A 54596-nucleotide genomic window follows, 5' to 3' on the forward strand; every position below is an offset into this window, starting at 1 on the left:
CAGGTTTGGGGGGTGCTAAACCAATTCTGCGCTACAGCTCTCGCGCATCACCCCGGCCTGCCCCCTCCAAGTTTCGGGCCCCGGCCGGTGTCGTTGTCAGACCTGGGCCTCGCCGCGCTTCCAGTAGCCCTGGAACGAGATCGCCGGTTTCGGCATCCCGGCGGCGTTGACCAGGTGGCGACGTACCGACTTGATCATCGACGACTCCCCGGCGACCCAGGCGTAGTCGGCGTCGTACGGAAGGTCGGCGCCTTTCAGGGCCTCGAGCAACGAGTTCGGTGGCGTGATCCAGGTGATGTCCGCGCTGCCGGGTGTCGGCAGCGGCCGGATGTCGCCGGCGTCCGGCACCTCGACGAAGACGGTCGCTTGGGCGGTGGCGGGCAGCTGCTCGAGGATGCCGGCCAGCGCGGGCAGGGCAGTCTCGTCGGCGACCAGGATCCGGCGGACGCTGGTGGCCGGCGGGACGTAGTCGACGCCGGAGTGCAGCAGTCCCTTGATGCTGGTGGTGTCGACCGCGAACGGGAGGATCAGGCCGATCTGGTCACCCGGCTGCGCCTGGCTGACCCACGCCGAGGCGGGTCCGTCGATGCCGTGCAGGACGAACTCGATGTCGAGCTCGGCGACCTCGGGCCGGAGTGCCCGGATGGTGTACGTCCGCATGATGAAACGCTCGTCGACCGGCTGGGCGCACCACTGCGGATACCACTCGGGCCCCGACGGCAGCTTGATCTCGCCACCATTGGGCGGCGTCAGCAGCACCTTGATCCGCTGGTCCGGACCGGCGGTCACCACGTCGGCGATCCGCGGTGCGACGAAGGTCACGCGGCGTAGGTGCGGACTCAGGTCCTCGACCGCCGCGACAGTCGCCAGCAGCGAGTCGAACTCGATCGGCCGCTCGAGCACTGTGGTCATGTCCGGTTTCTCCAAGGGGAGCGCAGGGGAGGCTCAGATGCGGACCCGTGGACGACCGGGTTATTCTGAGGCGTCTAGAGGTTAGCCTTACCTAAGAGGGTCTCAAAGTCCAATGCCTCCGCCCAGTGCTGTCGCCCAATCCGCCGGCCGTGACACCTCTGCTGTTGTTTCGTCACGCCCGCGGCGGACCCGGCGGACCACACTGGTCGCCGGGCTGATCGTGTGTGTCGCCCTGCTCGTCGTGGTGTCGTTGCTCAGCATCGCGGTGGGCTCGAAGCAGATCCCGTTCTCGACGGTGATCGATGCCCTGCGCCACTACAACGAGGCGAACACCGATCACGTGATCGTCCGCTCACTTCGCGTGCCACGGACCGTGATCGGTCTGCTGGTCGGTGCCGCGCTCGGGCTGTCCGGGGCCCTGATGCAGGGAGTCACCCGGAACCCGCTGGCCGATCCCGGCATCCTCGGCGTCAACGGCGGTGCCGCACTGTTCGTTGTCGGCGGCATCTATTGGTTCGGGCTGTCGAGTCTGACGGCGTACGTCTGGCTCGCGTTCGTGGGGGCGGCAGCGGCGTCTGTGGTGGTCTATCTGCTCGGGTCGCTCGGTCGTGAGGGGGTCACGCCGGTCAAACTGGCGCTCGCCGGTGCCGCGCTGACGGCGATGCTCGGCTCGCTGACGACCGCGCTGCTGATCGGCGATGTCGATACCTTCGACCAGTTCAGGTTCTGGTCGGTCGGGTCGCTGGCCGGCCGCGACTCGGACATCGCCGGGCAGGTCGCGCCGTTCATCCTGATCGGCATCGTGCTGGCGCTGGTGTCGGGCCGCGTGCTGAACGCATTGTCTCTGGGCGACGACGTGGCGAAGTCGCTCGGCCAGCGGGTCGGGCTCGCCCGGTTGTTCGTCGCGGTGATCGTCGTACTGCTCTGTGGGGCTGCGACAGCCGTCGCGGGACCGATCGGTTTCATCGGGCTGACCATCCCGCACGTGGCGCGGTTGGTGACCGGCCCGGACTACCGGTGGATCCTGCCGTACTCGATGCTGCTGGCGCCGATCCTGCTGCTCGCAGCCGACATCGTCGGCCGGATCGTCGCGCGGCCCGGTGAGCTGCAGGTCGGCATCGTGACCGCAGTGATCGGCGCGCCGTTCTTCATCATCCTGGTTCGTCGGCGGAAGCTGGCGGATCTCTGATGACCACAGCCGAAGCAGTTCAGGTCATCAGCCGGGCGCGGGCGGCCCGGCAGGCACGATGGCTGCTGGTGATCGTGGTTCTCGCGGCCATCGTGTTCGTGACCTTCTGCGTCTCGCTCTCGCTGGGTGACTTCAAGATCCCGGTCATCGACGTGGTGAAGACACTGTTCGGTGGCGGTGACAAGGCGACCGAGTTCATCGTCAACCGGCTGCGGTTGCCCAGGGCACTCACCGGCCTGATGGTCGGTGCCGCGCTCGGCATGTCCGGCGCGATCTTCCAGAGCATCGCCCGCAACCCGCTCGCCAGCCCCGACATCATCGGCGTCACGTACGGCGCCAGCGCCTTCGCCGTCTTCGCGATCGTGACGCTGGGTCTGACCGGCGTCGCGGTCTCGGCGTTCGCGATCGTCGGTGCCCTGCTGACCGCGTTCATCATGTACGTGCTGGCCTGGCGGCACGGGGTGTCGAGCTACCGGCTGATCCTGATCGGCATCGGGATCGGTGCGATCGCCACGAGTCTCACGTCGTACCTGTTGACCAAGGCAAGGGTCGAGATCGCCCAGCAGGCGTTGATCTGGCTGACCGGCAGCCTGAACGGCCGGGACTGGTCGAACGTGCGGTCGATGGGGATCACCCTGGCGGTGCTGACTCCGTTGACGGTGTTCATGGTCCACCGGCTGCGGATTTTGCAGCTCGGCGACGAGACGGCGTACGGGCTGGGTCTTCGGGTGGAGAGCTCGCGGCTCGGGCTGATTGTGATCGCGGTACTGCTCGCGGCACTCGCGACCGCCGCGGCCGGTCCGATCGGGTTCGTCGCGTTCGTCGCGCCGCCGATCGCGCGGCGGCTGACCCGGTCGCCGGGGCCGGCGATGATCGCGTCCGCGTTGCTCGGCGCGCTGGTCGTGGCCTTGTCCGATCTGATCGCGCAGCACGCCTTCGGCTACACCCAGTTGCCGGTCGGTGTGGTGACCGGCGTGGTGGGCGCGCCGTACCTGATGTTCCTGCTGGCCCGGTCCAACCGGGTGGGGAGTGGTGGCTGAGAGATGGAGAACCTTGTGGAACACAGCCTCGCCGCCGACGGTCTGGCGGTCGGATACGACCAGCGGGAGATCATCCACGACCTGTCGGTGCGGATCCCGACCGGGAAGATCACCGTCATCGTCGGCGCCAATGCGTGCGGCAAGTCGACGCTGCTGAAGACTCTGGCTCGGTTGCTGAAGCCGTCGCGGGGCACCGTGCTGCTGGACGGTAAGAGTATCCAGTCGATCCCGACCCGTGAGGTCGCGACGAAGCTGGGACTGTTGCCGCAGTCACCGACCGCACCGGAGGGAATCACAGTCGCCGACCTGGTCGGGCGCGGGCGGTACCCGCGGACCCGGTGGATCCGGCAGTGGAGCAAGTCCGACGACGAAGCGGTCGCAGCCGCGATGACATCGACCGACGTACTCGAGATCGCCGACCGTCCGATCGACGAACTGTCCGGTGGTCAGCGGCAGCGGGTCTGGATCGCGATGGCGCTCGCGCAGGAGACCGACATCCTGCTGCTGGACGAGCCGACGACGTTCCTCGATCTGACCCACCAGTTCGAGGTGCTCGATCTGCTGGTCGATCTGAACAAGCAGGAAGACCGGACCATCGTGCTGGTCCTGCACGATCTCAACCAGGCGTGCCGGTTCGGGGATCACCTGATCGCGATGAAGGACGGCGCGATCGTGGCCGAGGGCAATCCCCGCGAGGTGATCACCGAGGAGGTCGTGCAGGACGTGTTCGGGCTCGGGGTGAAGATCGTTCCGGACCCGGTGGCGGGGACTCCGATGGTGGTTCCGATCGGGCGTCACACCACTCGCGCCGACACTCAGCCTGCCTCTCTCGCGATGTCTTCAGCCGCTGGCGCGTCTTCAGCCCGGGGTGCGTCTTCGACTGCCGGGGCCTCGCCGGCTGCGGCCGCGCTGGCGGCGTCTGCTGCTGCCAACGGGGTCTGTCGTCCTACCGACCGCTGATTACAGCGGGACGCGGAGGCCGTCGTACGCGACCTGCCAGGCGGAGAGTTCCGTGGCGAGTGCGGTCAGGCTGTCAGTGGCGCGGCGTGACGCGTACCTGGTAGAGGATCAGACCTGCCAGCAGCGCACCGAGAGTGCCCAGGGCCAGGTCGCCGAGGGTGTCGGTGTAGGCGGACTGGAGTTCGGGAGAGCTACGGATGAAGGCGAAGTACTCGCCGACCTCCCAGACGACTGCCGCGGTCGCGCCGAAGCCCAGGGCCACGAAGGCGGTCAGGCCGCGGGAGAGATCGCGCGGCGCGAACGCGAGCAGGACCCCGGCGGTGAGGAAGCCCCAGAGGATGAAGTGCATGGCGTCGTCCCACCAGTCGACCGTGTCGAACAGGTTGAACCGGTTGCCGATCAGGTCGATCAGCCACGGCAACGTCATCAAGAGGTCTGCCGTCCAGGGGAAACGGTGGTGCAGCTTGCTCTTCGTCCGCCCGTACGCCCACCACCACAATGGCAGGATCATCGCGCCGATCGGGTACACGACCAGCCGCGCGGTGGATGCCTTCCCCTTGATCCCGCTCAGGTCCGGCCAGATCAGTGCCGACAGCAACAAGCCGAACAGCAGCACCTTCGCGGCCAGGGCGGCGTACCGCGCCCAGCTCACTCGCGTGGCGGCAACCGTTGTCGCAGTCATCGTCGTCATGCCTCTCAGCCAAACCGACCGCTGGGCGAGGCGGATGAGTACAACTACGCGAAGGACCCCCGCGATGTCCGCCATTGTGACGGATCGCGGGGGCCCGAACAGCAGTCGGCCTCGCCGGCCGGACCTGCGGTCCCAGCCGGCTGGGCTGAGGAGACGGGCCGGGCTCAGCTCACGCTGATGAGGTCCACGACGAAGATCAGGGTCTCGCCGGGCTTGATCGATGCGCCGGCGCCACGGTCGCCGTACCCGAGCTGCGGCGGGATGACCAGCTTGCGCCGGCCGCCGACCTTCATGCCCTGCACGCCGGTGTCCCAGCCCTGGATGACCTGGCCGACGCCGAGCTGGAAGGCCAGCGGCGCGCCCCGGTTGTACGACGCGTCGAACTCCTCGCCGGTCGAGTGGGCCACGCCCACGTAGTGAACGTTCACCCGCGACCCGGCCTTGGCCTCGTCGCCGTCGCCCACGGTGATGTCGGTGATCTCGAGATCCGCCGGCGGCGGACCGTCCGGAAAGTCGATCTCTGGCTTCTCAGTCATACCCACCAGCTAACCAGACCTCCGCCCGGATCCGCGCGCCCAGGGTCCCTGCGCCAGGAACTTCACGCCCCACGCCGGACGACTAGCGGACCAGCACCTCGCGGAGTTTGGTGGCGAACTCCTCGGGCTTGCGCGGCTGGCCGTACTCGTTGCCGAGGAAGCCGTCGTGGCCGCCGGGGAAGACGACGGGCTCGAGGTTGAGGCGTGAGGCGGCTGCCTGGCCGCCGCGACCGGCCAACTGGTTGCCGGATTCCTCGCCGACGCCGATGACGATGCGGTCCTTGGCCTTGTCCAGGGCGTCGAAGTCGGGTTGGTACGACGTACAGCCGCGGATGTTCTGACCGAGGAGAGCGTCATCGCGGGTGCCGTCGTCCTCGGTGGGGAGGCCGAACATGGCCGGATCGGGTGCCGGCTGCTGGGTGTAGTCGGCTGGGATCTCGCCGTCGTAGCTGACGATCGCGATGAACTTCGCCATCCCGGCGCCCATGCCGTCGCGCTGATAGGTCTGGTAGATGTCCTCGCACGCCGCCAGCGCTGCCTCGCTGTCCGGCACCACGCCGGCCAGCGGCGGCTCGTGGGCGACGAGGGTGTGGAGCAAGTCGGGTCGCTTGGCGGCCAGAGCCAGCGAGTTCACCGCGCCACCGCTGCTGGCGAACATGTCGACCGGGCCGACGTCGAGCGACTCGATCAGCGCGATCAGGTCGGCGGCGTGGTCGTCGGGCGTCAGCTCGCCGGCACCGTCGCTACGGACGCTTCGCTCCACCCCGCGCGGGTCGTAGGTGACGACCGTCCGGTCGGTGAAGTGTGACGCCAGGGTCGGGAAACCGCTCGCGCCCATCGGCGAACCGATCACCAGCAGCACCGGCTGGTCGCGATCGGTGAGATCACCGCGGACGTCGTACGTCAGGGTGGCTCCGGGGACGTCGAGCGTCCGGGTGACAGGGTCCGGCATGACAGCTCCTCTGGTCCGGCCCATCCCCACCGGTTGGGCCTCGTGAGGTGAGCCTAGACCGGGTCCAGGTGACCGGAACAGGTACGCAGAGTGCACCCAACCGGCACTATCAACCCGCAGCGACGCGCTCCCACTGGCAGGTTATGTCGCCGATAGCGCACTTGTTTGGGGCCAGCGATGACATAACCCGCCAGCGGATCATCAGACGCGCGGCTTCCCCGGATCAGCAGACGCCGACCTCCCCAAACCGGTTCGGGGAGATCAGCATCGCGATGCGGGGAGCGGAACAGTCCGGATCGGGGTAGGAAGTCTCCACGAACCCGGTGCACGCCCGGGCGTGGCATCACAACGGCCCCGAGGTGGTCGTCGTCAGCGGCGGTCCAACGTAGTCGGCCGGCGGCCGAGGATCGCGCTACCGATGCCCGCAGCAACCAACTGGTGCCCACGGACTCAGGGCTAGACTCGCGCTCTGTGCTGAAGAGACTCGCTGTCGTGACCGCCGCCGTTGTCCTTGTGGCCGCTGTCGTACACCCGCGGAGTTCCGACGCGAGTACGACGGCTGAGAGCTACGGGCAGTACTCGCTGATGTTCGAGAAGTCGGCCGGACAGTACTGGGCCGGTCAGGCCGCGGCGGGCCAGTGGGCGTGGACGCCGCTGAGCGCCACCGAGTCGGACATCTCCTGGGGAGACCCGAAGACCTGGCCGCCGAAGTCCGCCGAGCACTTCATCCACGACGGCGAATGGGTCCTCCTCGACGGCTACAACGACGGCGCCGGCCGCCCGCTCACCCAGATCCAGCGCGTCACCTCCGAGAAGATCGGCGACGCCGACTGCAACAACCTGCGGCCGATCCCGTCAGCCGGCGGCCGCCAGCACTATGTGAAGTGGACCGTCCCCACCACCGGCTACTGCCTGGACGCGGCCGGAACAATCAAACCGCCGAACGGCTCGACCACGGTCAACTTCCGTCACCTGCAGAAGTGGCTCCCGCCGCACCCCTGCTCCAACCCGTACTTCACCGGCCAGACCTGCATCACCCAATTCGAGCAGTGGTGGGACGACAACGAGCACACCTACTCCCTCCAGCTCTCCCGCACCCTGGAGATCGCCCGCGGCAAAGGCATGGCCTTCACCAACCGCACCACCGTCCCCGTCCCCTGGAACGCCGACGCCCGCTACTACTGGCACTACTGACCCGAGTCACGGCCAGCCGGCGGGTGGGCGGGGCGCGGGGTGCGTGAGGATGCGGCCGGTGCGGTTGGAGAGTAGGCGGTCGAGGTTGGCCTCGAAGGACTCCTGCATCTGCCAGTCTGCGGACAGCATGTACAGGGTTCGGCCGTCCACGCCGCCGAGGGTGCAGGCGAAGCCGGCGTGCTCGAGTGGGACGGTCTCGAGGATCTCGCCGCCCTCGGCGATGCGCAGGCAGGCGGGCCCGTTGTCTGCCCAGCCGGGGGTCCAGATCGCACCGTCGGCGTCCATGACCATGCCGTCGCCGGTGTGAGATGCCCACACTCGCCGGTTCGCCAGCGAGCCGTCGGGTGAGACGTCGTACGCCGTGAGCGTCTCGGCGAAGGACTCGGCGATGACGAGGGTCGAGTTGTCCGGCGTGATCACCATGCCGTTGGGGAAGGCGAGCTCGTCGGCCACGTGTCGTACGGCGCCGTCGGGGGTGACCAGCAGGATGAAGCCGGGGCGCTTGCCCTCACCCGGGTGGAAGTCGCAACCACCGTTCACGTAGATGTTGCCGCGACCGTCGACGACGATCTCGTTCAATCCGCCGTACGACGAGAGGTCGGCATGGACGACCAGGTCACCGGACGGTTCCTGCCGCAGCAGCAGTCCTTCCGGACCTGAGGTCACCAGCAGCCGCCCATCCGGCAGCCAGTCGATCGAGAACGGCAGCGTGGTCGGGACGCGGGCCATCACCTCGCTCTTACCTGACGCATCAACGGCCAGCACCTCCTGAGCACCCCAGTTGGAGCACCAGAACCGCCCGTCATGCCACCGCGCCGACTCCCCGATCACCAGCCCACTCATCAGTACCTCGGACATCACCACTCCTTCCGTTTACCCCTATACGAACGGAAGGAGTGGTGATCGACACCGCGTACTGACCTACTTCTTGACTGTCTTGTTGTATTGCTCGATCTGGGGCTTGATGGAGTCGGCGGCGGCCTTCATGGCCTGGGCCGGGTCGGTGCCCAGGACTGCCTTTTCGAGGCCGTCTTCGGAGGCCTTGCGGGCTTGGGGCATGATGCCCAGGATGCAGCCGGACGACGCGTTGGTCGGCTTGGTGTTGTGGAGTTGGGTGATCGCGGTGGTGAACTGCGGGTACTGCGCCACCCACGCCTTGTCCTCCGGGAGGTCCAGGGCCTTGGAGTTGATCGGGAAGTAGCCGGTGCCGGTGTGCCACGCGGCCTGCTGCTCCGGCGAGGAAGCGAACTTCACGAACTCCCAGGAGGCGCGCTTCTCGGCGTCCGAGTGACCCGGGCCGTCGATCCACAGCGACGCGCCGCCGATGATCGGGCCGCCGCTGTCGGAGGCGGTCAGGTGCGGGAACGGCGCGGTGAGCACAGTGAACTTGCCCTTCGCCGCGTCCAGGTAGCCGCGCAGCGATCCGGTCGACTCCAGGTGCATCGCCGACGTACCGGACTTGAACACCGCCTGCGCGTCGTCGGTCTTCTTACCAGTGTTCGGCATCAGGCCCTGCTTGACCATCTGCTGGTACCAGGTGGCGACCTTGACGCCCTGCTCGTCGGCGAAGTTCACCTGGGTGGCCAGGTCCTTGCGGCCGTTGTCGTTGTCGCAGTACGCCGACCCGGACTGGGCGATCAACTGCTCGATGAACCAGCCGTAGATCGCGGCGTTGAAGCCGTACTGGACGGTCTTGCCGCCCTGCTTGATCGTCAGCTTCTTCGCGTCCGCCATGATCTCGTCGAGGTTCGTCGGCGGCTTGTTCGGGTCGAGGCCGGCCTTCACGAAGGCCTCTTTGTTGATGTACAGCAGCGGCATCGACGTGTTGAACGGCATCGAGTTCAACTTGCCGTCGATCGAGTAGTAGTTGGCGATGTTCGGCTCGATCGTGTCGAGGGAGTAGTCGTCCTTGTCGGCGAAGCTCTGCACCGGCACGGTCTGCTTGGAGTCGATCATGAACCGCGAGCCGATGTCGTAGATCTGTACGACGGAAGGCGTGTTGCCCTGCTGCACCGACGTCTTGTACTTCGTGATCGTCTCGTCGTAGTCACCCTGGTAGACCGCGGTGACCTCGATCTTGCCGGTGTGGGCGGCGTTGAACGCCTTCACCATCTTGTCGACGGCCTCGCCGTTGGCGCCCTTCATGCCGTGCCAGAAGGTGATCTTGGTGACGCCGGACGCCTTGTCCAGCGCGTCCGCGCCGGGCACGTCCTGGCCCCCGCTGCCGGAGCCGCCGGAGTCGTTGTTGCTGCTGCCGCAGCCGGCCGCCACCAGGGCGAGCACGGCCAGCAGTGAAGCGCCGATCGCCGTACGTCGTTGTCGGACTGATCGCATCACAGTCACCTCTCTCGAAGGATCATCGGATGGCGCCCGCGGTCAGTCCGCGGACGATGAATCGCTGGCCGAAGATCACGATGGCCAGGGTGGGCACGATGGACAGGGTGACGCCGGCCAGGATCAGGCCGGGGTCGGCCGCCTCGACGTCGTTGAGCTGGCTGATGCCGATCTGCAAGGTACGGCGGGATGCCGAGTCGCCGATCAGCAACGGCCAGAAGAACTGGTTCCACGCGGACAGGAACACGTACAGCCCGACCGCGGTCAGGGCCGGCTTGTTCAGCGGCAGCAGGATCCGGCGCAGGAACCGCCAGTGCCCGCAGCCGTCGATGGTGGCCGCGTCCCGCAGTTCGGTGGGGAACTGCAGGAACGACTGCCGCAGCAGGAACACCCCGAACGCGTTCGCCAGGAACGGCAGCACCAGCGCGATCATGGTCCCCGCGTACGTCGCGGTGAGCCGTTGACCACCGAGCTCCCAGCCCGTGATGGTCAGGTAGTTCGGCAGCACGATCGATTCCCACGGCACCATCAGCGTGGCCAGGAACAGCCCGAACAGCACCGAGCGTCCCCACATCTTCATGAAGGCGAACGCGTACGCCGCCAGCACACTGGTGATCAGCTGCGACACGGTGATGATCGAGGTCTGCAGGATCGAGTTCAGGTACTGCTGCCCGAGCGGGGTCCCGGACGACGACGCGCCTTTGTAGTTGCCGGTGAAGATCCCGTGCGGGAACAGATCCGGCGGGTACGACGAGATCTGCCCGGGCGACATGATCGAGCCCGCGATCACGTAGTACACCGGGAAGATGACCGCGAGGGCCGCGAGGATCAGGACGGCGTACGTGATCAGCCGTCCGGCGGTGAGTCGCCTCACTTGTAGTGCACCCGCCTCTCCAGTACGCCGAACTGGACCGCCGTGCAGACGAGCAGGATCACCAGCAGCACGATCGCCTGCGCGGAGGCGGCGCCGAAGTCGCTCGCGTTGTTGGCGAAGGCGGTGTGGTAGATCGAGTAGACGAGCGTCTTGGTCGACTGCTCCGGGCCGCCTTCCGGCGTCAGGATCTTGATCTGGCCGAAGCCCTGCAGCGACTGGATCGTCGAGATCACGACCAGGAAGAACAGTTGCGGACCGAGCAGCGGGATGGTGATGTGCCACGACGCCCGCCAGCCGCCGGCGCCGTCCAGCGTCGCGGCCTCGTTGATCTCGGCCGGGATCGCGCCGATGCCCGCGGACAGGACCAGCACGTTGTAACCGATGCTCATCCAGACCGTGGTGATCGAGACGCTGATCAGCGCCCAGGACGGATCGGTGAGCCAGCCGATCCGGTCCACACCGAACCGGCCGAGCAGGCCGTTCGCGAGTCCGATCGCCGGGTTGTAGATGGTGGCGAAGATGACGGACGCGCTCGCGACCGAGAACGCGAACGGCAGCGCGAACGCGGTCCGGAAGATCCGGATCCCCTTGATGTGCTGCTCGAGCAGCAGCACGACGGCCAGGCCGCCGAGGACGCCGGGGATCACGGTGAGCAGCACGAATGCGAAGGTCACCCAGAGGATGTGCCGGAACTCAGCGGAGCCGAGCATGTCGCGGTAGTGCTGCAGTCCGACGAACGCATCCGGCCGGCCGAACAGGTCCGAGCCGTGCAGCGACAGCGAGACCGACTTGCCGAGCGGCCAGACGATGAAGAGTGCGAACACCACCAGGCAGGGCACGAGCATCAGCCAGGACAGCAGGGACGCAGGTGTGGGGCGGTGGCGTGCCGTGGCCGACACCGTGGTGGTGGTCGGGCGGCTTCTTGCGGCCGATACCGTACGTGTAGTCAATCGCTTACCTCCAGTCAGGCGCAGTCTTACCACCGCCCGGGGGCAGTCCGGACCGGCATGCCCTAGGCTGAGGGCCCGTGAAGGTCTTGGTGGTCGGCTCGGGTGGCCGCGAACATGCACTGGTCTGGGCGCTGGCCCAGGACCCTGAGGTCGACGAGGTCGTCGCGGCCCCGGGTAACCCTGGCATCGCCGTGTTGCGTCCGGCGTACGACGGGCAAACGATTGTTTGCCGTTCGGTGGACATCTCCGACCACGATGCGGTCGTCGCGCTCGCGAAGGACATGGGCGCCGACCTGGTCGTGGTCGGACCGGAGGCGCCGCTGGTCGCCGGGCTGGCCGATCCGCTCCGCGACGCGGGCATCGCGGTCTTCGGGCCGTCCAAGGACGCCGCCCGGATCGAGGGGTCGAAGGCGTTCGCCAAGGACGTGATGGCCACGGCGAGCGTGCCGACCGGCCGGGCCTACGTCTGTACGACGCCCGAGCAGGCCGCGACCGCGATCGACGCGTTCGGGCCGCCGTACGTCGTGAAGGACGACGGGCTGGCCGCGGGCAAGGGTGTCGTGGTGACGTCCGACCGCGACGAGGCGCTCGCGCACGCGGCGGGTTGCGAGCAGGTGCTGATCGAGGAGTACCTCGACGGCCCGGAGGTGTCGCTGTTCGCGATCACCGACGGTACGACGGTGCTGCCGCTGCAGCCGGCGCAGGACTTCAAGCGCCTCGGCGACAACGACGAGGGCCCGAACACCGGCGGCATGGGCGCCTACACACCGTTGCCCTGGGCACCGGAACGGCTGGTCGAGGAGATCACCGAGAACGTGCTCCAGCCAACGATCGACGAACTGCGCCATCGCGGTACGCCGTTCACCGGACTGCTGTACGCCGGTCTGGCGCTGACGTCGCGCGGTGTCCGGGTGATCGAGTTCAACTGCCGCTTCGGCGACCCGGAGACGCAGGCGCTGCTGCCGTTGCTGAAGACCCCGCTGGGTGGAGTCCTGTACGCCGCCGCCACCGGGAAGCTGGCCGATCAGGAGCCCCTGGCCTGGCAGAACGGTTCCGCCGTGGCGGTCGTGGTCGCCGCGAAGAAGTACCCGGCCGGCCCGCGCAGCGGCGACGTGATCAGCGGCGTCGACCAGGCCGAGGCCGACGGCGTCCACGTCTTCCACGCGGGTACGGCGCTCGACGGTGACGACCTGGTCACCTCGGGTGGCCGCGTGCTCGCGGTCAGTGCGGCCGGCGAGGACCTCGACGAGGCCCGCCGGCGTGCGTACGCCGCCGTCGGGCAGATCCGGATCAAGGGCTCCCAGCACCGCACCGACATCGCTCTCAAAGCCGCTCGAGGCGAGATCACCGTCTGATCCGACGTTCCGCGCGTACGACGCGAGCGGCGCGCTCATCTATACCGGTCCGAAGACCAGGGGTGAGCGCCAGGCCAGGGACGCTCGTTGCGTTGTGGACGCCACCGGCGAGAAGTTCCTGAAGCCGTACCCGCCGGGCTTCAAGATCACCGACCGCGAGCTGAACCTCTCCACCGAGCACCCCGCGGCCGGCATGCCGGACCCCAAGACCTGTCTCCGCGCCAGCACCTGGAACTGGCTCCCCTGACGCCTGCGAGGATGGCGGGGTGTTGCGCAGCTGGAAGGTCGCCCTGTTCGCCCTGCTGATCGGAGTCGCGCTCGCAGCGTGGTCTGCGTCCCGTGGGTCCGGTGGGTCCGCCGTCGTACAGCTGGCGACCTTCGTCGTTCTCGCGTTCCTGTTCTCGCCGCTGGTGTTCCCGCGATCCGTGAGCACCGCCGAGGCGGCCGCTCGAGGCAAACTCGTCGTCTACTGGCGACCCGGGTGCCAGTACTGCCTGCGGCTGCGGCTGGCCCTGATCGGTGTGGCCGGTCGAGCCTCGTGGGTCAACATCTGGGCGGATCCCGAGGCCGCTGCCGCGGTGCGGGCGGTGGCGAACGGTAACGAGACCGTGCCGACCGTGGTGGTGGACGGCGTCAGCCGGGTGAATCCCGGGCCGCGGTGGGTGCGGGATCGCCTGCGTACCGGACCGGTGGGCGAGTAGCGGACAATGGACGGGTGTCGAAGCCCAGCAAGCCCCGGATCCCCAATGTTCTCGCGTCGCGCTACGCCAGTGTGTCGATGGCCCAGCTGTGGTCGCCGGAGTACAAGATCGTGCTCGAGCGGCGGCTGTGGCTGGCGGTGCTGAAGGCTCAGAAGGAGCTCGGGGTCGCGGTGCCGGACGGCGTGATCGAGGACTACGAGCGAGTGGTGGAGCAGGTCGACCTGGAGTCGATCGCGGCGCGCGAGCGGGTCACCCGGCACGACGTCAAGGCGCGGATCGAGGAGTTCAGTGCCCTCGCCGGGCACGAGCACATCCACAAGGGCATGACGAGCCGGGACCTGACCGAGAACGTCGAGCAGCTGCAGATCCGGGCCGGTCTCGAACTCGTCCGGGACCGCGCGGTGGCGACCGCCGTACGGCTGGGTCAGAAGGCGGCCGACCACGCGGCGCTGGTGCTGACTGGTCGCTCTCACAACGTGGCTGCTCAGGCGACCACGCTCGGCAAGCGGTTCGCATCGGCCGCGGACGAGCTGCTGGTCGCGATCGCCCGGATCGAGGAGCTGATCGAGCGGTACCCGCTCCGCGGCATCAAGGGCCCGGTCGGTACGTCGCAGGACATGCTGGACCTGTTCGGCGGCGACCCGGCGAAGCTGGACAAGCTGGAGAGCGACATCGCCCAGCACCTCGGGTTCAGCCGGACGCTGACCAGCGTCGGCCAGATCTACCCGCGGTCCCTCGACTACGAGGTCGTCTCGGCGCTGGTGCAGCTTGCCGCCGCGCCGTCGAGCCTGGCGACCACGATCCGGCTGATGGCTGGGAACGAGCTGGTCACCGAGGGCTTCAAGGAGGGCCAGGTCGGTTCGTCGGCGATGCCGCACAAGATGAACACCCGGTCCTGTGAGCGGGTGAACGGTCTGGCGGTGATCCTGCGCGGGTACGCCTCGATGGCCGGTGAGCTGGCCGGCAACCAGTGGAACGAGGGCGACGTCTTCTGCTCGGTGGTACGCCGGGTCGCCCTGCCGGACGCGTTCTTCGCGTTGGACGGGTTGTTCGAGACGTTCCTGACCGTGCTGGACGAGTTCGGGGTGTACCCGGCCGTGGTCAGCCGGGAGCTGGAGCGGTACCTGCCGTTCCTGACCACGACCAAGGTGCTGATGGCCGCGGTGAAGAACGGCGTCGGCCGGGAGACCGCGCACGAGGTGATCAAGGAGCACGCGGTCGCCACCGCGCTCGACCTGCGCAAGGGCCTGGCGGAGAACGACCTGTTCCGCCGGCTCGGCCAGGATGGCCGCCTCGGCCTGACCGAGGACCAGATCGTCGGCATCGTCGGCGAGCCGCTGTCCTTCACCGGCGCCGCCGTCGCGCAGGTCAACGCCGTGGTCGCACAGATCGACGACCTCGCCAAGCGCTACCCGGACGCCGCCACCTACACGCCAGGTGACATCCTCTAGCTCGTGTTCGAACCGCTGACCTGGGTGCTGGTGGGCCTCTCGCTGGCCGCGATGGTGTACGCCATCGTGCTGGCCGCGCTGAACAAGCGGATCAACTGGACGCTGCTGGCTGCCCTCGGCGTGATCGAGGTCGGCCTGCTGGCCCAGCTGGTCATCGGCATCGTCCAGCTGGCCGGGACGTCCCGCGATGTCTCCGGCCCGTTCTTCATCGGCTATCTGATCGGCTCGCTGGTCATCCTGCCGATCGGTGCGCTGTGGGCGCTGGCGGAGAGCAGTCGCTGGGGCGCCGGCGCACTGGCCGTCGCCTGCCTGGTGATCCCGGTGGTCGAGTTGCGCCTGTACGAGATCTGGACCGCCTGACATGACCGACCCTGTCGAGACCCAGCATGATCCCGAGGCGACCAGGCACGGGCCTGGCCGGATCCTCATTCTGGTGTACGGCGTCTTCGCGCTGTCGGCCACCGCCCGGGCAGGCGTACAGATCGCGACCCAGTTCTCCGAGGCGCCGATCGCCTACCTCTTGTCGGCCGTTGCCGCGATCATCTACTGCGCCGCGACCTTCGCCCTGGCCAAGGCAACGAAGGTCTCGCGCCGGGTTGCGACCGCTGCGATCGCGATCGAGCTGATCGGCGTTCTCGCCATCGGCGCCTTCAGCTACGCCGCCCCCGACGACTTCCCGGACTCGACCGTGTGGTCGCACTTCGGTCAGGGCTACGGGTTCGTCCCGGTGGTGCTGCCGGTCCTCGGTCTGCTCTGGTTACGGCGTACTCGCTGACGATCTCCCAGCGAACTGCCAGCCGCGCGCAGGGGTTGGCCAAGGTTGACCGGACAGCATCGATGACATGCAGATATCCGGTCATCCTCGGGTCGAGATCGTCGTACCCGCCAAGAATGAGGAAAACGACCTCGGCCCGAACATCAGGCGACTGCGTGAGTTCCTCGACACCGCCTTCCCGTTTCCGGCCGAGGTCTGCATCGCGGACAGCGGAAGCACCGACGCCACCTATGAGGTCGGCACGCTGCTGGCCGCCGAACTGCCCGGAGTCCGGATCGTCCGGCTCGAGCAGCCCGGTCGCGGCCGGGCGCTGAAGCAGGCCTGGTCCGAGAGCACCGCCGAGGTGCTCGCCTACATGGATGTCGACCTGTCGACGAACCTGAACGCCCTGCTGCCGTTGGTCGCACCACTGTTCGCCGGGCACAGTGACATCGCCATCGGCACCCGGTTGTCGAACGGCTCCCGGGTGGTACGGCGGCCGATGCGGGAGTTCATCTCGCGCTCGTACAATCTGTTGCTGCGGGCAACCTTAAGTGTGCACTTCTCCGACGCCCAGTGCGGGTTCAAGGCGGTCCGCGCCGACGTCGCGCGCGAGCTCCTGCCGCTGATCCAGGACACCAGCTGGTTCTTCGACACCGAGCTGCTCGTCCTGGCCGAGAAGGCCGGCCTGCGGATCCACGAAGTGCCCGTCGACTGGATCGACGACCTCGACTCGCGGGTCGCGATCGCCAAGACCGTCGGCGAGGACCTGCGCGGGATCGCCCGGCTGACACGTGACCTCGGTCGCGGTCGGACCGATCTCAGTCCGGTCCGCTGGGCGTACGGCCGCCCGCGGATCCTCGATCCCCGGACGGCGCTGGCCGCTCGGGTACTGCGTTTCTGCGCGATCGGTGTGCTGAGCACAGCGGCGTACGCGCTGCTCTATCTCGTACTTCGGCAGGGCATGCCGGCCCAGGTGGCGAACCTGCTGGCGCTGCTGATCACGGCCGTCGGCAACACCGCGCTGAACCGGCGGATCACCTTCGGGGTCACCGGCGTGGAGAACCGTTGGCGACATCAGTTGCGCGGACTCGTCACGTTCGGGATCGGCTGGAGCCTGACCGCGTCGTCCCTCTGGCTGCTGCACACCGCGGTGGCTTCGCCCCATCAGGCGGTGGAGGTCGCCGTCCTGACCATCGCGAACCTGGCCGCGACCGTGGTCCGGTTCAGCCTCTTCCAGGCCTGGGTCTTCAACGACGACGCACCCACCCTGCCCACCTTCGAACCCCCCGCGGTTCTCGACCAGACCCGGAGCAACTGACATGGCCACCATTACTGATCCCGTCGAGGCGTCCCCACGCCGCGCCGGACCACGATCGGTCGCCACCCAGTACACGATCGGCCGGGACAAGATCCTGTACGGCGGCCTGCTGGCGCTGACCGCGATCGCGTACCTGTGGGGACTGTCCAAGAACGGCTACGCCAACGAGTACTACGCGGCCGCGGTCCAGGCCGGGTCGACCAGCTGGAAGGCCTGGTTCTTCGGGGCGCTCGACGCGTCGAGCTTCATCACCGTCGACAAGACTCCGGCGGCCCTGTGGGTAATGGGGTTGTCCGGGCGGATCTTCGGCTTCAGCACCTGGAGCATGCTGGTTCCGCAGGCGCTGATGGGCGTCGCGAGCGTCGGCTTCGTGTACGTGTCGGTGCGGCGATGGTTCTCCGCGAACGCCGGTCTGCTGGCCGGTGCGATCCTCGCGATGACGCCGGTCGCCGTACTGATGTTCCGCTTCAACAACCCGGATGCGCTGCTGATCCTGCTGCTGTGCGCGGGTGCGTGGGCGGTGACGCGGGCGATCGACTCCGAGAAGCACGCGGCGCGGTGGATGATGCTGGCCGGGGCATTGGTCGGCTTCGGGTTCCTGACCAAGATGCTGCAGGCGTTCCTGGTCCTGCCGGCGTTCGGATTGGCGTATCTGGTCGCTGGCAGGCCCGCGCTCGGGAAGCGGGTCGTCCACAGCGTGCTCGCGCTGGTCTCGCTGATCGTGAGCGCAGGGTGGTGGATCGCGATCGTGGAACTGCTGCCGGCGTCGGCTCGGCCGTACATCGGTGGCTCCTCGACGAACAGCATTCTCGAGCTGACGCTCGGCTACAACGGCCTCGGGCGGTTGAGCGGGAACGAGACGGGCTCTGTCGGCGGAGGTGTCGGCAATCCGGGCTGGGGTGGTGCTACCGGACTGCAGCGGTTGTTCGGTGGTGAGTTCGGTTCGCAGATCGCTTGGTTGCTGCCGGCTGCTCTGCTCGCGACGATCGTGCTGGTGGTGGCTGCGGGCAAGGGTCCGCGGACGGATCGGACGCGGGCGTTCGCTCTGATCTGGGGTGGCTGGCTGGTGGTCACTGGGCTGACGTTCAGCTACATGCAGGGGATCATCCACAGCTACTACATGATCGCGCTGGCGCCGGCGATCGGTGCGCTGATCGGTGCGGCGGTGGTCGTGCTCTGGCGGCGGCGGTCGGAGTGGTTGCCGCGGGCAACACTGGTCGGTGGGATCGTGCTGACCGCTGGGTGGAGCTTTGCGCTGCTGAACCAGAACTCGTCCTGGCATCCGTGGCTGCGGTGGGTGGTGCTGCTGACCGGCGTACTCGGAGCTGGTGCGGTGTTGTTGCTGCCGGAGTTGGGGTTGCACAAGACGGCGGCTCGGCGGGCCGGGATGTTCGCGGCCGTGCTGCTGGCGGTGAGCGCGCTGGCCGGGCCCACGGCGTACTCGGTCGAGACGATCAGCACGGCACACGCCGGTGCCCTCCCGTCCGCCGGGCCGTCGGGCTCCGGTGGGATGGGCGGTGGGCCTGGTGGCTTCGGCGGCGGACGTCAGATGGGTACGCCGCCCGGCCAGGCCGGCAACGGTACGACGGGCAACGGGCCTGCCGGGGCCGTGCGAGGTGGTGCCGGTGGATTCCTCGGTGGCGGTGGGACCAGTGGAGTTTCGAGTGAGCTGGTGACGCTGTTGCAGCAGGGGGCCAAGGGCTACACGTGGGCCGCTGCCGCGGTGACGGCCAATGGAGCCGCACCACTGCAGATCGCGTCGGGCGAGCCGATCATGGCGATCGGTGGGTTCAACGGAACCGACCCGGCGCCCTCCCTCGCGGAGTTCCAGGATCTGGTTGCTCAAGGCAAGGTCCACTACTTCGTCGGCAGCGGTGGTGGGGGCTTTGGCGGCGGTCGTGGCGGCACCACCAACGAGATCGCCACCTGGGTCGCCGAGAACTACGAGGCCCAGACCGTCGGCAACACCACCATCTACGACCTCACAACCTGAACAGGAGCACGCGATGACACAGCACCCCACCTACCCGGCGGGCGCCGACCCCGAGAACCAGTGGCAAGCAGCCCGAGCCGCCAGCAACCCACCCGCCCCGCCACCAGCACACCCCTCCGCGCCACCGGCACACCTCGGCACGCCGCAGGCGGCGGGTGTGGGGGAGGGGAAGAGCGGGGGGCGGCCGGGCAACCTGATGTTGGCGGGGGCTGGGTCTTTGCTTGCGGTGCTCGCGTTTCTTGGTGGGATGGCGGTTGGGCATTCGTGGGACGGCACGCCCACGCAGCAGAACCAGTTCGGGCCCGGCGGTGGCCGCCAGTTCCCGGGCCAGGGCAATGGGCAAGGTGGTGCGGGGCAGGGGACTGTCCCGGGGCAGCAAGGCCAAGGCACTCAGCCCGGGACCGGCACTCAGCCGGGGAGCGGTAGCTCGGGTGGTCAGACGCAGACGAGTTGATGGTTGACGGAGCAGCCCGGCGGGCCTCGAGCGGACACTCGGCCCGTCGGGCACCGCCGTGATTTCGCCCAGTGAGAGAGGCAACCAAATGGGGCGGACTGTCGGCGACGGAAGGTCACGACACGCGCAGACGGTTCGGGTTGGGGGTGGGTGGGGTAGGGATGGGGGCGTGGAATGGTCGAACGTCACCTGGTTCCTGACCGCCCTCGGGGCGGTCGTCGTACTACTGACGCGCGTCCGGCTCGGTGGAACGGTGGTGGACGGCACGGGCCATGGCGCCGGCCGCCACGGGTATTCCGCTGTCCTGCTGCGACTTCACACCACCGTCGGCGTGCTGACGTTGCTCGTGTGGATCGTTGCCCTGGTCACCGGCCGGCAGGAGATCGCGTTCCTGGCCCTGGCCGGATGGTGGCTGCTGGCAATCGTCGGATTGTTGCTGCTGGCCCGTTGGCTGCCGAGCGGCGGCAAACATTCGGAGGACGCGGCAACAGACGCCTGGGGCTCCGGCGCCGGCCTGTCGCTGCTCGGCCACGTCGGGATGGTCATCGGCGTCGGCTACTTCACCTTCATCACGCTGACGGATCGCCTCTGAGCCCGTCCAGCAGTGCGGCGATCGACCGCCGTACGCCGGCCTCGAAGGCCTCCTGTGACAGGGTGGCGCCGGCTCCGGCGACCCGGTCGTACAGCAGGCCGTCCATCATCGCGGCCGCCGGCCAGGCGGCTTCGTCCGGCCGCGGAATGCCCAGCATGTCAAGCAGCTGTGCCAGGCCCACCCGCAATTGCCGTCCGCCCTCGTCGATCGCCGCCCGAAGCTCGGGCTGACGACTCGCCTCCAGTGACAGTTCGTAGCGCGCGACGAGGTCGTCCGGCCGGTCTCGCGCCAGCCCGATCGTCAACCCGATCAGCAGGTCGAGCGGTCCGCGGTCGGCGTCCGGTGGCAGTGTCGCCAGGTCCCGGCTGACCATGCGGTTCACGCAGGCCGTCAGCAGCGCGCTCCGTGTGCGCAGGTAGTACGACGTGGATCCCGGCGGCAGCCCGGCCTCCGCGTCGACCGCGCGGTGGGTGAGCCCGCGCAGGCCACGGGTCGCGACGAGATGGATCGCGGCGTCGGCGATGGCGTCCCGGCGATCCGCACCCAGCGGAACCTGCTTCGTCACGCTGGCAGTCTCCCATTCCGTCTCACACTCTACAGGTGTAGAGTATCGCTCATGAGTACGGCGATCGTGGTGGGAGCGGGAATCGGCGGGGTCACGGCGGCCGTCGCACTGCAACGGTGCGGATGGCAGGTCTCGGTGCTGGAGCGGGCGCCTGAGCTGGGCGAGGTGGGGGCCGGGATCTCCGTCTGGCCGTCGGCGGTCACCGCTCTGGAGGACCTCGGGGTCAAGGGTGTCGAGAAGGCGGCCGTGATCGCCAAGCCGGCCGGGATGCGGAAGCCGAGCGGCCGCTGGGTGCTGGCGGCGGCCGACCTCGGCGTCGAGATCCCGGTGATGATCCACCGAGCCCAGTTGCACGAGCTGATCACGGCCGAGTTCGGCCCGGCCGTCACGGTCCGGACCGGGTACACGGTCACGAAGATCAGCCAGGACGAGACCGGCGTGACGATCAACGACGAGCTACGGGCCGACCTGGTCGTCGCGGCCGACGGGATCCGTAGTGTCATCCGGGGCGCGCTCTACCCGGAGTACGAGGGACCGCGGTACTCCGGGTACACGGCGTACCGGGGGATCGCCGACCTCGAGGTGGACGACGGCGGTGGTGAGACGTGGGGACGCGGGAGGCGGTTCGGTTTCGCGCGGCTGATCGACGGGCGGATCTACTGGTACGCGACCGCGAACCAGCCGGCCGGCGACGGCGGCGATCACGCGGCGGTGAGCGAGGCGTTCGGCGATTGGCATGACCCGATCCCGAAGCTCCTCGCCGGCACAGGGAACGTGCTGCACAGCGACATCTACGACCTGCGGCTGCCGCTGGTCCCGTTCGTCCGGGGTCGCGTGGTCCTGCTCGGCGACGCCGCTCACGCGATGACGCCGGACCTCGGCCGCGGTGCGTGCTCAGCCATCGAGGACGCCGGCGCCCTCGCCCGCCACCTCCGCGAGACGCCCGAGCTCGCTACCGCCTTGAACCAGTACGACGCCGAACGGCGTCCCGCGACGACCAAGCTGGTCAAGCGATCGCGGGCCATCGGCCGAGTCGGCCAACTGGAGAACCCGCTGGTCCGCGCCCTCCGCGACGGCCTCTTCACGATCGGCGGCAAGCTGGCCGGGCTCCGTCGGCGCTGAGCGGATCCCCACCACTCACCAACCTCGCCCGATCCGAGCGGCCGGGGTCCGGCCAGGCGGAGCCCTGACCGAACTTGGGGGGTTGGTGAGTGGCGGAGGTCCGGGTGGAAGAATCCTGGCGTGACCACATCTCCTCAGGCAGCCGAGATCGCCGGTGCGAAGCACATCCACTCCGGGAAGGTCCGTGATCTGTACGAGCTGGATTCCGGCGAGCTGCTGATGGTGGCGAGCGACCGGATGAGTGCCTTCGACTGGATCCTGGAGACGCCGATCCCGGACAAGGGCAAGGTGCTCACCGCGATGAGCCTGTGGTGGTTCGAGCAGCTCGACGTACCGAACCACATCCTGTCCACCGACGTACCGGCCGAGGTCGCGGGCCGTGCGGTCGTGTGCGAGAAGCTGGACATGTTCCCGGTCGAGTGCGTCGCCCGCGGCTACCTCAGCGGCACCGGGCTGCTCGACTACAACGCCACCGGCGCGGTCTGCGGTATCCCGCTCCCAGCCGGGCTGGTCGAGGGCTCGCGGCTGGTCGAGCCGATCTTCACCCCGGCGGCCAAGGCCGAGCTCGGCGAGCATGACGAGAACGTTTCGTACGACGCTGTGGTCGCGACCGTCGGCGCGGACGTGGCGGCGGCGCTGCGGGACCTGACGATGGACATCTACACGCGGGCGCATGGGACGGCGGAGGAGCGCGGGATCATCCTGGCCGACACGAAGTTCGAGTTCGGTGCCCGGGCGGACGGCACGATCGTGCTGGCCGACGAGGTGCTGACCCCGGACTCGAGCCGCTTCTGGCCGGCCGACCAGTGGTCGCCGGGTCGGCAGCAACCGTCGTACGACAAGCAGATCGTCCGCGACTGGCTGCAGTTCGAGTCCGGCTGGGACCGCACGTCCGGCGACGCCCCGCCGCCGCTGTCCGACGAGGTGATCGAGCGCACCCGGTCGGCGTACATCGGGGCGTACGAGCAACTGACCGGCCGGAAGTTCACCGCCTGATCCGCACCGCCACTCAGAAGAGGCCGACTCCCAGAGCCAGGGTGATGAAGCGGGCGGCGCGGCCGGCCAGGGTGGAGAGGGCGAAGGTGACGACGCCCATCCGGGAGGCGCCGCCGATGAGCGCGACGCCGTACAGCGGCGGGATGCCGACCGAGGCGCTCAGCAGAGTGACCGGGACGCCCCAGCGGCGGTCGCTCATTGCGTCGAGGAGCCGCTTGCTGACGTCGCGATTCCACTGCACGAACCGCCCCCAGCGGGTGTCGAGGTTCACCGGCTTGGGTTCCTTCGACATCCGGGCGGCGTACCCCGGGCGGTAGCGGACGGCGAGGAACATCGCGACCTTGCCGAGGGTCTGGCCGACCGAGACCCCGATCGCGGCGACCACAGGGTCCAGCGCACCGGAGACTCCGACGCCGAGGACATAGGCCTCCGCGTTCATCACCGGTATGACGGCGGACCCGATCCCGAATCCGACCGCCAGCGCCAGCTGCCACACCCACATGTATCGAAGCGTAGGCGGCGAACCCAGTCCGGGGAGTGGTGCCTGCACCACTTCAGGGAGGAACCCGGGGCCCCTCAACCCCGGATCCCGGCTCTCCCTAGGTGGTGTGCAGGTTGGCGGGGTCGACCGCGTCCCGCACCTGTCCACTCAGTACGCCGCTCGCCAGCGCCGCCAGCAGCCAGGCCAGTACGGCGCTGACGCAGGCCGCGATCACGACGAAGACGACCACGGACGACGTGTCCGCGGTGGGGTCAACTCGGGCCTGGAGCCGGCAGACCAGCCCACCGCCGATCAGCACACCTGTACCGACGGCTACCGCGGCCGGGCCGGTCAACTGGATCCGCACCGACCGCAGAACCTGCGATGCGCCCATCCCGAAGACGTTGAGCGCGGCCAACTGGCTTCGCTGGTCGAGCAGGTCGTCCGCCGCTCCCGCCAGCATCGCCACTCCGGCCGCCAAGGCCGCGAACAGGCTGAGCAGCGCGACGAAACCGAGGCCGGTGTAGATGAAGTCGGCGCTCGCGGTCGACTCACGCTCACTGAGCTGGTGGTCCCGGCCGATCGCCAGCACCGCCCCGACGACGCCACCGCAGACGACCAGCAGGGCGAGCATGCGGCCGACCGATCGCGCGGTGTGGAGCAGCCGGCCGCCGGCCAGCATTCTCACCGGGTCGCCCGACCGCTCCAGCCGCAGCCCGTACGCGGCAACCGCGACGGGCGCGAATCCGGACGCCGCCAAGAGGACCCCAGCGGCCTGGACGAAGATCAGCATCGGGCTGATCGGCATCAGGCTCAGCACGACCAGAACTGTTCCGACGGCGCCGACGGTCAGATACCTGCCTCGCCAGCCTGCACGATCCGGCTCGTTCTTCGGTTCGGTCGAGAGCTGCTGGCGGAGGAGACCTCCGGCGCCGCCGGCAACCAGGGCGAGGACGACAGCGAGGACAGGCCAGGCCACCAGGTCACCCGGAGTGGGCGCCGGAAGCACCCGACCAACCCGCGGCAGAGACTGCAGCACAGCCGCCAACGCCAAATACACCGGCCCTGCAAGCACACCACCGAGCAGACCGCTGAGGCCGGCTTCGGCCGCGCCGATCAGCCGCACTTGGCTGGGCGTCGCGCCAGCCAGTCGCAGCGCTGCCAGTCGCCGGTCGCGTGCCGCCGTGCCGAGTCGGAGGGCCTGGAACGCCAGAGCGCAGGCGGCAGCCGCCAGGAGTACGACGGCTGTCACGACGCCGGGGCGTAGGCCGTCCTCAGTCAGATAGCTGCTGTACGTCGCGCTGTCGAGACTGCCGAGTCGCACGATGCGTTGGCCAGCGAGGAGGAAGACGCCGGCCACGGCGACGGCCGCGACCAGCAGTATCGATCGGCGCCGGTCGGTGGACGACTTCGGCCGGGCCAAGGTGATCAGAGTCGTGAGGGTCATGACAGCCTCACCTCGTGCTGGACGACGCCGTCCCGCAACCGGACCTCTCGATCGGCGTAGGCGGCGACCAGGTTGTCATGCGTGACGATCACCAGCGCAGCGCCGCCGTCGCGGGCGGAGGCGACGAGCAGTTCCATCATCTGCTCGCCGGCGCGACTGTCGAGACTGCCGGTCGGTTCGTCGGCGAACACGACTGCCGGCCCGGTCACCAGCGCCCGCGCTACTGCCGCACGCTGGTTCTGACCGCCGGACAGTTCGCTCGGCAGGGCCTCGCTGTCCGCTGCCACACCGACCCGCTCCAGCCAGTCGAGCGCCGCCCGGCGTGCGGCCGCCGCATCGTGTCCTTCCAGTAGCAGCGGGAGGGCGACGTTGTCCTTGAGCGAGAGGTCGGGCACGAGCTGGCCGAACTGGAGCACGATGCCGGCCTGAGTACGGCGTACTCGTGTCCGCTCGGCTTCGGAGAGCTCGGCGAGGTTGCGGCCGGCCAACTCCACTGTGCCCGCGTGCGGACGGAGGATGCCGGCAGCACAGTGCAGCAGGGTGGACTTGCCACAGCCGCTGGGCCCGGTGACTGCCACGATCTCGCCGGGGTCGACTCGGAGCGAGACGCCGCGTAGGGCGACATCGCGACGGTAGGCGTACTCCACCCGCTGGATGTCCAGGGCGGCGTCGGTCATTGACTGATCTCCTTCTGCTCGGTGATCCGGTCCAGCGCCCGGTCCAGCCAGCGCAGGTCCGCGTCCAGGTGCAGCGCCAGGTAGTCCCGCACCAGCCAGGACGACGAGTCGCCCCCGGCTTCGGCGGACTTGAGCTCGCGGATCCGGTGGAGGTAGATCGCCCGCTGCCGGGCCAGGTAGGCGGACGCGTCCTCGCCGGTCCGGATGGTCGCGACCACTTTGCGGACCATCTCGTCGACGCCGCCGGGGGAGGGCTCGATCGGCTCGGCGAGCCAGCGGGCCAGGTGCTCGCGGCCCTTCGCTGTCAGCGCGTAGACGGTCCGCTCCGGACCGCCTTCGGACGCCCGGTCGACCACCTCGACCAACTCGTCGCGCTCGAGTCGCCCGAGCGTCGTGTACACCTGCCCGAACGCCAGCGGGCGGCTGTCCGGGAACCAGGAGTCGTGGCCGCGTTTCACGTCGTACCCGTGCGCCGGACCGGCGGAGAGTAGTCCCAGAACGAGCTCGGCGGTTGCCATGGCCCAGGACTATACACCGAGTGTATGTACTGAGTGAATAGTCCGCGATGCGGCGTTCTGGCGCACGGTCGGTAGGATTCAGGGCGTCACGCCGGAACGAAACCTGGAGTAGTCAGTGGCTCGCGTTGTCGTCGACGTCATGCTCAAGCCCGAGATCCTCGACCCGCAGGGCAAGGCGGTGCACGGCGCGTTCGGCCGGCTCGGCTTCGACGGCGTGGCCGACGTGCGGCAGGGCAAGCGGTTCGAGATCACCCTGGACGGCGAGGCGACCGAGGAACGGGTCGCCGAGATCCGCAAGGCCGCCGACACGCTGCTGGCCAACCCGGTGATCGAGGACTACACCTTGCACGTCGAGGGCGACGCGCAGTGAAGATCGGGGTCGTCACCTTCCCGGGTTCGCTGGACGACGCGGACGCCCGCCGCGCGGCCGCGGTGGCCGGCGCCGAGCCGGTCGCCCTCTGGCACGGCGACGCCGACCTGCGCGGCGTGGACGCAGTCGTCCTGCCGGGCGGCTTCTCGTACGGCGACTACCTCCGCGCCGGCGCCATCTCCCGCTTCGCCCCGGTGATGGAGACCATCATCAAGAAGGCCGGCGAGGGTCTGCCGGTGCTGGGGATCTGCAACGGCTTCCAGGTGCTGTGTGAGTCGCATCTGCTGCCCGGCGCGCTGATCAAGAACCACCACCGCAAGTTCATCTGCAAGGACCAGCCGCTGCGGATCGAGAACAACCGCACCGCCTGGACCAGCGACTACGACGCCAACCACGAGATCACCATCGTGCTGAAGAACCAGGACGGTTCGTACGTCGCGGACGAGGCCACGCTGGACCGGCTGGAGGGCGAGGGCCTGGTCGTCGCCCGCTACCTGGCCGAGAACCCGAACGGCTCGTACCGCGACATCGCCGGGATCACCAACGAGCGCGGCAACGTGGTCGGCCTGATGCCGCACCCGGAGCACTGCGTCGAGACACTGACCGGCCCGACCACGGACGGCCTGGGCTTCTTCACCTCGGTGCTGAAGGCCGTCGTCTCCAGCTGATGAAGTCGTCAGGAGTGTGGCGCCTGCTGGCCCGCACTCTCTTCCTCACCACGGCGATCCTGATCGCAGCCGCCGGTACGGCGAACGCGCAGCCGGCGAGTCTGATGGCGAAGGTCGTGGTGATCGGCGTACCGGGACTGACCTGGAACGACGTGAAGGCCTCGCCGGAGCTGACCGCGCTGGTGAACCAGTCCCACGTCGGCTCGATCACCGTGAAGACCGCCGGTCCGCACACCTGCCCGGTGGACGGCTGGCTGACGATCAGCGCCGGCACACGGGCCTGGGGGAGCGTCCCGGACGAGCCCTGCGGTGAGCTGCCGGCGGTCACGGACGGCATGGTCGCAGGCTGGCAGACGTACGTCGACCGCCAGGCCGAGCACCACACCGGTGCGCCCATCGGCCGGCTCGGTCAGACCGGCTACCCGATCTGCGGGTTCGGTCCGGGCGCCGCGATTGCCTTGGCGCGGACTGACGGTTCAGTGGCGAACTGGCAGCCAGAGCTCGACCAGGCCCGGTTGGCGAGCCCAGCGTGCGGTGACGCGATCATCGACGCCGGGGCGCTGCCGCTCGGCGAGGGGCGGGCCGAGGCCCGCAACAAGGTTGCGGACCTGGTCGCCGACGCCCGAGCAGCCGGAGGGTGGGTTCTGCTTGTCGGTGTTAGCCAGGAGCTGGCCAACTCGCACCAGGAACCGCTGGTCGCCATGCAGCTCCCACCCGACAACAGACCGCGCTGGCTGACCAGCGACAGCACCCGTCGGCCCGGGCTGATTCAGCTGACCGACATCACCGCGACGATCCTCAAGGAGCGGACCGCCGCGGAGGTGGATCCCGCCGGTGCGGAGAAGGCCGGTCCGCTGGACGGCAACGAGATCCACTTCACCGGCCCCGTGCACACCGACGCGGATGCGGTGATCGAGAACCGGCTGGACACCAACCAGCGGTTCGAGCAGCCGCGGCCGATGCTGATTGCGGTCTCGATGACGATCCTGGCCGCGGAGCTCCTCGCGCTCGCCTGGTTCTGGTTCACCCGCAGCCCGCGGTCCCGGCGTACCTTCGTGTTCACGCTGCTCACCCAGGGCGGGTTCTTCATCGCGGTCTTCCTGTCCACCGCGACGGTGTGGTGGCGCTGGCCGGCGCCCGGATTCTCCTTGTACTGCGTGGTTCTGGGGATCAGCGCGATCCTCGCGGCGGTGTCCCAGCTGGTCCTGAAACGCTACGCGTTCCTGGGGATCACGCTGGCGGCGTACCTGATCCTGCTGGTGGACGGCGTACTGGGGACGCCGCTGCAGTTCGGCAGCATGTTCACCGACGGGCCTGTGATCGGCGGGCGGTTCTACGGCTTCGGCAACTCGACCTTCGCGACGCTGGCCGTCGCCGCACTCGTCACCGCCGGCTGGGCCGCGCAGAAGCTGATCGACAAGAGCAGAGTGCAGGCCGCACTCGCTGTCCTCGTCATCGGTGGCGCTGCGATCGTGGTGGACGGCAGACCGGGCTGGGGGACCGACTTCGGCGGCATCATCGCTCTCACGCCGGCTGTGCTGCTGATGGCCTGGCTGACGTGGCGCGGCAGCATCTCGCTGCGTGCGCTGATCGGTGTGGGTGTTGCCGGCGTACTGGCGGTGTCGGCTGTCGCGTTCCTCGACTACCTGCGGCCCCCGGACCAGCGGAGTCACTTCGGTACGTTCGTGGCCCGGCTGCTGGACGGCGACGTGAGCGACGTACTGATCCGCAAGCTGGACATGGCGGTGCAGTTCTTCACCGGGCCGGCCGGCTGGGCCATGCTCGTCGGTGTGGTGCTGGCCATGCTCGCCACCGTGTTGCCGGACCGGGTGCCGTTCCCGGCGTACCGGACCTTCTACTCGAGTCTGCCGATGATCCGGCCGACTCTGCTCGCTCTGTCGGCCTGCGGTCTGGTCGGCATGCTGCTGAACGACGCCGGAGTCGCACTGCCCGCGATCATGACCGGGTTCAGCCTTCCACTGCTGGTGGCCCACCTGTTGGCTTCCGAGCAGCCCGCTACCGTTTCACCTGAGTCCCACCTAGTGCAGGAGTCCTGAAGTGTCTACCGACACCGTTAGCAACGCCACCAGTACCCCGGACGTCGAGCAGCCCTGGGCCGAGCTCGGTCTGAAGCCGGACGAGTACCAGCGGATCCGCGACATCCTGGACCGGCGGCCGACCAGTTGCGAGCTGGCCATGTACTCGGTGATGTGGAGCGAGCACTGCTCGTACAAGTCGTCCAAGGTGCACCTGCGCAAGTTCGGCGACATCCCGCAGGAGACCCCGGCCGGGAAGATGCTGGCCGGGATCGGCGAGAACGCCGGCGTGATCGACATCGGCGAGGGGTACGCCGTCACGTTCAAGGTCGAGTCGCACAACCACCCGTCGTACGTCGAGCCGTACCAGGGCGCGGCGACCGGGGTCGGCGGCATCGTCCGCGACATCCTGGCGATGGGCGCCCGGCCGGTCGCGGTGATGGACCCCCTGCGGTTCGGCCCGCTGGACGCGCCGGACACCAAGCGCGTGCTGCCCGGCATCGTGTCGGGCGTCGGTGGCTACGGCAACAGCCTCGGACTGCCCAACGTCGGCGGTGAGGTCGTCTTCGACCCGACGTACCTCGGCAACCCGCTGGTCAACGCGCTCTGCGTCGGCGTGATGCGGCACGAGGATCTGCACCTGGCGAACGCGACCGGTCTCGGCAACCAGATCATCCTGTACGGCGCCAAGACCGGTGGCGACGGGATCGGCGGAGTGTCGGTGCTGGCCAGCGAGACGTTCGCCGAGGGCGGTCCGACCAAGCGGCCGGCGGTCCAGGTCGGCGACCCGTTCATGGAGAAGCTGCTGATCGAGTGCACGCTCGAGCTGTTCGCCGCGCGGGTGGTCGAGGGCATCCAGGACCTCGGCGGCGCCGGGCTGTCCTGCGCGACCTCAGAGCTGGCCAGCGCGGGTGACGGCGGTATGTACGTCTCGCTCGACAAGGTGCCGCTGCGGGACGCGTCGCTGGCGCCGGAAGAGATCCTGATGAGCGAGTCGCAGGAACGGATGATGGCGGTCGTCACGCCGGACAACGTCGAGGCGTTCCTGAAGATCTGCGCGAAGTGGGACGTCCAGGCCGACGTCATCGGCGAGGTCACCGGCACCGGCCGGCTCGAGATCGACTGGCACGGCGAGCGGGTGGTCGACGTACCGCCGCGGACCGTCGCACACGAGGGACCTGTCTACGAGCGTCCTTACGCCAGGCCGGCGTGGCAGGACGACCTGCAGGCCGACGGCGCCGAGAAGTTGCCGCGCGCAACCACTCCGGAGGACCTGCGGGACACGCTGCTGAAGCTGGTCGCGTCGCCGAACCTGTGCGACAAGTCCTGGGTCACGGACCAGTACGACCGCTACGTGCTCGGCAACTCGGTGCTCGCGCAGCCCGAGGACAGCGGGATGATCCGGGTCGACGAGACCAGCGGCCTCGGGGTCGCGGTGTCGACCGACTGCAACGGGCGATTCGCCAAGCTCGACCCGTACACCGGTGCGAAGCTCGCACTGGCCGAGTCGTACCGCAACGTCGCCACCACCGGCGCCCGGCCGATCGCGGTGACCGACTGCCTGAACTTCGGCTCGCCCGAGGACCCGGCGGTGATGTGGCAGTTCGCGGAGGCGATCCGCGGCCTGGTCGACGGCTGCATCGAGCTGGGCATCCCGGTCACCGGCGGCAACGTGTCGTTCTACAACCAGACCGGCGAGACCCCGATCCTGCCGACGCCGGTGGTCGGCGTCCTCGGTGTCATCGACGACGTCACCCGCCGTACGCCGATCGGCTTCACGGCCGAGATGGAAGGCCACCAGCTGTACCTGCTCGGTGAGACCGAGGAGGAGCTGTCCGGGTCGGAGTGGGCGCACGTCGTCCACGGCCACCTCGGTGGGCGGCCACCGGCGGTCGACCTGGCCGCGGAGCAGCAGTTGGCCGACATCCTGATCAACGCGTCCCGCGACGGCCTGATCGACGCGGCGCACGACGTCAGCGACGGCGGTGTCGCGCAGACGCTGGTCGAGTCGGCGCTCCGCGGTGGCGTGGGTGCCCGGGTCTGGGCGCCGGACGGGCTCGACCCGTTCCTGTTCCTGTTCGCGGAGTCGGCCGGCCGTGCGGTCGTCGCCGTACCGCGCACCGAAGAGGTCCGGTTCACCGACATGTGCACCGCACGCCGCTTCCCGCACGCGAAGATCGGCGTCATCACCGGCGACTCCCTGGACGTCCAGGACCAGTTCGAGCTCCCGCTCACCGAGCTCCGCACCGCCTGGACCCAGACGCTTCCGGCCGCCCTCAGCTGACCAGCCCCTCGAGGACCCGGCCGCTGCCCGGTCGTCTGGCACACTCGAAAGGACGAGTGAGGTGAGGCGGATGGTGGAGCAGCGGCCGGCTAAGCCGTCTGTGGGCGACCTGATCGGGTTGGCGTCCGCGGCCGGGCAGGAGGCCCGGGTGGCGGCGGCCCGGCGGCGGCTGGCGAACATCCGGCTGACCGACGAGGAGCGCCGGATCTGTACCGACGACCTGGCCGAGGCGTTCGCTGTCGGGCGGCTGGACGAGGACGAGTTGCACCGGCGGGTGGATCGACTGAACGAGGCCGTCACGCACGGCGAACTGCAGCCGATCTTCACCGGGCTACCGGCGCCGTCGCTGTACCAGGTCGAGCCGCGCAAGACCGGCCGGTGGCGCTGGGCGGCGTTCGTCGGTGCGGTCTGGCTGGCCCTGCCGTTCTTCCTGCTCGGACTCGTCTTCCTGGTCTTCGGTCGCGAGGTCGCCGCCGCGATCTTCGGCCTGCCCGCGATCCTCTGGACCCTCGTCGCCTACCGCTGGGCGGCCGGCAAAACCAAACGCTCCCGCCGATCCTGAGACCAACGGGAGCGCTCCAACGGATCTACTTGGCTGGATCCGGACCGACCCACAGGCTGACCTTGCCCGGATGCCTTGTCCCGGACCCGTGCACGTACCAGTCGTCGGGAACGGAGTCCTTGGAGTCGTAGTTCGGGCCCGAACCGACCAGGTAGCCCTCGACCTGTACGCCGCGAGCCTCGATCAGCGGCAGGACCTGCGCGACCGTCTTGTTGTCGATGACCAGACCGGCCAACACCTCGCCCTTGTCGGTCGCCGACGACGACGAGTGCCTGTACATCTCGCCCGGCTTGGCCTTCCGGCCGAACTGTATCTCGGTGCTGCCGTCGTAGTTCTTCGGGATCTCCAGACCATCCTGGCACCCCGGATCGGAGGCGTTCAGCGTGCCGTTGCACTTCTCGCCCGGTAGAAGCCGATGGAGCTGGTCCATCTCCCGCTGACTCCCGCTGCTGAAGCTGACCATCGTGCCGACGAACGGCGGGCTGACCGGGACGGACTTGACCGTGATGTCGAGGCCCATCTTCTTGAACTCGGCGTTGTACCGCTTCGGGTCCGCGTTCGGATCGACCACGCGGACGATCAGCTTGTCGCCGCGCTCCGTGAACGAGAGTGCCTGCGGCTGGTCCTGAGCGGGCTGGTCGATCAGCCTGGCGGCGACCGTACCGGCGACCACGAGGGCGCAGGCGACCGCCACGATGAGCCGGGGTCGCACCGAACGGCGGCGGCCGGCCAGGTTGACGACACGCTGGTGGGGTTCGCTGGTGATGTTGGCGGACAGCTCGGACCAGGCCGCGTCGGTGATCTCATGGTCGGCGCGGGCCAGGCCGCGGACGGCGGCGTCGATGTCAGGCGTCTTCATGTGAGGTCTCTTCCGTGAGGGCGACCAGCTTCCGGTTCGCCAGCGGGGCGGTGAGCAGCTTGGCGAACCGTTTCCGGGCGCGGTGCAGCCTGATCCGTACGGCGTTGCGCGTGATCCCGAGTACGGTCGCGATCTGGGCCGTGTCGAGGTCCTCCCAGGCGACCAGGGACAGCAGTTCCCGATCCTGCTCGGGCAGTGCGCTGAACGCCCGTGCCGCGGGGGTGTCGTCGGGCAACGACCGCTCCGTCCCGTCCGGCTCGGTGAGTTCCTGGCGCAGCTTGGTCGCGAGTGCGTGCCGGCGTCCCTCGCCTCTGCGGTGATTGGCCAGCACCCGCCGCGCCACGCCGTACAGCCATGGCCTTGTCTGGACGCCCGAAGGGATGTCGTCGAGCCGTCGCCACGCGATCAGGAACGTGTCCGCGAGCAGGTCGGCGGCGTCATGGCCGCTGTCGGTCCGGCGGTGCAGGTAGCCGAGGACGGCCTCCCGGTGCGCGCCGAACAGCTCTTCGAACCGGTCCCTGCGTGGATCCGGTGGTGGGTGCACGGCTCCCTCACTCACCGGCCCTGCCCAGGCCTTGATCGGTGTCTGCGTCATACCCGGTAGATGTCCGGCAACGGTCCGACCCATTTCACCGCACGGGTGTTGCGGAACTAGCCTGTGAGGCGTGGAGGCTGTGTTGCGGGTCGCGGTGCGGGCGGACGGGCCGGCGGTGGCCGAGTTGGCGCGCGCCTCGGTGCGGGAGCTGTTCCCGGCGTACTACGACCCCGCCCAGACGGCCAGCGCCGCGGCACACATCACGACGCTGGACACCGCGCTGATCGACGACGGGACCTACTACGTGCACGAGGCCGACGGGGAGATCGTCGCGTGCGGTGGCTGGAGCCGGCGGAACAAGCTGTTCAACGCCAGTACGGCGGGAGCCGACGCGCGACTGCTCGATCCGGCGACCGAGCCGGCCCGGATCCGTGCGATGTTCGTCCGCAGCGACTGGACCCGCCGGGGCCTGGGCCGGGCCATCCTGGACGCCTGCACCGATGCGGCCCGGGCCGAGGGCTTCACGCACCTGGCGCTGATGGCGACGCTGCCCGGCGTACCGCTCTACAAGGCTTTCGGATTCACCGAGGTGGAATCCGCCGAACTTCCCATGCCCGACGGCGTCGTCCTCGGCGCCGTCGCGATGGAACGCCCAATCGACCTGCCCGTGAAGGAGAAGTCTGTATGAGCTCAGGCACCACTGTCGACGCACCCGACGGCACCGAGGTCGTCCTCGGCGAGATCGGTACGCGCGTCCTGCTGAAGAACTCCCGGGTCCGCGTCTGGGAGGTCTCGCTCGCGCCGGGCGAGGCGCAGGGCTGGCACCTGCACCACAACCCGTACGTCGTGCTGTGCCTGTCGACGTCGCCGTGTCACATGGACTGGCTCGATGGCAGCCCGGCCCGGCAGCTCAGCGAGACCGTCGGTGGTTCGGTCTACCGTCCGGTGTCGCCGGTCCACATGCTCACGAACGACGGCGAAACGCCGTACCTGAACCGGCTGATCGAGGTGCTCGACCTGGGTGAGGAGGCCTCGGGCGATCCGTACTTCCTGGTCGCCGGCGTGCCCGCGGAGGCGGGATTCGAGCAGGTGGGCGAGGTCCCGGCGAAGGTGGTCGTCGACGAGGACGACGTCCGCGTGCAGCACGTCACGCCTGATGCGGGGGAGTCCTATACCTGGCACACCGGCGCGTACCCGGCTCTCGTGGTCGACCTCGATCTGGAGCACCCGGACGTCACGTACCTCGAGCCCGGCGAGTCCTACACGCTGCCCACCAAGCCGACGCGGACGTCCGGCTTCAACCTGGTCGAGCTGCGCTACTACAGCAAGCCACGCACCTGAGCGGCGTCCCGAGCGGCCAGCACAGCGGCAGTGTCGATCTGACGAAGATCTGCGCGCCGTAGACGTTCCTTGACCAGCGGAACCTGCGGACCGACCGCACTGAGCTCGTCCACACCAAGAGCAGCGAGGAGTACGGCGGCCTGCGAATCGCTGGCCAGATCACCGCAAACAGCTACCCGGACGCCGGCCCGCCTGACGACGTTGTCGATCAGCTGCAGTACGGCGGGGTCCAGGCCGTCGGCCAGTGGCGCGACCGCGGTGTTGGTGCGGTCGGCGGCGGTTGTGTACTGCGTGAGGTCGTTGGTGCCGATGCTGACGAAGTCCAGGCCGGCCGCGAGGGTGTCGATCCGGAGCGCGGCGGCCGGGATCTCGACCATGATGCCGACCTCCAGCCCGTCGGGCCGCGGACCTCGTTGGTCGAGCTGGTCGAGCGCCCAGGCGACCTCGTCCGCGGTCGTCACCATCGGGAACATCACGTGCACCGGCGTCTCGGCTGCGACCCGGCGTACGGCTTCGAGCTGGTCCCGCAGCAGCTCAGGACGGCGACGGAAGACCCGGAGGCCGCGCTCACCCAGGAACGGGTTCGGCTCCTGGTCCTGCGGGAGGAACGGCAGCGGCTTGTCGCCGCCGATGTCCCAGGTCCGGATGGTGATCGGCTTTCCTTGCAGGGCTTGGGCGATCGCACGGAACTGCTCGGCCTGCTCGTCGATGCTCGGCGCCGTACGCCGGTGGCCGAACACGACTTCGGTCCGCACCAGCCCGGACCCATCCGCACCACGCGCGTCCACAGCGTCCTGCACCGACCCCACGTTCACCAGTACGGCGATCGTCCTGCCGTCCACGGTCGTCGCCGGCTGATCGGCCTCCGCGATCGCGCGATCCCGCTCGGTCTGCCGCTCCGCGATGGTCCGCCGGACCGCGTCCTCGTCCGGCGCGACCTCGAACGAACCTGTCCGCGCGTCGAAAGCGACGGTCGCTCCGTCCGGCACGGCGACATCTCCGATACCAGTGATGAGAGGTATCCCGCGCGATCGAGCCACGATCACCCCATGCCCGGTCGTCCCGGCCGCCCGCACCGCGATCCCGGCGACCTTGGCGGCGTCGAGCGTGGCCGCGGTCGCCGCGTCCAGCTCGGGTACGACGAGGATCCCACCGTCGGCCGCTTCGTCGACGGTCGCTCCCGTCAGAGCTCGCAGTACCCGATCCCGCACCGCTCTGACATCCTGCGCGCGCTCCCGTTGATAGGCGTCATCCAGCCCTTCGAACGTCTTCGCCAGGTTGTCGTAGGTCTGCTTCCAGGCGACCGGTGCCGGCGTACCTGCGGCGATCGCGGCCCGAATCTCGTCGAGCGGCTTGCGGTCCTTCAGCAATGCGAGATGTGCCTCGAAGATCCCGCCGAGCTCGCCACTGCGCTCCCGAAGTTGCCCTAGCTCCTCGGCAACCGTCGCCATCGCGTCCTCGAGCCGCGCCCACTCGTCACCACTGGCGACGTAGCCGCTCACGTCCACCTGCGCCCCGGCAACAACCGCCGGCCCCAGAGCCACATCAAGCCCGGACCCACCGGGGGAGGTCGCTGCCAGTCCGATGCTGTCGGGAGCGGCGGTCGTGGCCGGCTCGTCGCCGAAGTTCTCGGCAGCCAGCTTGCCGATCGCCGCGAGCGCCTCGGCGGCCTGCGGACCGCTCGCCCCGACTCGCAACCGGTGACCCTGCTGGGCGTTCAGGGTTGCGACCATACTCAGACTGCCCGCGTCGATCGGCCCTCGCCCGGTGTCCAGATCGGTCAGCGTCACCACAGCATCGAACGAGTTCACCAAGCCGACCAGCCGAGCCGCGGGCCGGGCGTGCAAGCCGTGCTCGTTGCCGACAACAACTTCCACCGTCTGATCCGACTCGACCACGGCAGCCGTCTCAGCAGCTCCACCCTCACCGAGATGATCCTGCTTCCCGAGCAACCCACGCTCAGCCTCTGTCGCAACCGCGTCCAGCGAGGCTCCGGTGGAGGCTGTCACCACAGCCGCCACCAGCCCTTCGACCAGCGGCGCACTCGACAACCGCACGCGCTCGGCAAGATCCGGATCAACGAACTCCAGTGCCAGCTCCGCACTCAGCACCGCGCTGCCCAGGTCGAGCAGCACGAGTACGCCGTCCGGGCTGTCCGCCGTCGTGATCGCCTCGGAGACCGCCATCGCGTCGGTACCGAACGTCGTCGCGTCCAGCCCGGCCGCGACCGCGATCACCGGACGGTTGTCCGCGGCAACCATCTCCAAGGCGAGCCCGACCGCCGCGGTCGCCAGCGCGTGGCTGTGCGACACGACCACGATCCCGATCATGCGAGGGTGCGGGCAGCCGACTCCAGCAACAGTGTGGTGCTCGTCGCCCCCGGGTCCTGATGACCGGCGCTGCGCTCGCCCAGGTAGCTCGCGCGACCTTTCCGAGCCACCAGCGGGACCGTCGCGTCCCGGCCCTTCGCGGCCGCCTCCGCCGCCGCGGTGAGCGCACCGGCGAGATCCGCCCCGCCCGCGACCGCGGCGTCGTACGCGTCCAGAGCCGGCGCCCAGGCGTCGTACATGGTCTTGTCGCCGAGCTCGGCCTTCCCGCGCTGGAGGATGCCGCCGACGCCCGCCTTGAACGCCTCGCCGATCGTCGCCGGGGTCAGGTCGGCGCCGGCCAGCGCGGTCCCGAAGCGGAGGAAGAACGTGCCGTACAGCGGCCCGCTCGCCCCGCCGACCTTGCTGACCAGCGTCATCCCGGCCTTCTTCATCAGCTCGTCGACCGTCTCGAAGCTGGTTTCGTCCAGCAGCGCGACGATCGCCTGGAAACCACGGTCCATGTTGGCCCCGTGGTCCGCGTCGCCGATCGCCGAGTCCAGCTCGGTCAGGTACGCCGCATTGTCGTGCAAGGAACTCGCGGCATCACGCAGCCAGTTGACGAAGTTGTCGACTCCCATGCTCACGCGCCCCAGCGTAGGCCGGGGGTGTTCACCGGTGCGTCCCAGAGACGTACCAGTTCGTCGTCCACCTTCAGCAGGGTGACCGAGCAGCCGGCCATCTCCAGTGAGGTGATGTAGTTGCCGACCAGCGAGCGGGCGACGGTGATCCCGGCCCGGTCGAGCAGTTGGGCCACCTCGTTGTACATCAGGTACAACTCGATCAGCGGCGTACCACCCATGCCGTTCATGAAGGCGATCACGGAATCGCCTTGCTGGTAGGGAAGATCGGACACTACCGGGTCGACGAGCATGGCGGCGATGTCGCGCGCCGGTGCCAGCGGCAACCGTTGCCGGCCGGGCTCGCCGTGGATGCCGATGCCGACCTCCATCTCGTTGTCGGCCAGGTCGAACGTCGGCTTGCCCGCTGCCGGGACCGTGCACGACGTCAGTGCCATGCCCATGCTGCGACCGTTGTCGTTGACCTTCTTGGCCAGATCCGCGACCTGCTGCAGCGGCTGGCCCTCCTCGGCGGCCGCGCCGACGATCTTCTCCAGCAGCACCGTCACCCCGACGCCACGGCGGCCGGCGGTGTAGAGGCTGTCCTGCACGGCGACGTCGTCGTTGGTGACGACCGAGAGTACTTCGGTGCCCGCGTCGGCCGCGGCCAACTCGGCGGCCATCTCGAAGTTCATCACGTCGCCGGTGTAGTTCTTCACGATGTGCAGTACGCCGGCGCCCGCGTCGACCTCCTTGGTCGCCGCCATCATCTGGTCCGGCACCGGCGAGGTGAACACCTCACCCGCGCAGGCCGCGTCCAGCATTCCGAGCCCGACGAAGCCGCCGTGCATCGGCTCGTGCCCGGATCCACCCCCGGAGATCAGTCCCACCTTCCCCGACCTCGGTGCGTCCTTGCGGTACACGATCCGGTTCTCGTGATCCACCCGCAACCGATCCGGATGCGCTGCTTCCATCCCCCGCAGCGCCTCACTCACAACATCACCAGGTTCGTTGATGAGCTTCTTCATGTCACCCATCTGAGCACACGCCCGCCCGGAACGGGAGTCCCCTGATCAGACGGTCGCCGCGGCCTTCACCTCGGACAGCAACGGAATCGACCGGATCGGTCGGCTCAGCGTGAGCAGAAGAGACGCGACGGTGAGGATCCCGCCCAGAACGCCCACCGCGGCCCGGTGCCCGAAGCTCGCCAGCATCAGGCCGCCCAGGGCAGGAGCCAGCGGCTGGGAGCTGGTGGCGAGGAACATCACGGCACTCTGTGCCCGGCCTTGCAGATGGTCCGGTGTGATCAGCATCTGGTAGCCGAACAGACCTGAGTTGAGCGCCGGGAGCAGGAGCATCGCCAGGGAGAGCAGCACGACCAGTGCGGCAGGTGCAGTGGTGAACGCGGTCGCGGTGAACGTGCACGCGACGATCCACGACCCGACGATCGCGATGGCACCGGTGCTGAACATGGCCAGCAGTTTGGGCGTGATGACGGCGCCGAGCAGTCCGCCGACGCCCATACCGGTCTCCAGCAACCCGATCACCGACGGCCGGACGCCGCGCTGCTGCAGGTCGAGGATGAGGACCAGGATCGTCCCGTTGGCCGCGAAGTTCAGTGCGGTGGCGACCAGTGCGATCGTGCGCAGGGCGGGCTGCCGGAACAGCCAGGTGATACCGGAGCGGATGGAGCGCAGCATCGGCTCGGGCTTGGCATCGCGGGTTTCGGGAGCACCCAGTGGGTGGCGGATCAGCGCCAGCAGAACGGACATCACGAGGTAGGACAGTGCGTCGATCGCTACCGGGACCACACGGCCGACGGTGTAGAGCAGTCCGCCCAGAGGGGCACCGGCCAGCGAAGCGACGTACCCGCGGCCCTGGTTGGCGGCGACCGCGGTGCCGATGTCCTCAGGCGGGACGATCTGCCGGAGGGCGGCGTTCTGGGCCGGCATGAAGAAGGCGGTGCTCACGCCGCTACCCAGGGCTACCGCGAGCAGATGCCAGATGGTCAGCTGGTCCATCCAGCCGGCCACGGCGACCGAGCCATACAGTACGGCGCCTGCTACGCCGCAGCTGATCAGAATCACGCGGCGGCTCGTCCGGTCGACCACTGCTCCGGCCGGCAAGGAGGACATGGTGGCGCCCAGGGCGTACGCCGCACCGACCAGACCGGCCTGCGCCGGCGAGCCGGTGATGGCCATGGCGAGCAGTGTGAAGACGAAAGTGCTCATCGCCGAGCCGAGTGCGCTGATCGTCTGACCGCTCAGCAGCTTGAGGTAGTCGCCGTTGCGCAGTAGCCCCCGACCCGACATAACCGGGAGATTAGGTCCATACCGGGTCAACTATGGACGGCTTGCAGGTTGCTGCAGTCAGTCCTTCGGGCGCAGGAGGGGCCGGACGACTTCGCGGGCGTCGTGGATGCGGGACTTGATCGTGCCGAGCGGGGCGCCGACCTCGGCGGCGATCTCCTCGTACGAGAGGCCGTAGACGTCGCGGAGGACCAGTGGGGTGACCATCTGGGGCCGGTCGCGCTCCAGGGTCTCGAGCGCCTCGAGCAGGTCCAGGCGGGTGCCGGCGATCACGCTGGTGGTGCGGGGGTCCGGCCTTTCCATCGTCTCCGGGCTGTGCGCGGCCTGGGCGGTGCGCTTCAGCTTGCGGTACGTCGACCGGGCCGAGTTCGCCGCGACCGAGTGGACCCAGGTGGAGAAGCTGCTCCGGCCGGAGTAGGAGTTGATCTTGGTCGCGATGTTGAGCAGCGCCTCCTGGGCCGCGTCCTCGGCGTCCGCGGAGTACGGCAGCACGCTGCGGCAGATCCGCAGGACGCGCGGATGGACCAGCCTGAGCAGGTCGTCCATCGCGTTCTTGTCCCCTGCCTGGGCCTGCTCGGCCAGCGCTCCGAGGTCGTCCGTCGGGCTGGTGCTGTCGCTCATCTGCGCCTTTGCTGTCGTTCCACCCCCGGCAGGGGACTCCCAGTGATCCATAATGCCTTGTATGGGGGTCCCGACCAGACTTGGCCGCTACGTCGTGCGCCGACGCCTGGGCTCAGGCGGTTTCGCTACGGTATGGCTCGCTCACGATGAGCAACTGGACGCCGAGGTCGCGATCAAGGTGCTCGCGGACAACTGGGGCCACGACGACTCGGTCCGGCGCCGGTTCCTCGAGGAGGGCCGGTTCCTGCGCCGGGTCGAGTCCGAGCACGTGGTCCAGGTGCACGACGTCGGCGAGCTCGACGACGGCCGCCCGTTCCTCGTCCTCACCTACGCCGATCGCGGCACCCTGGCCGACCGCCTGAAGAAGGCACCGCTGCCGTTGGCCGAGGCGGTCGACGTCGTCGTCCAGGTCGGCCGCGGCCTGCAGGCGCTGCACCGACGCGGCCTGCTCCACCGCGACGTGAAACCCGCGAACGTGCTGTTCCGCAGCACAGACGAAGGCGAGCGGGCTGTCCTGTCCGACCTGGGCCTCGGTAAGTCGCTGGACGAGGTGTCACGGATCACAATGCCCGGCGGCACCCCGTCGTACGTCGCCCCGGAGCAGGCGATGGGTGAGCGGCTGGACCAGCGCGCCGACCAGTACTCCCTCGGCGCCGTCGCGTACGCCGCTCTGACCGGGCGGTCACCGCACCAGCTCGACGGCTTGGGTGCGGCCGGCCGGGTCGCGGCGCCGCCACCGCCCAGCTCGCTCGGGTTCGAGGTGCCGGAGCAGGTCGACGCCGCGATCGTGCGCGCCCTGGACCCGGACCCCGAGAAGCGCTGGCCGGATGTGCAGTCCTTCACCCGTGAGCTCGTCGGGGGCCTGGACGAGACCACCCACGGGTTCGTCCCCGCGTCGTACGGCATCCGCGACACCTCCGTGGTCGACAGCCCGGCGGACGACAGCGAGACGACCGCCCTCAGCGACGCCAACCAGCCCACGATCGTCAAGCCGGCGCCCGAAGAGCCCGAGGAGACGGCGCCCGCGGTCGCATCGGTCGGGCCCGCCACGGAGCCTGCGGCTGCTCCGAAACGAAAGCGGCGCCGAGGTCGATGGGCGCTCGCTGCCGTTCTGGCACTGATCGTGGGCGGTGGGGTCGGCTTCGGAGCACAGCGCTACCTCTCCGCGCGCGAGGTCGTGCCGCTGTCCTACAGCTGGGTCAACCTGGAGATGCCGAAGGGCTGGGCCAAGTCGGTCGCCGACGCGGACTGGCAGCCGCCGGGCACTACCAACTCCTATCCGGCGCTCCGGGTCAGCCAGGACCCGAGCTGGTCGACGAGGTCGCCCGGGGTCTTCATCGGCATGACCGACGCGCAGGTCACGCGCCTGTCGGTCGGCAGCGGCAAGTCGTTCGGCTGCGTCGCCGACGAGGAGATCACGACCTCGACGGTCGACGGTTCCGCGGTGACCGAGCGGTTCTCCACCGGCTGCGGCGAGGGCAGCAGTATGCTCCTGCAGCGAGTCGTGGACACGGGGACCACCGGCTCGATGCTCGTTCAGGTCCTGGTACCGGCCGATGGCCGCGACCAGGCCCTCGAGATCGCCCACTCGGTGTCGTTCACCGGCTGACGAGCGCTTCTGTCCCGCTCGGTCCCGAGGAAGTCCCTGGTGCTGCGTTTCGCGTTCGACCGGCTGCGGCCGTCGCCTGCCCTGATCCAGTCCACCCGCCGCGGTTTCCACCGCCTCCGTACCACCGTCTTCCGAGCCATCTGGCCGATTGACTGACCGGACTTCGGGTACGGCGTACAGCGTGGTCGACGGTTTCACGAAGTTCGACGTACCGGTGTCCGGGGAAGCTCCGGCCGAGACGCTCGATCGGCTGATGCCGTTTCTGCGTGGGGATGTACGGTCAGCCAGGTGATGGCGAGGCCCAGCAGCCAGAGGGTGGTGCCGAGGTAGGCGAGGGTGTGGAGGCCGGTGATCATGCCGGCGGGTCTGCCGACGATTGCGCCGTACAGAATGATGCCGACGGCACCGAATGCCTGCCGACACGTGTTGTTGACGCCGCTGGCGACTCCGGCGCGATCGGCTGGCAGTGAGGCGACGGCCGCGTTGACGACGGCGGCGGTGAGGAAGCCCATGCCGATGCCTAGGCCGAGCTCGACGGGTACTAGTCCGCGGTAGCCGCCGTGGACCATAAGCAGGCAAGCCGATCCGGCTGCTCCAAGTACCAGGCCGATGGTCATGGGCAGGCGCGGTCCGTAGCGGGCGGTGACGCGGCCGGACAGCGGAGCGAGTACGGAGAGCGGCAGGAACAAGGGGATGAGCTCGAGTCCGGCCCGGAACGCGTTGTGGCCAAGATGTTCCTGCAGATACAGCGTCAGTACGAGGACCGTGCCGAGACCGACCAGATTCATCAGGCCGGCGGTGACATTCGCGCCGACGAAGTCCTTGCCGATGTGGAGCGGGCTCCGCGTTCCCGGCCTGGCCGACTGATGGTGAGGGATCAGGCGGAAGGCCAATGGCAGGCCGACGGCGATGATCGGGAGATTGATCAGGAACACAGCCCGCCATCCGAGGCCACTGACCAGTGCACCACCCAGCAATGGACCGGACGGCAACGACAGCGCTCCGGCGCCGGCCCAGATGCCGACCGCACGTGCTCTTGCCGCACGGTCGACGTACAGGTCGGTGATGACGGCCAGCGTGCCGGGGAGGAGCAGCGCGGCGCCGATGCCTTGTACTGCGCGCGCTGCCACGAGCAGCTCGATGTTCGGCGCCACACCACAGCCCAGCGAGGCCAGACCGAACACGGTGAGACCTGCAAGCACCACGCGCCGGTGGCCGATCCGGTCGCCCAGTGCACCGCAGACGAGGAGTAGAGCGGCGAGCATGATCATGTAGCCGTCGACGACCCACTGCTGCCCGGCGAGCGTCGTACCCAGGTCGATCCGGATGTCCGGAAGCGCCACGTTGACCACGGTCACGTCGAGTTGGACCAGGAAGATCCCGACGCAGAGGAGGGCGAGGAGCATGTGTTCCAACCTCGCACCGAATCACTTCGGGTTGCGTCGAAGTGTGACGGTGTGAGCATGGAGGCATGGAGTTCACCGGGGATGCGGATGTGGCCCGCGCGGCCGCACTGCTGGCTGAGCCGGCCCGCGCGAAGGTGCTGATGGCGCTGGCGGACGGCCGGGCGCTCCCCGCGTCCCTGCTCGCGACAGAGGCCGGTGTGTCACCGCAGACGGTCAGCTCACACCTCCACAAGCTGCTGGACGGAGGCTTGCTGGAGATGGAGCGCTCCGGGCGGCACAGGTACTACCGGCTCGCCGGTCCCGAGGTGGCCGCGGCGGTGGAAGCCGTGGCACGCATCGCCAAGCCGCAGCCGATCAACTCGCTCCGGCAGAGCACGCGCGCCGCGGCCCTCCGCGAGGCGCGCACCTGCTACGACCACCTGGCCGGTCGGCTAGGTGTTGCTCTGCTGGAAGGCTTGGTACGACGAGAAGCACTGGTGCGGACCGACGGCGGGACCGGCACAGACCGCCGGCCGGAGGACCCGCTTGCGCAGCAGCTCCCGGATGGGCCGTACGCGTTGGGTCCTGCGGCTGCCGGTGTGTTCGGCAAGCTGGGTGTCGACCTGTCGGAAAAGGCATCCGGCCGGCGGTTGCTGAGGTTCTGCGTCGACTGGAGTGAGCAACGGCATCACCTGGCCGGTCGCCTCGGTGCGATGGTCGCCAACGCGACGCTGGAACAGGGCTGGGTACGCCGACGGCCCCGCCAACGAGCTGTCGACCTCACGGATGCCGGTCGGCACGCTCTGGCTGACCTGCTCGGTTAGGGCGTGTCCCGGCGTACGACGCTCTTCGACGCGTGGTCGAGAACGTCCAGCAACGCGTCCTTGTCCTGCGGGAGACCGGTCGAGCTCATCTCGATCGCACAGAGGCCGCTGTCGTCGGCGACCCAGCGGACGATGACGTACCGCATCACCCCTTCGGATGACTGCGACTCCGGCGGAAGATACGTGTAGGCAAGCGTGGCCTGGTCGTCCTCGACCTGCTGGGAAACGATCTTCAGCAGCTGGCTCTTGTCGAGCCCGTCGAGGTCCTTGATCCGCGCGGCCATCGACGCCGCCGGGGGACGGCTGATGGTGAAGCCCGCCTCGATCCGGATCCAGCGCTTCGAGGTCGGATCGGTGAACCGGGCGTAGTTCGGCGGATCGGGCCGGGTGATCCGCCAGTTGTACGGCACCCGGGCGCTGACGTAGGACTTGACCACAAGCTCCGCGATGAACGACCGGGTCTTGTAGCTGAGGTCGTCCGCCTGCAACGCGGGCCTGTTGTCGGGCTTGGGTGTGCGCATCGGCGCCGTGGGCGTCGGTGTCGCGGTCCCGAGCGGAGCCGCCGCGCCGGACGCCACCGCGGGCTGCGCCTCGCCGATCAGCAGTCCGATCCCGTATCCGCCCGCGCCTCCGAGCGCCGTGATCACCACGAGCCCGGATCCCAGCAGGGCGCCAACAGTCCCGCGACGAGCCACGCCTGCCTCACCTCCCACTTGAAGCCCTACTCCAATGACACTTCAGCCCGCCGCAAGGTTGCGGCATCCCGGTAACGATTCCATGAAAAAGCTGCCCGTCCGGGCAGCACACCTCCGATGGCACCGGCTCAGCCGGTCTCGCGAACCGACTGGGTCGCCCGGAGCAGGACCTCCTCCAGCGCGGCCGAGTCGTCGGGCAGGCCGGTGATGCTCATCTCGACGTTGGCCAGGTCGTCACCGTTGGTCGAGACCCAGCGGACGATGACGTAGCGCAGAGTGTCGGTCGGGATGTAGGTGTAGACCAGCGTCGAGACCGTCCGCGACTGGTCGTCGTCGCCCACGATCTGCTCGGTGGTCTGGGACTGGATCTGCAGGTCGTCCTGCGGCGGCAGGCTCTTCTTCAGGTCGATGATGAGGCCGTCCAGCGCGTCCTTGGTGGGGATCGGCGGGCGGTTCGCCTCCACCCGTACACCCCGCTCGTTGCGGGGATCGAGGTACTTGACCTCGGCCGGACGCTTCGGGTCCGTCTTGAAGTGCCAGCCGTCCGGTACGTCGATCGCCATCTGCACGGACTGGTAGTCCTTCGGTGAGACCGTGAACGTCCGCCGCCGGAAGCTCAGATCGGTCTCGAGCGGCGGGATCGTGTTCGGCACCGGAGTCTTGACCGGCAACGGGGGATCGGACGGTGTCTGGGAGGGGGTCGGCCCGGCCGGTGTCACCTGACCGAGCGGGGCCGCATCACCGGACGCCGTCGCCGCCGGGATGTCCCAGCGATCGCCGGCGAAGTAGCCGCCGGCCGCCCCGAGGACCGTGATCAGCAGCAGAACGATGACCAGAATCGGACGTTTCACCGGCCCACCGATCCGCGGTTCCGCGCCTGCTCGGTGGCGTCGAGGAGGGCGTCGTACGGCGGGACCCGCAGGCTGCCGGAGGGTCGGCTCGAGGGCAGGCTGCAGCGTCCGGGCAGCCGCGGAGCGTACGGCGGGCTGACCGGTCGGGCGCAGGCGGTCGCGGACACATCCTCATCTTCTCAGGCGACCCGGGCAGGGACCCAAAACGTGTGATCCGGTTTCCCCGCCGGCCCGGACTGAATCCTTTCAACGAGGCCTTGACACCCCTTCGGGGCGACCGTAGCGTCCCGCGTGAAAAAAGTAACACGAATGCGCGATTACTTCACATCCCACAGCGGTACTTCGAAGGCGGTTCTCGCCTCGCTCAGGAGGAACTCATGGCACTCGATCAGACCGTCAGCCGGCGGCGTGTCCTGCAGCTGATGGGAGGCGCCGCCGCGGTCGGGACACTGGCAGCCTGCGGAGGCAACGGCGGCGGCTCGTCGTCGTCCGGCGGGCAGCTGAAGGTGATCGGCGCCGGCAGCCAGGAGGCCGGCCTGCGCAAGGCGCTCGACGACTACAAGAAGGCGAACGCCGGCTTCGACTTCAACCTCTCGTTCTCGCCCGCCGACCAGTTGCAGACCGCGCTCCGGGCCCAGCTCGCGGCCGGCAACGCGCCCGACATGCACGCGGTCTACCCGGGCAACGGCAGTGCGATGTCGATGGTCCAGCTCAGCAAGGCGAACCTGCTCACCGACCTCAGCGCCCAGTCCTGGACGCAGAAGATCCCGGAAGGGTTCAAGGGCGCCTTCCAGCAGGACGGCAAGACGTTCATCTTCTCGCCCGGCACCAGCGTGCTCGGCGCGATCTACAACAAGAAGGCGTTCGCCGCCGCCGGCGTCGAGCCGCCCACGACGTGGTCGGAGCTGCTGACCGTCTGCGACAAGCTGAAGAAGAAGGGCATTGTCCCGATCGCGCTCGGTGCGCAGACCCCGTGGGTCACCCAGCTGATCGACTACGCGCTGGTGCCCGGCACGGTCTACGCGAAGAACCCGGACTTCGACGACAAGATGATCGCCGGCAACGCGTCGTTCGGCGACTCCGGCTGGGCCGACGCGATGGACAAGTACCTGGAGTTGCAGAAGAAGGGCTTCTTCAACGACAACCCGAACGGGACGACGTACGAGCAGGCCACCTCGATGGTCGGCACCGGCAAGGCCGCGATGGCCGTGCAGGTGTCCGCGGTGCTGCAGGCGTTCCGGGACGCGTCGCCGTCGCCGGACGACCTCGGCATGTTCCCGTTCCCGGCCACCGACGTCGCGGCCGACAACTGGATCCCGGGCGGCATCGTGGTCGGTATCGCGGTCAGCGCGAAGAGCAAGAAGGCCGAGCAGGCGAAGAAGTTCATCGAGTACTGCGGGCAGCCGGAGGTCGTGAGCGCCTGGTCCCAGGCGGTCGCCTGCGTTCCGCTGTACTCCGACGGCGACGCGAAGGTCGACCCGGTGCTGACGTCGTTCCTGCCGTACCTGAAGGACAACAAGGCCGTGCCGTTCATGGACCAGCGCTGGCCGAACGCCGAGGTCCAGCCGACCCACTTCGCCGTCGTCCAGGAACTCCTCGGCGGCAAGACGACGGTCCAGGGCGCGCTGAAGAAGATGGACGAGGCCTACCGGAAGACCGCATGACCGTCACCGCTCCGCCGGTCGCGCCGGTACGACGGGAGGCCTCGAAACCACCGCGGCGGCGGGGCGGCGGGGTCGCGCCGCCGTGGTTGTTCGCAGCGCCGGCACTGGTCGTCTACGCGCTGGTGATGCTCTACCCGAGCATCGTCGGCGCGGGATCGGCGTTCACCGACTGGTCCGGCGTCGGCGAGGCACGGTCGTTCGTGGGCGTGGACAACTTCAAGCAGTTGGTGCACGACGACCAGGCGCTGGGAGCGTTGCGGAACACGTTGTTGCTGACCATCGCGATCGTCGTCGTACAGAACGGGATCGGCCTGCTGCTCGCCCTCGGCGTCCACACGAACATCAAGAGCCGGATGGCGTTGCGGGTGATCTTCTTCGCGCCGGTCGTGGTCAGCCCGGTGATGGTGTCGTTCCTGTGGAAGTACGTCTACAACCCGGCGCCGGACGCGGGCCTCAACGCGGCCCTGAACGCGATCGGGCTCGGTGCCCTCCGGCAGGACTGGCTCGGGAACCCGTCGCTCGCGATCTGGTCGGTCGCGTTCACGGTGATCTGGCAATGCGCCGGGTACTCGATGGTGATCTTCCTGGCCGGGCTGGAAGGCGTACCGCAGGAGTTGCACGAGTCCGCGATGGTGGATGGTGCCGGGACGGTCGCGCGGTTCCGGCACATCACCTGGCCGCTGCTCGCGCCGGCGGTGACGATCAACGTGATGCTGTCGACGGTGGGCGGGCTGACGTTGTTCACCCAGATCATCGCGATGACCAACGGCGGCCCCGGGTACGCGACGGACACGTTGTCGACCGTTCTGTACAAGCAGGCCTTCGTGTATGGGAAGTTCGGCTACAGCACGGCCGTCGCACTGGTCCTGGCGATCTTCGTCGCGGCAGTGTCGTTCATCCAGATCGGGTACCTGCGATCGAGGGAGACGGCGGCATGAGGACCGGCTATCGTCCCCGCACGTTCGTGCTCGAGATCGTCATGGTCGCGGTGGCGATCGCATTCCTCTTCCCTGTGTACGCTCTGGTGACGCTGGCGTTCAAGGATCCGCAGCAGATCGCGAACAAGCCGTTGTCACTACCTTCGCCGCCGTCGGTCGGCAGTTTCGGTGAGGCGTGGCAGTCCGCGTCGCTCGGGTCGGCGCTGTTGCACAGCACGTTGATCACTGTTGCCAGTGTGATCGTGCTGATCGTTCTCGGATCGCTGGCGGCGTACTTCCTGGCCCGGACCGTCACGCGGCTCAGCTACAGCCTCTACATCCTGTTCCTGGTCGGCATCATCCTGCCGTTCCAGCTCGGGATGATCCCGCTGTATCAGCTGGTCAACGACATGGGTCTGCTCGGAACGTACCAGGGCATGATCCTGTTCTACACGGGCATCCAGTTGCCGTTCACGGTGTTCCTGTACACCGGGTTCATCCGCTCGCTGCCGGCCGACTACACCAATGCGGCGTTGATCGACGGGGCCTCGCACCTGCAGGCGTTCGCGCATGTGATCTTCCCGCTGCTTCGGCCGATCACCGGGACCGTGCTGATCCTGAACGCCGTACACATCTGGAACGACTTCTTCACCCCGCTGCTGTATCTGGGCGGCTCGGGCCGGGAGACCGTCCCTGTGCGGGTCTTTGCCTTCGTCAACGAATACACCTCCGACTACGGGCTCGTCGCGGCCGGCCTTGTCCTCGCGGCGCTGCCGATCCTGGTCGTCTTCCTGATCCTCCAGCGGTACGTCATCCGTGGCTTCTCCAGTGGTCTGAAGGGATAACTGTGGCTCTCCCCGAGCGCCTGGCGTCGATCCTCAACGATCCGCCCAGGGCCTTCTCACCTGCGCCCCTGTGGTGGTGGAGCGGTGAACCGCTGGACCCGGCGCGGTTGCGCTGGCAGCTGGAGCGGTTCGTCGAAGGTGGCGTGTACCAGCTCGTCGTCATGAACCTGGCGCCGGCCGGGACCGACCACGGCTGCGACGCCGACGACCCGCCGTTCTTCTCCGAGCGGTGGTGGGAGATCTTCCTCGGCGTCTGCGACGACGCTTCGGAGCTCGGGGTGTCGTTGTGGTTCTACGACCAGCTGGGCTTCTCCGGCGCGGACATCCAGGCGCGACTGGTAGCTCGGCAGCCTGCCTTCGCGGGTCGCCGTCTGCACCGGCTGACCGTGACTGGCGCTGGTCGGTTGGTACTCCGTTGCCCCGCCGGGGGTCGCGTTCTGGCGGCTGTGCTCGGCTCGGAGCCTGTGCCGGTCGTCGATGGCGTTGTCGAGTGCGAGGCGTCCTCGGAGTCACGCCTGTCCTTGTTCTACGAGACGGACCACGGATTCGACTACCTCAGTCCTTCCGCGTGTGCCGCGTTGCTCGACCAGGTGCACGGGGAATTCGAACGACGGTTGGGAGATCGCCTCGGCCAGGTGGTCGTGGGCTCGTTCCAGGACGAACTGCCGTCCGTGCCGACCTGGTCTGCCGACTTCGCCGAACGGTTCGTCGCGCGCTACGGGTACGACGTTCGCGACCATCTGGCTGCTGTGTGGGATCTCGACGTACCGGATGGTGCTCGCGTACGGCGCGACTACCACGCGCTGCGGTCTTCGCTCGCGGAGGAGGCGTTCTTCCGGCCGCTGCACGAGTGGCACGAGAAGCACGGGCTGATCGTCGGGTGCGACCAGCAGGATCCGGCGCGGGCCGGGCGTCCGGTCGAGGGCGTGGAGTTGTACGCCGACTATGCGCGGACGCACCGGTGGTTCAGTGCGCCGGGGTCCGATCATCACGGGGATGCGCGGATCCATTCGTCGTTGGCGCATCTGTACGACCGGCCGCGGACGTGGATCGAGGCGTTCCACTCCACCGGGTGGGGCGGAACGCTGGAGGAGACGTTCGACTGGTTGCTGCCGTGGTTGCGGACCGGGGCGACGCTCTACAACCCGCACGCCGTCTACTACACGACGCGCGCGGGGTGGTGGGAGTGGGCGCCGCCGGCAACGGATTGGCGCCAGCCGTACTGGCGCCATCACAAGTCCTTCGCCGATGCGGTGACGCGGTTGTGCGCCGCGCTGTCGCTGGGGCGGCATGTGTGCGATGTCGCTGTGCTCTTTCCCACGACAACGGCTCAATCCGACACCTCGTTGAGCGGTCCTGGGCCAGCTGCTCTGCGTGCGCAGGAGACCTATCGCGAGCTGATCGGTGACGCCACCTGGTTCTCGCCGGTGCCCGGCGTGCTCGACCGGGCGCGGATCGACGCCGACGTGATCGACGACGAATCGTTGGCAGGCGCAGAGGTACGCGCCGCTGCCCATCCGCGGTTGTGCGTTGCCGACGAGTCCTACGCTGCAGTGGTGTTGCCTGCGGCAATCGTGCTCGAGGGCGAGGTGGCGGGACGACTCTCCGAGTTTGTCCTTGCCGGTGGGTTGGTGATTGCTGTCGGCACCGTTCCGCCCGGCTTGCCGGAGGGCGTCGTACTCGTCTCCGTGGCCGCCGAGGTCCCCGAGGAGCTTGGGAGGTTGCGGCGACGGGTCGAGTCCGACGCACCGGTGCTGGCTCGCGAGGTCGACGGTTCGTTGGTCGTGTTCGTCACGCCGACGGAATGGAGCGCCACGGAGATCGCGGGACCGCCGGTTGGGCGTGGGATCAGTCATGAATGGGCCAGTGTCGGCTACACGTTCGATCCTGGGCGCTATCGCCGCGAGGTCGTCGTACAGGTTCGCGACGTGCCGGGACCGCCGCTGCTTGTGGATCCGTTCGGTGGTGAGCCTCGAGCCCTTGCCTACAAGACTGTCGGCGACCTGACCGAGGTCGTCGTACCATTCGACGCCGGTCCCGCGGCCCTGCTGGTGTTTGCCTCAGGCAACCCATCGGCGTCTCTCCAGGTCCCGATGGTGCGGGAGGTAGAGACCTTGGAGGGCGATTGGGACGTCGCGCTGATCCCGACGCTCGACAACAGGTGGGGCGACTTCGCCTGGCCGGCCTCGCCGTCCTCGGGTTCCGTGGTCGAGCGGTGGGCACTCGAGCACCGTGTCGAGGGCTCCGACGACTGGCGCCCGGCCCACGCGACGTTCGGGCCCCACGGCCTGATCGACGGGCGGCCGATCGAGTACTCCGAGAGGCTCGGCATCCACAAGGACCCGATCCACCATCACGCGCTCGGTCCGAAAGGCCACGTCCCCGAGGACTTCCTCGACTTCGGCACCGTATCCGCGGGCGACACCGTGACCTTCACCGCCGCGTTCACGGTGGACGCCCTCGAGACCACGGTCGTTGTCGGCGCCGCCGCGGCCAAGGAACTCCTGATCGACGGCAGCCTCGTGCCGATCAGCGACTTCGGCGGTCACTTCGCATCGGGCGCCGTCAGCCTCGCCGCCGGTCCACATCACCTCGAGCTCCGGCTGACTCCCGAGGTGGATCTCCACCTCCGCGCGAATGTCGCCCTCGTCCGCGACATGACGTCGTACCGCCGCCCTGATTGGATCGCTGTCGACGAGCCGCCGGAACCCGGCACCGCGATCCGTTACACCACAACCGTCGTACCGGGAGAGTGCTCCGAGCTCACGCTGACCGCGTGGGGTTCAGCGAAGCTCTTCGTCAACGGCGCGGAGGTCGGGCGCCAGGGCGGGTTCATGCCGTACGAACGCACAACGCCGCGAGTCCGCCGGTACGACGCTTCGTCGGCACTGCATCCGGGGGCCAACACGATCGCCGTCGAGGTCACTCAGCCGACCCCGATCCTCGTCGACGGCTTGGCCATCAGCGACCACGATTGGCAGGCTGAGGTCGCGGATGCCGTCGTACCAACAGTCCGGCGCCGGCCGCAACACCGTGCCCTGGCCGACCTCTACCTGACCCGCCGACCGCACCCGTTGCCCGCCGCTTCCTGGCTCGACGGCACCCCGACGGCTGCTCTCGAGTCGTCCGCGGTCGAGCCAGTGACGTTCGCCGTACCGCGGTCGGCTTCGGAGCGCATCGAACACCTGCGCTTCGACCTCCCACCAGGCACGACCCGGCTCGAGCTCGACGTGGTCGGCGAAGCAGTCCTCATGGTCGACGGCACCGAACTCACCACCACCGGCCAACCGTCCGCCACCGACCCCACCGCCCAGTCGTCCGCCGCTGTCCCCACCGGCACCGGCCACCTGGACGTCGCCGTACCTGCCGGATCCCGCGTCGGCTGGCTCACTGTCCTCACCCAACCAGGCTTCGAGGCCGGCGCCGCCCTCGCCGGACCCATCCGAGCCCACGTCGGACCCGGCCGCATGTCCCTCGGCAACTGGCAAGACCAGGGCCTGTCGGAGTACTCCGGCGGCGTCCGCTACACCCGCGAGCTGCACATCCGCGAGACCCGCGATCTCCAACTCGACCTAGGCCGTGTCCGCGGCACCGCCGAGGTCTTCCTCGACGGCGTCTCCGTAGGCACCCGCTTCTGCACCCCCTACACCTACAACCTGCCCGCCACCCCCGCCGGCCCCCACACCCTCACCATCGAAGTCTTCAACACCCTCGCTCCCCACCTGAACGCCACCAGCCCCACCCACTTCATCTTCCCCACCCAAAAAACCTCCGGCCTCCACGGCCCAATAACCCTCAGCACGAGCTAGTCCTCCCCGCCGCGGTCGGTCCACGAGACGACCTGTTGCGTTTGCTGCGTTTATTGCGGATACTGCATTTGTCGACCGGTGATGAGTGCCAGCGGTCCACAGGAGGAGTGGTCATGAATTCCGCAGAGCTTGCTACCGCGCGGCCGGACGCCGCTGAGGTGCGGACTGCCGACGTCGCCATGCGGCGGGTCAAGCGCTACCTGGCCGATCATGCGGAGGAACGGGACATCCGCGTGGCCGTCGGTGGCGATCCCGACGACACCTTGTCGGTGCCGAGGAGCGCGATGGAGTTGTTGGCCCGAGTGCTGGCCCACATGGCCGCCGGTCAGGCGGTCTCAGTCGTCCCCGCCCATGCCGAGCTCACGACCCAGCAAGCCGCCAACCTGCTGAACGTCTCCAGGCCCTTCCTCATCGGTCTCCTGGACACCGGGCAGATCGAGTACCGCAAGGTGGGGAAGCACCGCCGAGTGCGCGCCGACTCTCTACTGGACTACAGACGCAAGGACGACCAGGGCCGCCGCGAAACCGCCGACGAGCTGACCGAGCTCAACCGGGAGATGGGTCTGTACTGACGTGCCGTTTCATCGTCATCTACGACGCCAACGTCCTCTATCCCGGCAGTCTGCGCGACCTGCTGATCCGCGTCGCTCAGGCTGGTCTCGTCCAGGCGAAGTGGACGGACCGGATCCTCGACGAGACCTTTCGCAACCTCAAGCTCAACCGACCCGACCTGGACCCGGTCAAACTGGACCGCACGCGGGAACTGATGAACAAGGCGATCCGCGATGTGCTGGTGACGGACTACGAGCCATTGATCGAGATCGTCGACCTGCCCGACTCCGACGACAGGCACGTTCTCGCCGCAGCGATCAAGGCTCACGCCCAACTGATTGTCACTGACAACACCAAAGATTTTCCGGAGCCGGCGTTGGCGTCCTGGAACGTCGAGGCGAAGAGCGCTGACGACTTCGTGGTCGACCTCATCGACCTGAACCGGCAGACGGTCTACGCGCAGGTGCAGCGGATGGCGGACGCGCGGCAGAGACCCCCGGAAACCGTGGACGATGTGCTCTGTTCACTGGAGCACGTCGGTCTCCTCAGTAGCGTCGCGGCGCTGCGGCGATGACTGGACCGGGGCGGGTGAGGAGGAAGCATTGGTAGGTGCTGCAGGGGGGAAGCCGGTTCGGCGGTAGACGGGGGCCGCCTGATTCGGTGGCTTGGAGTACGACGGGTTGGCGCCGGTGTCGGGGTTCACTCGCAATGCCGTGGTGTGGAATGCCCCCGCGAAGTCGGTCCTGGACGCCACCGGCAGGATTCACGGCAGCACGCGTGATTCGGGACACTGGCGCCCGCAAGCCGGGCGATGGGCCGCGGCTTGGGGGCGGTGTGGAGCGGGGGGTGGGGTGGGCGCGAGTAGGGCTAGTTGG

Annotated in this window: 54 protein-coding genes and 1 pseudogene; 30 read left to right on the forward strand and 25 right to left on the reverse strand. The window is 68.6% G+C overall.

Annotated features, from left to right (window positions below):
- Positions 1–96 precede the first annotated feature (96 nt).
- Positions 97–912, reverse strand: coding sequence for a siderophore-interacting protein (locus tag AB0I34_RS39670; protein ID WP_360456268.1), 816 nt, complete (start codon positions 910–912; stop codon positions 97–99).
- A gap of 112 nt (positions 913–1024) precedes the next feature.
- On the opposite strand from AB0I34_RS39670, the gene AB0I34_RS39675 reads away from it, so the two are divergent.
- From AB0I34_RS39675 to AB0I34_RS39685, 3 genes are read left to right on the forward strand one after another with little or no spacing between them, the layout of a single operon-like run.
- Positions 1025–2101, forward strand: a complete 1077-nt coding sequence (locus tag AB0I34_RS39675) for an iron chelate uptake ABC transporter family permease subunit (protein ID WP_360456271.1) — start codon at positions 1025–1027, stop codon at positions 2099–2101.
- Positions 2101–3141, forward strand: coding sequence for an iron chelate uptake ABC transporter family permease subunit (locus AB0I34_RS39680; protein ID WP_360456274.1), 1041 nt, complete (start codon positions 2101–2103; stop codon positions 3139–3141). Before AB0I34_RS39675 ends, AB0I34_RS39680 begins: the two co-directional genes overlap by 1 nt.
- 3 nt (positions 3142–3144) lie before the next feature.
- A complete protein-coding gene (locus tag AB0I34_RS39685) occupies positions 3145–4101 on the forward strand; it encodes an ABC transporter ATP-binding protein (RefSeq protein ID WP_360456277.1) in 957 nt (318 codons plus the stop codon).
- A 73-nt stretch (positions 4102–4174) separates the two neighbouring features.
- On the opposite strand, the gene AB0I34_RS39690 is transcribed toward AB0I34_RS39685, so the two are convergent.
- The 3 genes from AB0I34_RS39690 to AB0I34_RS39700 all read right to left on the reverse strand — a co-directional run bounded on the left by AB0I34_RS39690 (position 4175) and on the right by AB0I34_RS39700 (position 6280).
- Positions 4175–4792: a hypothetical protein gene (locus AB0I34_RS39690; protein ID WP_360456279.1), complete on the reverse strand. Its 618-nt coding sequence runs from the start codon at positions 4790–4792 to the stop codon at positions 4175–4177.
- Positions 4793–4956: 164 nt separating this feature from the next.
- The gene (locus AB0I34_RS39695) at positions 4957–5328 is read right to left on the reverse strand and encodes an FKBP-type peptidyl-prolyl cis-trans isomerase (protein WP_360456282.1); all 372 of its coding nucleotides are present in this window, start codon (positions 5326–5328) and stop codon (positions 4957–4959) included.
- Positions 5329–5410: 82 nt separating this feature from the next.
- Complete coding sequence (locus AB0I34_RS39700) at positions 5411–6280, reverse strand: alpha/beta hydrolase (protein ID WP_360456285.1); 870 nt, start codon at positions 6278–6280, stop codon at positions 5411–5413.
- Positions 6281–6751: 471 nt separating this feature from the next.
- Here AB0I34_RS39700 and AB0I34_RS39705 point away from each other — a divergent pair, with 471 nt between their 5' ends.
- Entirely contained in the window at positions 6752–7474 is a 723-nt protein-coding gene (locus AB0I34_RS39705) for a hypothetical protein (RefSeq protein ID WP_360456288.1), read from the forward strand.
- A gap of 6 nt (positions 7475–7480) precedes the next feature.
- Here the strand turns inward: AB0I34_RS39705 and AB0I34_RS39710 are convergent, their stop codons facing one another.
- The 4 genes from AB0I34_RS39710 to AB0I34_RS39725 form a co-directional block, all read right to left on the reverse strand.
- Positions 7481–8332: an SMP-30/gluconolactonase/LRE family protein gene (locus AB0I34_RS39710; protein WP_360456291.1), complete on the reverse strand. Its 852-nt coding sequence runs from the start codon at positions 8330–8332 to the stop codon at positions 7481–7483.
- Positions 8333–8395: 63 nt separating this feature from the next.
- A complete protein-coding gene (locus AB0I34_RS39715) occupies positions 8396–9808 on the reverse strand; it encodes an ABC transporter substrate-binding protein (protein WP_360456294.1) in 1413 nt (470 codons plus the stop codon).
- Between the two features lie 22 nt (positions 9809–9830).
- Entirely contained in the window at positions 9831–10682 is an 852-nt protein-coding gene (locus tag AB0I34_RS39720) for a carbohydrate ABC transporter permease (protein WP_360456297.1), read from the reverse strand.
- Positions 10679–11632, reverse strand: a complete 954-nt coding sequence (locus AB0I34_RS39725; RefSeq protein WP_360456300.1) for a sugar ABC transporter permease — start codon at positions 11630–11632, stop codon at positions 10679–10681. Before AB0I34_RS39725 ends, AB0I34_RS39720 begins: the two co-directional genes overlap by 4 nt.
- Positions 11633–11709: 77 nt before the next feature.
- On the opposite strand from AB0I34_RS39725, the gene purD reads away from it, so the two are divergent.
- The 9 genes from purD (at position 11710) to AB0I34_RS39770 (ending at position 20253) form a co-directional block, all read left to right on the forward strand.
- Positions 11710–12987 (forward strand): phosphoribosylamine--glycine ligase, encoded by a 1278-nt coding sequence (gene purD, locus AB0I34_RS39730; RefSeq protein ID WP_360456303.1) that lies wholly within the window; start codon positions 11710–11712, stop codon positions 12985–12987.
- Between the two features lie 94 nt (positions 12988–13081).
- Positions 13082–13234: a hypothetical protein gene (locus AB0I34_RS39735; RefSeq protein ID WP_360456306.1), complete on the forward strand. Its 153-nt coding sequence runs from the start codon at positions 13082–13084 to the stop codon at positions 13232–13234.
- A 19-nt stretch (positions 13235–13253) separates the two neighbouring features.
- Complete coding sequence (locus AB0I34_RS39740; protein ID WP_360456309.1) at positions 13254–13688, forward strand: glutaredoxin domain-containing protein; 435 nt, start codon at positions 13254–13256, stop codon at positions 13686–13688.
- 14 nt (positions 13689–13702) lie between these two features.
- A complete protein-coding gene (gene purB / locus AB0I34_RS39745) occupies positions 13703–15139 on the forward strand; it encodes an adenylosuccinate lyase (RefSeq protein WP_360456312.1) in 1437 nt (478 codons plus the stop codon).
- A gap of 3 nt (positions 15140–15142) precedes the next feature.
- Positions 15143–15499, forward strand: coding sequence for a hypothetical protein (locus AB0I34_RS39750; protein WP_360456315.1), 357 nt, complete (start codon positions 15143–15145; stop codon positions 15497–15499).
- Position 15500: 1 nt separating this feature from the next.
- Positions 15501–15914, forward strand: coding sequence for a hypothetical protein (locus tag AB0I34_RS39755; protein WP_360456318.1), 414 nt, complete (start codon positions 15501–15503; stop codon positions 15912–15914).
- A gap of 67 nt (positions 15915–15981) precedes the next feature.
- The gene (locus tag AB0I34_RS39760) at positions 15982–17214 is read left to right on the forward strand and encodes a bifunctional glycosyltransferase family 2/GtrA family protein (RefSeq protein ID WP_360456320.1); all 1233 of its coding nucleotides are present in this window, start codon (positions 15982–15984) and stop codon (positions 17212–17214) included.
- Between the two features lies 1 nt (position 17215).
- Positions 17216–19207, forward strand: coding sequence for a glycosyltransferase family 39 protein (locus AB0I34_RS39765; protein ID WP_360456322.1), 1992 nt, complete (start codon positions 17216–17218; stop codon positions 19205–19207).
- Positions 19208–19830: 623 nt separating this feature from the next.
- A complete protein-coding gene (locus AB0I34_RS39770; protein ID WP_360456325.1) occupies positions 19831–20253 on the forward strand; it encodes a hypothetical protein in 423 nt (140 codons plus the stop codon).
- Here the strand turns inward: AB0I34_RS39770 and AB0I34_RS39775 are convergent.
- A complete protein-coding gene (locus AB0I34_RS39775; protein ID WP_360456328.1) occupies positions 20231–20818 on the reverse strand; it encodes a TetR family transcriptional regulator in 588 nt (195 codons plus the stop codon). The genes AB0I34_RS39770 and AB0I34_RS39775 overlap by 23 nt on opposite strands.
- A gap of 51 nt (positions 20819–20869) precedes the next feature.
- On the opposite strand from AB0I34_RS39775, the gene AB0I34_RS39780 reads away from it, so the two are divergent.
- Positions 20870–21940 (forward strand): FAD-dependent monooxygenase, encoded by a 1071-nt coding sequence (locus tag AB0I34_RS39780; RefSeq protein ID WP_360456331.1) that lies wholly within the window; start codon positions 20870–20872, stop codon positions 21938–21940.
- A gap of 120 nt (positions 21941–22060) precedes the next feature.
- Complete coding sequence (locus AB0I34_RS39785; protein WP_360456334.1) at positions 22061–22936, forward strand: phosphoribosylaminoimidazolesuccinocarboxamide synthase; 876 nt, start codon at positions 22061–22063, stop codon at positions 22934–22936.
- A gap of 13 nt (positions 22937–22949) precedes the next feature.
- Here the strand turns inward: AB0I34_RS39785 and AB0I34_RS39790 are convergent, their stop codons facing one another.
- From AB0I34_RS39790 to AB0I34_RS39805, 4 genes are all read right to left on the reverse strand, one after another.
- Complete coding sequence (locus tag AB0I34_RS39790) at positions 22950–23438, reverse strand: hypothetical protein (protein ID WP_360456337.1); 489 nt, start codon at positions 23436–23438, stop codon at positions 22950–22952.
- A gap of 97 nt (positions 23439–23535) precedes the next feature.
- A complete protein-coding gene (locus AB0I34_RS39795) occupies positions 23536–24864 on the reverse strand; it encodes an FtsX-like permease family protein (protein ID WP_360456340.1) in 1329 nt (442 codons plus the stop codon).
- Entirely contained in the window at positions 24861–25541 is a 681-nt protein-coding gene (locus AB0I34_RS39800) for an ABC transporter ATP-binding protein (protein WP_360456343.1), read from the reverse strand. Before AB0I34_RS39800 ends, AB0I34_RS39795 begins: the two co-directional genes overlap by 4 nt.
- A complete protein-coding gene (locus AB0I34_RS39805; protein WP_360456347.1) occupies positions 25538–26059 on the reverse strand; it encodes a PadR family transcriptional regulator in 522 nt (173 codons plus the stop codon). Before AB0I34_RS39805 ends, AB0I34_RS39800 begins: the two co-directional genes overlap by 4 nt.
- A gap of 115 nt (positions 26060–26174) precedes the next feature.
- Between AB0I34_RS39805 and purS the strand changes: the two genes are divergently transcribed.
- From purS to AB0I34_RS39830, 5 genes are all read left to right on the forward strand, one after another.
- Positions 26175–26429, forward strand: a complete 255-nt coding sequence (purS, locus tag AB0I34_RS39810; protein ID WP_131359615.1) for a phosphoribosylformylglycinamidine synthase subunit PurS — start codon at positions 26175–26177, stop codon at positions 26427–26429.
- Positions 26426–27097 (forward strand): phosphoribosylformylglycinamidine synthase subunit PurQ, encoded by a 672-nt coding sequence (gene purQ, locus AB0I34_RS39815; RefSeq protein ID WP_360456350.1) that lies wholly within the window; start codon positions 26426–26428, stop codon positions 27095–27097. The genes purS and purQ overlap by 4 nt, the downstream gene beginning before the upstream one ends.
- Positions 27097–29154, forward strand: a complete 2058-nt coding sequence (locus AB0I34_RS39820; protein ID WP_360456353.1) for a hypothetical protein — start codon at positions 27097–27099, stop codon at positions 29152–29154. The genes purQ and AB0I34_RS39820 overlap by 1 nt, the downstream gene beginning before the upstream one ends.
- A gap of 1 nt (position 29155) precedes the next feature.
- Complete coding sequence (purL, locus tag AB0I34_RS39825; RefSeq protein ID WP_360456356.1) at positions 29156–31417, forward strand: phosphoribosylformylglycinamidine synthase subunit PurL; 2262 nt, start codon at positions 29156–29158, stop codon at positions 31415–31417.
- Positions 31418–31487: 70 nt separating this feature from the next.
- On the forward strand, positions 31488–31979 hold the full coding sequence (locus AB0I34_RS39830; RefSeq protein WP_360456359.1) for a DUF1707 domain-containing protein: 492 nt from the start codon (positions 31488–31490) through the stop codon (positions 31977–31979).
- A gap of 25 nt (positions 31980–32004) precedes the next feature.
- Here the strand turns inward: AB0I34_RS39830 and AB0I34_RS39835 are convergent, their stop codons facing one another.
- The gene (locus AB0I34_RS39835; protein WP_360456362.1) at positions 32005–32838 is read right to left on the reverse strand and encodes a hypothetical protein; all 834 of its coding nucleotides are present in this window, start codon (positions 32836–32838) and stop codon (positions 32005–32007) included.
- Entirely contained in the window at positions 32825–33433 is a 609-nt protein-coding gene (locus AB0I34_RS39840) for a sigma-70 family RNA polymerase sigma factor (protein WP_360456365.1), read from the reverse strand. Before AB0I34_RS39840 ends, AB0I34_RS39835 begins: the two co-directional genes overlap by 14 nt.
- A gap of 70 nt (positions 33434–33503) precedes the next feature.
- Between AB0I34_RS39840 and AB0I34_RS39845 the strand changes: the two genes are divergently transcribed.
- A complete protein-coding gene (locus AB0I34_RS39845; RefSeq protein ID WP_360456368.1) occupies positions 33504–34061 on the forward strand; it encodes a GNAT family N-acetyltransferase in 558 nt (185 codons plus the stop codon).
- On the forward strand, positions 34058–34714 hold the full coding sequence (locus AB0I34_RS39850; RefSeq protein WP_360456371.1) for a hypothetical protein: 657 nt from the start codon (positions 34058–34060) through the stop codon (positions 34712–34714). The genes AB0I34_RS39845 and AB0I34_RS39850 overlap by 4 nt, the downstream gene beginning before the upstream one ends.
- Here the strand turns inward: AB0I34_RS39850 and ptsP are convergent.
- The 6 genes and pseudogenes from ptsP to AB0I34_RS39880 form a co-directional block, all read right to left on the reverse strand.
- Entirely contained in the window at positions 34693–36612 is a 1920-nt protein-coding gene (ptsP, locus tag AB0I34_RS39855; RefSeq protein ID WP_360456416.1) for a phosphoenolpyruvate--protein phosphotransferase, read from the reverse strand. The two genes, AB0I34_RS39850 and ptsP, sit on opposite strands and share 22 nt — an antisense overlap.
- A 51-nt stretch (positions 36613–36663) precedes the next feature.
- Positions 36664–37044: pseudogene (gene dhaM, locus AB0I34_RS39860) on the reverse strand (dihydroxyacetone kinase phosphoryl donor subunit DhaM); the annotation flags it as partial.
- Positions 37041–37661 (reverse strand): dihydroxyacetone kinase subunit DhaL, encoded by a 621-nt coding sequence (gene dhaL, locus AB0I34_RS39865; RefSeq protein WP_360456419.1) that lies wholly within the window; start codon positions 37659–37661, stop codon positions 37041–37043. The gene dhaL and the pseudogene dhaM, both read right to left, overlap by 4 nt.
- Positions 37662–37663: 2 nt before the next feature.
- Complete coding sequence (dhaK, locus tag AB0I34_RS39870; protein WP_360456374.1) at positions 37664–38668, reverse strand: dihydroxyacetone kinase subunit DhaK; 1005 nt, start codon at positions 38666–38668, stop codon at positions 37664–37666.
- Positions 38669–38713: 45 nt separating this feature from the next.
- Entirely contained in the window at positions 38714–39952 is a 1239-nt protein-coding gene (locus AB0I34_RS39875; RefSeq protein WP_360456377.1) for an MFS transporter, read from the reverse strand.
- 57 nt (positions 39953–40009) lie between these two features.
- A complete protein-coding gene (locus AB0I34_RS39880) occupies positions 40010–40570 on the reverse strand; it encodes a sigma-70 family RNA polymerase sigma factor (RefSeq protein WP_360456380.1) in 561 nt (186 codons plus the stop codon).
- Between the two features lie 61 nt (positions 40571–40631).
- On the opposite strand from AB0I34_RS39880, the gene AB0I34_RS39885 reads away from it, so the two are divergent.
- Positions 40632–42179, forward strand: a complete 1548-nt coding sequence (locus AB0I34_RS39885) for a protein kinase (RefSeq protein WP_360456383.1) — start codon at positions 40632–40634, stop codon at positions 42177–42179.
- 194 nt (positions 42180–42373) lie between these two features.
- Here AB0I34_RS39885 and AB0I34_RS39890 read toward each other — a convergent pair whose 3' ends face one another.
- The gene (locus AB0I34_RS39890; protein ID WP_360456386.1) at positions 42374–43585 is read right to left on the reverse strand and encodes an MFS transporter; all 1212 of its coding nucleotides are present in this window, start codon (positions 43583–43585) and stop codon (positions 42374–42376) included.
- Between the two features lie 65 nt (positions 43586–43650).
- Here AB0I34_RS39890 and AB0I34_RS39895 point away from each other — a divergent pair, with 65 nt between their 5' ends.
- On the forward strand, positions 43651–44388 hold the full coding sequence (locus AB0I34_RS39895; protein ID WP_360456389.1) for a winged helix-turn-helix domain-containing protein: 738 nt from the start codon (positions 43651–43653) through the stop codon (positions 44386–44388).
- Here the strand turns inward: AB0I34_RS39895 and AB0I34_RS39900 are convergent.
- The 3 genes from AB0I34_RS39900 to AB0I34_RS39910 all read right to left on the reverse strand — a co-directional run bounded on the left by AB0I34_RS39900 (position 44385) and on the right by AB0I34_RS39910 (position 46101).
- Positions 44385–45083, reverse strand: coding sequence for a hypothetical protein (locus AB0I34_RS39900; RefSeq protein WP_360456392.1), 699 nt, complete (start codon positions 45081–45083; stop codon positions 44385–44387). The genes AB0I34_RS39895 and AB0I34_RS39900 overlap by 4 nt on opposite strands.
- Positions 45084–45211: 128 nt before the next feature.
- Positions 45212–45934, reverse strand: a complete 723-nt coding sequence (locus tag AB0I34_RS39905; RefSeq protein ID WP_360456395.1) for a hypothetical protein — start codon at positions 45932–45934, stop codon at positions 45212–45214.
- Positions 45931–46101, reverse strand: coding sequence for a hypothetical protein (locus tag AB0I34_RS39910; protein ID WP_360456398.1), 171 nt, complete (start codon positions 46099–46101; stop codon positions 45931–45933). The genes AB0I34_RS39905 and AB0I34_RS39910 overlap by 4 nt, the downstream gene beginning before the upstream one ends.
- A 210-nt stretch (positions 46102–46311) precedes the next feature.
- Here AB0I34_RS39910 and AB0I34_RS39915 point away from each other — a divergent pair, with 210 nt between their 5' ends.
- The 6 genes from AB0I34_RS39915 (at position 46312) to AB0I34_RS39940 (ending at position 54295) form a co-directional block, all read left to right on the forward strand.
- Positions 46312–47598, forward strand: coding sequence for an extracellular solute-binding protein (locus AB0I34_RS39915; protein ID WP_360456401.1), 1287 nt, complete (start codon positions 46312–46314; stop codon positions 47596–47598).
- Positions 47595–48536, forward strand: a complete 942-nt coding sequence (locus AB0I34_RS39920; protein WP_360456404.1) for a sugar ABC transporter permease — start codon at positions 47595–47597, stop codon at positions 48534–48536. The genes AB0I34_RS39915 and AB0I34_RS39920 overlap by 4 nt, the downstream gene beginning before the upstream one ends.
- A complete protein-coding gene (locus tag AB0I34_RS39925; RefSeq protein ID WP_360456407.1) occupies positions 48533–49360 on the forward strand; it encodes a carbohydrate ABC transporter permease in 828 nt (275 codons plus the stop codon). The genes AB0I34_RS39920 and AB0I34_RS39925 overlap by 4 nt, the downstream gene beginning before the upstream one ends.
- Positions 49361–49362: 2 nt before the next feature.
- Positions 49363–53169 carry a hypothetical protein gene (locus AB0I34_RS39930; RefSeq protein WP_360456410.1) on the forward strand — a complete coding sequence of 1269 codons (3807 nt, stop codon included), beginning with the start codon at positions 49363–49365 and terminating at the stop codon, positions 53167–53169.
- Positions 53170–53282: 113 nt separating this feature from the next.
- Positions 53283–53741, forward strand: a complete 459-nt coding sequence (locus tag AB0I34_RS39935; protein WP_360456413.1) for a helix-turn-helix domain-containing protein — start codon at positions 53283–53285, stop codon at positions 53739–53741.
- Positions 53742–53758: 17 nt separating this feature from the next.
- Positions 53759–54295 (forward strand): PIN domain-containing protein, encoded by a 537-nt coding sequence (locus AB0I34_RS39940; protein WP_360456422.1) that lies wholly within the window; start codon positions 53759–53761, stop codon positions 54293–54295.
- The last annotated feature ends 301 nt before the right edge of the window (positions 54296–54596 follow it).

Source organism: Kribbella sp. NPDC050281, from assembly GCF_040655855.1.
Taxonomy (GTDB): domain Bacteria; phylum Actinomycetota; class Actinomycetes; order Propionibacteriales; family Kribbellaceae; genus Kribbella.

Excerpts from the sequence above, each read along its gene's own strand:
- dhaK (WP_360456374.1), bottom strand. The coding sequence starts at position 38,668 with ATGAAGAAGCTCATCAACGAACCTGGTGATGTTGTGAGTGAGGCGCTG.
- AB0I34_RS39840 (WP_360456365.1), bottom strand. The coding sequence starts at position 33,433 with ATGACGCAGACACCGATCAAGGCCTGGGCAGGGCCGGTGAGTGAGGGA.
- AB0I34_RS39675 (WP_360456271.1), top strand. The coding sequence starts at position 1,025 with ATGCCTCCGCCCAGTGCTGTCGCCCAATCCGCCGGCCGTGACACCTCT.
- AB0I34_RS39795 (WP_360456340.1), bottom strand. The coding sequence starts at position 24,864 with ATGACCCTCACGACTCTGATCACCTTGGCCCGGCCGAAGTCGTCCACC.
- AB0I34_RS39690 (WP_360456279.1), bottom strand. The coding sequence starts at position 4,792 with ATGACGACGATGACTGCGACAACGGTTGCCGCCACGCGAGTGAGCTGG.
- AB0I34_RS39915 (WP_360456401.1), top strand. The coding sequence starts at position 46,312 with ATGGCACTCGATCAGACCGTCAGCCGGCGGCGTGTCCTGCAGCTGATG.
- AB0I34_RS39880 (WP_360456380.1), bottom strand. The coding sequence starts at position 40,570 with ATGAGCGACAGCACCAGCCCGACGGACGACCTCGGAGCGCTGGCCGAG.
- AB0I34_RS39765 (WP_360456322.1), top strand. The coding sequence starts at position 17,216 with ATGGCCACCATTACTGATCCCGTCGAGGCGTCCCCACGCCGCGCCGGA.
- AB0I34_RS39680 (WP_360456274.1), top strand. The coding sequence starts at position 2,101 with ATGACCACAGCCGAAGCAGTTCAGGTCATCAGCCGGGCGCGGGCGGCC.
- AB0I34_RS39890 (WP_360456386.1), bottom strand. The coding sequence starts at position 43,585 with ATGCTCCTCGCCCTCCTCTGCGTCGGGATCTTCCTGGTCCAACTCGAC.
- AB0I34_RS39790 (WP_360456337.1), bottom strand. The coding sequence starts at position 23,438 with ATGTGGGTGTGGCAGCTGGCGCTGGCGGTCGGATTCGGGATCGGGTCC.
- AB0I34_RS39760 (WP_360456320.1), top strand. The coding sequence starts at position 15,982 with ATGCAGATATCCGGTCATCCTCGGGTCGAGATCGTCGTACCCGCCAAG.
- AB0I34_RS39695 (WP_360456282.1), bottom strand. The coding sequence starts at position 5,328 with ATGACTGAGAAGCCAGAGATCGACTTTCCGGACGGTCCGCCGCCGGCG.
- AB0I34_RS39920 (WP_360456404.1), top strand. The coding sequence starts at position 47,595 with ATGACCGTCACCGCTCCGCCGGTCGCGCCGGTACGACGGGAGGCCTCG.
- dhaL (WP_360456419.1), bottom strand. The coding sequence starts at position 37,661 with ATGGGAGTCGACAACTTCGTCAACTGGCTGCGTGATGCCGCGAGTTCC.
- AB0I34_RS39685 (WP_360456277.1), top strand. The coding sequence starts at position 3,145 with ATGGAGAACCTTGTGGAACACAGCCTCGCCGCCGACGGTCTGGCGGTC.
- AB0I34_RS39755 (WP_360456318.1), top strand. The coding sequence starts at position 15,501 with ATGACCGACCCTGTCGAGACCCAGCATGATCCCGAGGCGACCAGGCAC.
- AB0I34_RS39805 (WP_360456347.1), bottom strand. The coding sequence starts at position 26,059 with ATGGCAACCGCCGAGCTCGTTCTGGGACTACTCTCCGCCGGTCCGGCG.
- AB0I34_RS39885 (WP_360456383.1), top strand. The coding sequence starts at position 40,632 with ATGGGGGTCCCGACCAGACTTGGCCGCTACGTCGTGCGCCGACGCCTG.
- AB0I34_RS39875 (WP_360456377.1), bottom strand. The coding sequence starts at position 39,952 with ATGTCGGGTCGGGGGCTACTGCGCAACGGCGACTACCTCAAGCTGCTG.
- AB0I34_RS39835 (WP_360456362.1), bottom strand. The coding sequence starts at position 32,838 with ATGAAGACGCCTGACATCGACGCCGCCGTCCGCGGCCTGGCCCGCGCC.
- AB0I34_RS39820 (WP_360456353.1), top strand. The coding sequence starts at position 27,097 with ATGAAGTCGTCAGGAGTGTGGCGCCTGCTGGCCCGCACTCTCTTCCTC.
- AB0I34_RS39830 (WP_360456359.1), top strand. The coding sequence starts at position 31,488 with ATGGTGGAGCAGCGGCCGGCTAAGCCGTCTGTGGGCGACCTGATCGGG.
- AB0I34_RS39925 (WP_360456407.1), top strand. The coding sequence starts at position 48,533 with ATGAGGACCGGCTATCGTCCCCGCACGTTCGTGCTCGAGATCGTCATG.
- AB0I34_RS39700 (WP_360456285.1), bottom strand. The coding sequence starts at position 6,280 with ATGCCGGACCCTGTCACCCGGACGCTCGACGTCCCCGGAGCCACCCTG.
- AB0I34_RS39800 (WP_360456343.1), bottom strand. The coding sequence starts at position 25,541 with ATGACCGACGCCGCCCTGGACATCCAGCGGGTGGAGTACGCCTACCGT.
- AB0I34_RS39780 (WP_360456331.1), top strand. The coding sequence starts at position 20,870 with ATGAGTACGGCGATCGTGGTGGGAGCGGGAATCGGCGGGGTCACGGCG.
- AB0I34_RS39895 (WP_360456389.1), top strand. The coding sequence starts at position 43,651 with ATGGAGTTCACCGGGGATGCGGATGTGGCCCGCGCGGCCGCACTGCTG.
- AB0I34_RS39715 (WP_360456294.1), bottom strand. The coding sequence starts at position 9,808 with ATGCGATCAGTCCGACAACGACGTACGGCGATCGGCGCTTCACTGCTG.
- AB0I34_RS39710 (WP_360456291.1), bottom strand. The coding sequence starts at position 8,332 with ATGTCCGAGGTACTGATGAGTGGGCTGGTGATCGGGGAGTCGGCGCGG.
- AB0I34_RS39670 (WP_360456268.1), bottom strand. The coding sequence starts at position 912 with ATGACCACAGTGCTCGAGCGGCCGATCGAGTTCGACTCGCTGCTGGCG.
- AB0I34_RS39850 (WP_360456371.1), top strand. The coding sequence starts at position 34,058 with ATGAGCTCAGGCACCACTGTCGACGCACCCGACGGCACCGAGGTCGTC.
- AB0I34_RS39935 (WP_360456413.1), top strand. The coding sequence starts at position 53,283 with ATGAATTCCGCAGAGCTTGCTACCGCGCGGCCGGACGCCGCTGAGGTG.